Origin of the sequence: Clostridium sp. AF32-7AC, from assembly GCF_003477925.1 — a bacterium.
Classification (GTDB): Bacteria; Bacillota; Clostridia; order Lachnospirales; family Lachnospiraceae; genus Otoolea; species Otoolea fessa.
Genome location: NZ_QUEG01000006.1, coordinates 1 through 57,671 on the forward strand (window position 1 = coordinate 1; position 57,671 = coordinate 57,671).

Genomic DNA, 57,671 nt, shown 5'->3' on the forward strand with positions numbered 1-57,671 from the left:
TGATTAAATGTGTTTAAATATACTCAAAGGAGTAAATTATTATGAACACATCAAATATCACAAATTACAAGCCAAAAGATTTTGCTGAACTGTTAGGTGTATCCGTAAAAACATTACAGCGTTGGGATAGAGAAGGAACTCTAAAGGCAAACCGAACTCCAACTGATAGACGTTATTACACTTATGACCAATATCTGCAATTCAAAGGAATAAATACTGAAGATGACCAACGTCAGGTAGTTATTTATACCAGGGTATCTACAAAAAATCAAAAAGATGATTTACAAAACCAAGTTGCATTTTTACGACAGTTTTGTAATGCTAAAGGTATTATTGTAGACCAGTGCATTGAAGATTATGGAAGTGGTCTTAATTACAATCGTAAAAAGTGGAACGAATTATTAGATGAAGTGATGGAACAAAAAATCAAAACCATAATCGTAACTCACAAAGATAGATTTATCAGATTTGGTTACGACTGGTTTGAAAAATTCTGTACAAAGTTTAATACGACCATAGTGGTAGTGAACAATGAAGAACTATCACCACAAGAAGAACTCGTGCAGGATATTGTTTCAATACTCCATGCGTTCTCTTGTAGGTTGTACGGACTTCGTAAGTATAAAAAACAAATAGAAAGGGATGTGGAAATTGCTAAAGAGCTTCAAAACGGAAATAAATCCGACAGAGGAGCAGAAAGTTAAGATCCGTAAAACAATAGGAACTTGTAGATATATTTACAACTTCTATCTCGCTCACAACAAAGAGCTTCATGACAATGGAGAAAAGTTTATGAGTGGTAAAAGTTTTAGTGTCTGGCTGAACAATGAGTATCTTCCCAAAAATCCAGATAAGCTATGGATTAAGGAAGTCAGTTCAAAATCTGTAAAGCGTTCAATCGAAAATGGTTGTATCGCATTTACCAGATTTTTCAAACATCAAAGTGCTTTTCCTAATTTTAAAAAGAAAGGCAAATCTGATGTGAAGATGTATTTCGTAAAGAATAATCCAAAGGATTGCCGATGCGAAAGACACAGAATTAATATTCCATCACTTGGTTGGGTTCGTATCAAAGAAAAAGGATATATTCCTACGACAAAAGATGGGTATGTAATTAAAAGCGGTACGGTATCTATTAAAGCTGGTAGATACTACGTATCCGTTCTTGTAGAGATTCCTGATATGCTTATTGATAGCAGTAATAATGATGGCATTGGGATAGACTTAGGCTTAAAAAATTTTGCTATTGTTTCAAACGGAAAGACGTACAAGAACATTAATAAATCAGCAAGATTAAAGAAACTTGAAAAACAACTACGAAGAGAGCAAAGATGTCTCTCTCGTAAATATAAATATTTAAAGAAAGGAGAGTCCACTCAAAGAGCAAATATACAAAAGCAAAAGCTCAAAGTACAGAAACTTTATCATAGACTGGATAATATCCATACTGATTACATCAATAAGATAATTGCTGAGATAGTGAAAACCAAACCATCTTATATAACGATTGAAGATTTGAATGTGTCAGGTATGATGAAGAACAGGCATCTTTCTAAAGCTGTTGCATCACAGAAATTCTACGAGTTTAGAACTAAATTGAAAAGCAAATGTGATGATAACAATATTGAACTTAGGGTTGTAGATAGATTTTATCCATCTTCTAAACTATGTCATTGTTGCGGTTCTATAAAGAAAGATTTAAAACTTTCAGATAGAATCTATAGATGTGATTGTAGCTATGTTGTAGATAGGGATCTCAATGCGGCACTTAATTTGAAAGATGCTAAAACTTACAAGATTGCATAATGAAAAGCAAATGTAAGTATGTACCGAAGGCTATTTCGGGAATTAACGACTGTGGAGTATACAAGAACTTGTGAGTAGCATATCTGTTTACAGATTGTAAAAGCATATACGATGAAGCAGTAAGTAATGTTCGTGAGAACTTACAACATCTCGATGTGAGTATATTTACACACATTTTGAGTGGCAACCTGTTATTTTGCTGAAATTATTCCATTCCCTCGATTTAAAACTAAAATCCTGCCTGATTGCACTGTTTGGCAGTGCATTTCTGGCATTTGGGCTGTACCATGTCCATTCCTTTTCCGGTGTCACCGAGGGCGGTGTCTTAGGAATGACGCTTCTGCTTGATCACTGGTTCCATATCTCCCCATCCGTATCCGGCTTCGTCATGAACCTCGCCTGCTACGCGATGGGATGGAAACTTCTGGGGCGGCAGTTCATCGCCTACTCCATTCTTTCCAGCGCCAGCTTCTCCCTGTCTTACCGGATCTGTGAGCAGTTTCCGCCCCTGTGGCCGCAGCTTGCCGATATGCCGCTTGCCGCATCCCTGCTCGGCGCAATCTTCGTCGGCGTCGGTGCCGGGCTCTGCGTGCGGATCGGCGGTGCCCCGGGCGGAGACGATGCGCTTGCGATGAGCCTTTCCCACGTGACGCACATCAAAATCCAGTGGATCTACCTCCTGTCCGATTTTGCTGTACTGGTGCTTTCACTGAGCTACATTCCGTTAAACCGCATGGCATACTCCATCCTCACGGTTCTTCTGTCCGGACAGATCATCGGGTTTGTGCAAACCGTGGGAACACATCCAGTGAACAATATGGAAACTTGATCGGTTTCATACGGCTCTCTTGGTTCCAAAAGTACCTGACCTATAGAGCAACAAGAATTTTCTATATTTTTTGATTTTTTTCAAAAAAACCCTTGCCAAATCAACCGACCTGTGATAATATATAACTCGTTGAAGCGATGCTTCAGAAATGCGCGAGTGGCTCAGTTGGTGGAGCGCGACCTTGCCAAGGTCGAGGCCGCGGGTTCGAGTCCCGTCTCGCGCTCTTTTTATTTTATAGCGGAAACCTTTTTCATTTTCATGAGGGTTTCCGCTATTTTCGTTACTGGTCACAGTTACACTTTTTCTTTTTCAAGGGAGTATTTTACCATGATACAAAAAGTAAGTTCTTTTCTCAAAAAGGATACCGTTTTAACCATCGCCCTGGCTCTGGCTGTCCTTTCCATGTTTATCATACCACCGTCTGCCGGATACCTGGGATATCTGGATCTGCACACACTGATCCTGCTCTTTGGCCTGATGACAGCAACCACAGGCCTCCAAAACATCGGTTTCTTTCGACAGCTCGGGGAATTACTGCTGCTTCGAATCCATTCACTCAGGCAGCTGGAACAGCTTCTGATTCTTCTGTGTTTCTTTTCCAGCATGCTGATCACCAACGATGTGGCCTTAATTACCTTCGTTCCATTTGCTCTGGAACTACTGCGGATGGTAAACCGCAAAGACCGGATCGTTCCGGTTGTCGTCTGCCAGACACTGGCAGCCAATCTCGGCAGCATGACAACTCCGGTAGGGAATCCCCAGAATCTGTATCTGTATTCCCACTTTGAGCTTTCACTTGATACATTTATCCGGAGCATCGGTCCATTTTCGCTGCTTTCATTAGTTTTGCTGCTGCTCGTCACAATGTTTACACCAAGGGAGACTATCTCACTAGATACTGCCGGTAGAGCTACAACCTCCGATGAGACCTTTCCTAAACGCTGCCTTTTCTGCTGTCTGGGAATGTTTTTCCTGTGCCTTTGCACCGTAGCCGGTCTTCTGCCGCTTCCAATCCTGTTTATCTGCATTCTGGCGATTGGCTGTCTGGCAGACCCGAAGATCTTCTGTCAGGTAGATTACTCTCTCATCCTGACTTTTATCGGATTCTTCATCTTCATCGGGAATCTGAAACACATTCCTGCGGTAAGCTCCCTGCTTTCCAGTATGATCACGGGACACGAAGTGATAGTCTCCGTTCTGGCCAGCCAAGTAATCAGCAACGTTCCGGCCGCCATCCTGTTGTCCGGATTTACCGAAAAAGGAGTTTCCCTTCTGATCGGAACTAACCTCGGCGGTCTCGGCACCCTGATCGCATCCATGGCGAGTCTTATTTCTTACAAATATATCGTCCGCTCCTGCCCAGAGAAAAAAGGAATCTACTTCCGCTGGTTCACGATTGCAAATGCGGGATTTCTAGCAGTCCTGATGGCGGTATATTTTCTGGTTTTTTATAGCATCTGATAAAAAAGGGCGTGTGATACGATAAACAATTCAATGATTCCATTTTGCAGTTCTCTTATTTCAAAAGTGCACATAACATTTGCCGGCACCTGATGTATCCACGCATCATGTTCCACCAGTACATACCATTCCTTGTTAGCAAATAAATCGTTGTAACTTAGCTTCACTTTACAAAGACGTATCTTACCACCTTTGGCAGATAAGCATGAGCAGATTACCCGTCTCATTGAGGCAGATATCGCGCAGCTCTGGGATGGCGTTCCATCTGCATCAGAATTGCAGGACCGCATGTACGACCTGGCACGCCCCATCTGTTACGACTTTTTGCATAGTATCCAGGGCGCGCCTAGCAGCACGGAGGCGGATATCGCATATGGAATGATGATTGGAGCCACGGATATATTGTATAAACTGTGTGTCATGGACAGGGATGCTTTCGATCGAGTGGTGAAACAAGCTTTCAGAATGGTACTCACGCGGCAGGCAGAACTGAGCAAATAGTGCAAACAAAAAGCGAGGGTTTTTCTCCCGCTTTTTTAGTACAACTCTATGGACGGTTCTTTTTTAGTACCATTCCGACTGCCCGCATCCGCGGTTCGGTGCCCACTCCCACCCACTGGCGCTGACAGTCTGGAGACTGTCTGAAAACGCGCCGAAAGAGGATAATCTGGATCCCCTTTGCCAATCAGTTCCCCAGGGAACCCCTTTTTTCTCCGGTCACAAGCTCTTTTCCTTTCTTCTTCCATGCCCTGCGCTTTCTAAGTCCTCCGCTTTTGGTTTTGTGACAGCGGAGCATATCATATTCAGAGCCGTCTTCGGTTTTTACAGATGCTTTATTAGAGTCAAAGATAGTTGCCTCTGTATAGATTGCTTCTGTAAGTATGTGCCCCTCGCTTGATAGATGGCCATATTTTCCGGTACTATCTTGCCATTATGGTGATTCAGATCATCTCCAAAAATATAGTAAACAAGGGACGTAGCCCACCACAAAAAATAGATAAAATAGGTTTATTATAAAATATTTCAGAATTTTGATAATGCAATAAGACGCTTGACGGAATATAAAAAATACAATATCATTAATACAAATAAACCAGGATTAAGAGGAGGAAATTAAATGAAAACTTTCAGGCGTTTTGTTGCATTTGGCTTAACATTGAGTATCATAATGTGCTCAACTGCTGCATCGACTTTTGCAAGTGAATCAACTCAAGGACGAGCTTCCAATAGTACGGAAGTGCATCGTTACAGTACGGCTATAGTGGCAGGTACGCACTGCGCTTTTCTGACTATGCGGGGATATAACGGAATATGAAATATATAATGTTTTACCCGGAATGTGTTATAATTACTGCAGTCGTATTGTATATTAAACATTTACTCTATCCTTATGATTTTCGTGAAAAATTTCCTTATGACGATCCGCCGCCGAAGTTTTTTGGCTCTTTCTCATTGGGGGAATTAGTACAATATATAATCCAAGTATTAACGTTACCTATTATAGGATTTGCTATGATTCCTTTGCAATTTTTAGGGAAGGTAGCGGATGTAATACTTATAATTTTATTAGTTATGTGGTGGTTTATACCAACAGGGCTCGCTAGAAAAATAGATGACTGGTAATAGAAAAGCGTCCCTGTATAAAAGCAGAGGACGCTTTTCTATTGCAGTAAGATATGTTTTAGAAAGAGCGAAAGGCATTTGTGAAGATAGAATAAATTCTTTTCATCAGATGAGAAGGGTGCATTAAAAAAAACAGGGGCTGTGAAAAAACATAGCCTATAAAAAAGAAGGACCAAGGATTCATAATGTGAGGTGCCCCCTCAAAGTTAGACTTTTACGAGACGACTTCGGTCGTCTCGTTTTTCTTTATGCAGTTAAAAGATGGAGTCGGTATTGGACAGGACTCCTCCATCCTAACTTTTCTTTTATTCGTTTCTCATTGTAGTATTTTATAAAACGTTCTATTTCAGATTTTAATTCCTCGTAAGTTTAGTATTAATACGGAATACTCGCCAGAATACTTAAAGGAAGCCGCATCGAAATACGTAGAAATCTGGCAGTTGGATGAAACAACGTTTGTCGCTGGTAAAGGACATCGAAAGTCCGTCCAGCAGCGCCATTATGAAAAACTTAAGGAATATCTGTCAAAGCTGAATGAATATGTAGAAAAGATCCAAATCTGTGGAGATGGACGCAATAGCTATTCCAAGACTGATCATTCCGCTACTTTCATGCGAATCAAAAAAGACTATATGGGAAATGACCAGCTACTCCCGGCGTATAATGTCCAGGTCGGTGTGGCGGATGAGTATATAGCGGTTGTTGATGTGAACCAATACCGTTCAGATATGGACTGTTTCATCCCCCTCATGAATAAGTTCCATGATATTTATGGATTCTACCCCAAATATCCGGTAGCGGATGCCGGTTACGGCTCGTATAATAACTATATTTTCTGTGAACAGAATGGGCTGGAAAAATATATGAAATTCCCAATGTTTAAGAAAGAAACCACCAACAGAAACTATCATGAAGACCCATTCCGGGCAGTTAATTTCAAGATCGACGGAGATGGAAAAATGCGGTGCCCTAACGGAAAGGGACTCCATTTGCAGTACCGTAAGGCAATAAAAGGAAACGCGTATGGACGGGAAGAGGAAATCTATCAGTGCGAAGACTGCAGTGGATGTCCTTACGTAGAAAAATGTAAAAAGGGAGAAGGAAACCGTACCGTGCGTGTCAATCAGGAACTAACAAAGATGCATCAGGAAGTGATTCAAAACCTTGAGAGTATCCAGGGTGCGCTGCTTAGAATGAACCGTTCCATCCAGGCAGAAGGTACTTTTGGTATTATAAAAAATGACCGCTGGTATAAACGGATTGTGCGAAGAGGGATAAAATCCGTTCAACTTGAAGTATACCTTGTTTCACTGGGACACAATCTTTATAAATTCCACAACAAACAGATGAAAATAAAATCAGCTGCATAGATTTGAAAATCAACAAATTTATGGGGTAAGGGGGAAATGCGCTTTTAGAGACTACTTCGTTTATAATTTTTTAGTCTAAAAGAGCGTGTAAAAAATGATTTCTCATTTTTTCACACGCCCTTTTTGTGTAATAGGGGATTCCAAGGAATTTCCTATTACACAAAAAACACGTCCCGCAAAAACGAAACGTGACAAAAGAAAAAGCGGGTGATGGGAATCGAACCCACGTATCCAGCTTGGAAGGCTGGTGTTCTACCATTGAACTACACCCGCATGATAAATTATGAAATTGTAATGCCCAGAACCGGAATCGAACCAGTGACACGAGGATTTTCAGTCCTCTGCTCTACCAACTGAGCTATCTGGGCATCCTGAGGAATCCTGTGATTCTCATGTTCGCTCTTGTTCAGCGACATGAGTTATTATACTAGAGAGTCTTTTAAATGTCAACTATTTTTTTCTACTTTTCTAAATTTTTTCAAAAACTTTTTCAACTTGCTGTTCCTGCCGCACAGCCAGCGTCCACATCTTCATCTCCAAATTTTCCGTAAACAATGGAAAAACCGACTCTTTTTCATTTTCCTGCATCTTTTTGATTTTGATGGTTGACAAATCCTTTTGGGTGTGTTTATAATGCATGTAACGAAGAACACAGATAAACCGATGAGGAAGAGGAGTATCTGACCTATGTATCGCCACAGAGAGTTCCGGATGGTGGAAACGGAACGCCTTACCGTCAGTGAATGGACTTCCGAGGGCAGCCTTGAACGATTGTTTCAGTAGGGGCTGACGGGACCCCACCCGTTATCCATCGGGGCACGTATGATGGTACGTGTAAGCGAGTGGACATTTTCATGAATGTCAATTTGGGTGGTATCGCAGAAGTTTACGCTTTTGTCCCATGTATGGGGACAGAGGCGTTTTTTAGTTTCTGGAAACATTCTCAGTAAAATCTTTCATCACGGCGCGCGGCGCCAAACCAAAGAGAATCTTCTTTCCAGACACATTCTTTACTCTGCTCCGGCAAGGCAGACTGATACATCTGCCATCCAAAACAAATATCAAAATAAGAATAAAGAATGGAGAAAATGACTATGAAAAAGAATCTGAAAAAATTATTTGCACTTGGATGCACCGCAGCCCTGACACTGACAACCGCAGGATGCTCTTCCAGCACATCCAGCAACGCTTCCGAAGCAGACACCACCGCCGAAACCTCTCAGGAAGCTTCCACGGACAAAAAAATTTATAATGTAGCGATTGTCAAACAGCTCGACCACGCTTCCCTCGATGAGATTGCAAATGCAGTCGAGGCAGAGTTAGATAAAATCGCCGAGGATAACAATGTAGCCATTTACTACGAACTGTACTCCGGCCAGAATGACCAGACAACCTTAAAGCAGATTGGTGATCAGGCGGTTGCTGACGGTGTTGACGCCATCATCCCGATTGCAACCCTGGCTGCACAGGTAGCGACCGTATCCGCACAGCAGACCCAGACACCGGTTGTCTACGCCGCTGTTTCCGATCCGGAAGCCGCTGAGCTGACCGGCATCGACTATGTAACCGGTACCAGCGATGCGCTGAACACCGAGAAAATCATGGATATGATTTTTGCCGCAAACCCAGATGTTAAAAATGTGGGGCTTTTATATTCCTTATCTGAGGCAAACTCAACCAAACCGATCGCGGATGCAAAGGCATACTTAGATGAAAAAGGCATCTCCTACACCGAGCAGACTGCAAATACCAACGACGAAGTAATTACCGCTGCCTCCTCCCTGGTTGCTGACAAAGTAGACGCTGTCTTCACTCCTACCGACAATGTCATCATGGCAGCTGAGCTGGCTATCTTCAAGGATCTGGCCGATGCAGGCATCCCGCACTATGCCGGCGCTGATTCCTTCGTCCGCAATGGCGCATTTGCCACCTGCGGCGTCAACTACACGGCTCTTGGTACACAGACCGCTGACCTTGCTTATCAGGCAATCACCGAAGGCATGGACGGCATGGAAGACTACTACACCGCAGAAGGCGGCATCGTAACCGTAAATACCGAGACTGCAGAAGCCCTGAATATTGACACAGCTGTATTCAAAGACTTTGGCGATGTTGTAGAGGTTACAACCACCGAGGACTAACATCCTCATCCGATGGCACTTTGTTTTTCATTTGCCTGAGATTTGTTTCATAACCGATCCACCAATTTTTACATATTATAATGTTTGACTGACTTTCATGTACTCTCAGAGCCGTAAGACAGACCAGACGCCAGCCGCATCCCCCGCTTACCACGCGGCTGGCGCATCTGCCTTATGAACGCTCTGGGAGTACCGATCATTCTACGGAGGTAATTTCCCATGCTTCATATTTTACAAACCGCTCTGGAACTGGGATTTCTATATGCGCTGGTGCCGATGGCGCTGTTCTTGAGTTTCCGCATACTGGACATCGCGGATATGACAACGGACGGCTGTTTCGTCCTCGGCACAGCGGTATCCGTCACAATGGCTGCGGCAGGGCATCCATTTCTCGCGGTTCCGGCTGCCATGCTTGCAGGCATCTGCGCCGGATTTGTCACCGCATTTCAGCAGACCCGTCTCGGCGTTCCGTCCATTCTCGCCGGTATCATCACCAATATGGGACTCTACACCATCAATCTGATGGTAATGGGCTGGAGTGCCAACGTGAGTCTTTTAAAGACAGAGACCATCTTTTCCCTGCTTCAGAAAACCGGTATCGGGGGTGACTGGTATGAAGCACTTCTGGCAATCTGCGTAACTGTGCTTGCGGGCGCACTGCTCGTCTATTTTCTCGGTACCCGTCTGGGACTCTCCATCCGGGCAACCGGCAACAACATTGACATGGTGCGCGCCTCCTCGATCAACCCGACATTTACCATTACAGTCGGCTTATGCATCGCCAATGCGCTGACCGCACTCTCCGGCGCAATGGTCGGTCAGTACCAGAATACCGCCGACATCAACGGCGGCACGGGTATCGTCGTGATCGGTCTTGCCTGCCTGATCATCGGTGAAACCGTCCTCGGACGCCGCGGCGTAGCAAGAGGTGTCATCGCCACCGTCATCGGTTCGATTATTTACCGTTTTATCTACGCTATCGTCCTGTATACAAAAATCATGCCTGTACAGGGGCTGAAACTGGTCACCGCTGTGATCGTAGCGCTGGCAATCGCATTTCCGACGATCCGGAAATGGGCGGCATTCCAGACACGTAAAAATGCAGCGGCACGCCGGAAGGGAGGACACGGAGCATGTTAAATATTCAGTCGATATCAAAAACCTTTAATCCGGGAACTGTCAACGCCAAACAGGCGCTCTCCGGGCTGTCCCTGCATCTGGATCACGGAGATTTCGTGACAATCATCGGTTCCAACGGCGCCGGAAAATCGACCCTGTTCAATGCGATTGCCGGCAGCTTCTACGTCGATGACGGCTTTATCGAGCTGGACGGCGAGGACATCACCTATATGCCGGAGCACAAGCGCAGCCTGATGGTCGGCCGCCTCTTCCAGGACCCGTTAAAGGGAACGGCGCCGGGCATGACGATCGAAGAAAATCTTGCCCTCGCCTATCTGCGGACTGCAAAGGGGAAATCGCCATTTTCCCGCATTTCCAAGAAAGATAAAGATGCGTTCCGCGAACGCCTCTCCCTCTTAAATATGGGGCTTGAAAACCGGATGACCCAGCCGGTCGGACTTCTCTCCGGCGGTCAGCGCCAGGCGCTCACCCTGCTCATGGCAACCCTCATCACGCCCAAGCTTCTGTTGCTCGATGAGCACACTGCCGCCCTCGATCCGGGAACAGCTGAAAAAGTACTGGAGCTGACGAAAAATATCGTTGCTGAGGAGAAAATCACCTGCCTGATGATCACCCACAATATGAACCAGGCTCTGGAGCTCGGAAACCGCACGCTCATGATGGCAAACGGAAATATCGTGCTCGACGTCGGCGGCGCAGAGCGCGCTTCCATGACTGTCGAGGATCTGATCGCCCGCTTCAAGACCGGCGCAGGCCACGCGCTGGATAATGACCGGATTTTATTGTCGGAATAATTTTAAAAAAGCAAAAAATTCAAAAAGCCCCATCCTTTCAGATTTGAATCTGCATAAGGATGGGACTTTTTTATATTTCTCTTATCCAATTTCTATTTCCCAAGCACATCCGAAAGCGCTGCAAACTGCGCCAGCGTCAGCGTCTCGCCGCGCACGGACGGGGAAAGTCCCAGCGACTCGATTGCGGCTGCGATCTCTTCCTTGCTAAAGGAGAGATCCTGCGCGTTGGAAAGCCCGTTCTGCAGGGTTTTCCGGCGCTGGTTGAAGGACGCGCGGATGAGACGGAACATTAAATCTTTATCCTTTACCTCCACCGGCGGCTTCGCATGGCGGGTCAGACGGATGACCGCTGAGCCGACATTCGGACGCGGAATGAAACAGTTCGGCGGCACATTTGCCACGATGTATGGCTCGGCATAATACTGAACCGCCAGCGACAGCGCGCCGTAATTCTTCGAGCCCGGACCAACCTGCATCCGGTCTGCGACCTCTTTCTGCACCATAACCGTAATATTGTCGATCGGCGCGCCGCTCTCAAACAGCCCCATGATGATCGGGGTCGTGATATAGTACGGCAGGTTCGCCACGACCTTAACCGGACGTCCGCCGCCTTTTTCTTCCGCCATTTTTTTTATGTCAATCTTTAAAATATCTTCATTGATAACAGTTACATTTTCGCAGTCCTGAAGCGTATCTTTTAAGATCGGAATCAGATTTGTGTCGATCTCCACGGCGATGACCTGTCCTGCCGCCTGTGAAAGGCGCTGTGTCATCGTACCGATGCCAGGACCGACTTCCAGGACGGTGTCCTCCTTGGTCATGCCCGCCGCTGAGATAATCTTGTCCAGCACATGCGTATCAATCAGAAAATTCTGACCGAATTTTTTCTGGAAAGCAAAATTGTATTTCTGTATTACTTCGATTGTATTCTTCGGGTTTCCAAGATCCATTCCGAAAATCCTTTCCCAGAGTCCGGAACCTGACCGAGACACCACCCAGCCAGGTTCCTCCTCTCTTCTTTACATTAACCGGTACAGCTTCCGCGCATTCTCTTCAGTCGCACGGACGATCTCCTCCGGTGTACATTTCTTGATTTCTGCCAGCTTTTCTGCCACATATGGCAGGTTCAGCGAAGAGTTGCGTTTGCCGCGGTTTGGAACCGGAGCGAGGTAGGGGCAGTCGGTTTCGAGTACCAGACGGTCGAGCGGCGCCATCTCGGCTACTTCCAGAAGCTTTTTCGCGTTCTTGAAGGTCAGTACGCCGCCGATGCCTAAGTAAAAGCCCATCTTTAAATACTCTGCCGCCATCTCTTTTCCATAAGAGAAGCAATGAATCACACCGCCTATCTCCCCGGAGTGCTCTTCCTTCATGATATCGAGCGTATCCTTCGCCGCGTCGCGGCTGTGGATGATGACTGGAAGTTTTAATTCCCGCGCCAGATTTAACTGGCGGTGGAACCATTTCTTCTGGGTCTCATGATCCGGCTCTTCCCAGTAATAGTCGAGACCGATCTCGCCGATCGCCACGATCTTCCCGGACTGTGCCAGCACACGGAGTTCGGCAAATTTTTCCTCGTCAAGCTCCGCCGTGCTGCTCGGATGGACACCTGCTGCCCCATAGATAAACGGATATTTTTCCGTCAGGGCAATCGTCGTCTTCGTGCTTGCCATATCTGCGCCGACATTGACGACCGTGCCGATCCCGCCTGCTGCCAGACCGGAAAGAAGCTCTTCCCGGTCCCCGTCAAACGCCTCATCATCGTAATGAGCGTGTGTATCAAATATCATATAAGTTATATTCCTTTTTTCTTAGCAGATCTCCGCACCCGCCGGCATCTCTTTCTCCGTTGTCATCAGGGACAGCTTTCCGTCTGCATCCTCGGCACACAAAATCATGCCCTCGGAGAGCAGACCTGCCAATTTCGCCGGTTTTAAGTTGGTCACAACCATGACTCTCTTGCCGACCATCTCCTCCGGGGAGTAGGAATGCTTGATGCCGCTGATGATTTGGCGCACTTTGCTTCCGACCTGAACCTGGGAGCAGAGAAGCTTCTTGGACTTCGGAACAGCCTCGCAGGAGAGGATCACGCCAACCTGGAACTGCAGTTTTGCAAAATCATCGTAGGTAATCTCTGCTTTCGGCTCGATATCGATGCCCTCGGCTTTCTCGTCCTCTTCCTTCTCCGGCTCTGCCTTTGCAGCAACTGCCTTCTTCTGCTCTTCCTGGATAACTTTGACTTTCTTCATCACATCGTCGAGTTTCAGGCGGGCAAAGAGAACCTCCGGCTCCTCAGTCACCTTATTTCCGGACGGATAACGGCCAAATTCATCCATCTGTGGCAGTTCACGTTTTACGGTATTTAATTCTTTTAAGATCTTCTCCGAGGTCTCCGGCATGAAGGATTCAAGCAGGGACGCACCGATCGTGATAGACTCAACCAGGTTGTAGAGAACAGTCGCAAGACGATCCTGCTTGTCCTCTTCCTTTGCCAGAATCCACGGGGTTGTCTCGTCAATGTATTTGTTGCTGCGGCGAAAAATATTGAAGATCTCGGTGATCGCATCGGCAACGCGCAGCTTATCCATCTTCTCATCGACCTTGCGGACTGCTTCCAGCACTACCTTCTTCAGATCCTCGTCCACCGGCTCCGTCACGCCCTTGTCGGCTACCACGCCGCCAAAGTACTGGTTCGTCATCGATACCGTTCTCTTTACGAGGTTGCCGAGGATATTTGCCAGATCCGAGTTCAGTCTCTCTACCATCAGCTCCCAGGTAATAACGCCGTCGTTCTCAAACGGCATCTCATGCAGAACGAAGTAGCGGACTGCATCCACGCCAAAGAAATCAACCAGTGTATCGGCGTAAATCACATTTCCCTTGGATTTACTCATCTTGCCGTCGCCCTGTAACAGCCACGGATGACCAAATACCTGCTTTGGAAGCGGCAGGTCGAGTGCCATCAAAAAGATCGGCCAGTAAATGGTATGGAAACGGATAATATCCTTACCAATCAGATGCAGGTCTGCCGGCCAGTATTTCTTGAACAGCTCGCCGCTCTCGCCGTCGCAGTCATATCCAAGACCGGTGATATAGTTGGTCAGTGCATCCAGCCATACATATACAACGTGCTTCGGGTCGAAATCAACCGGAATCCCCCATTTAAAGGAAGTACGGGAAACACACAGATCCTGCAGGCCCGGAAGCAGGAAGTTGTTCATCATCTCATTTTTACGGGAAACCGGCTGGATGAACTCCGGGTGCTCATTGATATAATCGATAAGTCTCTGCGCATATTTGCTCATACGGAAGAAATATGCCTCTTCCTTCGCCGGCTGTACCGGGCGTCCGCAGTCCGGGCATTTGCCGTCTACGACCTGAGACTGGGTCCAGAAGGACTCGCACGGGGTACAGTAAAGTCCCTCGTAGCAGCTCTTGTAAATATCGCCCTGATCATAGAGCTTCTTGAAAATCTTCTTTACCTGCGCCTCATGATCCTCGTCGGTGGTGCGGATAAATTTGTCGTAGGATGTATTCATCAGATCCCAGATCGTCTTGATCTCACCCGCCACGTTATCGACAAACTGCTTCGGCGTGATGCCAGCCTCATCTGCCTTTAACTCGATCTTCTGACCATGCTCATCGGTGCCCGTCTGGAAACGCACATCGTAGCCCTGCGCTCTCTTGTAGCGCGCAATGCTGTCCGCCAGTACGATCTCATAGGTATTTCCGATATGCGGTTTGCCCGATGTATAGGCAATCGCAGTTGTTATATAGTAAGGTTTCTTACAGTTCTGACACATTTATCATGCCCTCCTTATTAAAATTGCGCTTTAAATTGTGTTCTTCACAAAAAAAGCCTCTAACCGCCCATGGTTTTCCATCTGCGATTAAAGGCAAGCCACCTTCTTTTCTCTGCCTTTTCTTCATATATAAATATATAGATTAAGTCTATCTGTTTTGCATCCCTTTGTCAAGTATGGTATACTTGCAGACATATATATTTGTTTTGGAGGTATTATATTATGCAGAAACGCTTTTCCTTCCCGCCCCTGCCGCGCACAGCGCTCGCGATCGCTGCAGCTGCTGCCCTGGCGCTCTCCGGATGCGCTGGTTCTTCCGGCTCAGGAACCCCCGCCGAATCCTACGCCGCTTCCGGGCAGACTGGTTCTCCTTCCAATGCATCGTCCGATGCTGCCAGCGAACAGGCGCGTTTTGATGCGTTTCTCGCACACCAGTTTCAAGAAAGCGTGCAGGATGATCCGCTCTCCCTTCATTTTCTTGTCCGGAATCCGGAAAATTACGGTATCACCGAACCGGAGATGAAATTTCCAGAATATTCCCTGGAACAGCTTCAAAAAGATTCCGAGGAAAACGCGGCCATTCTTGAGGAACTTTCTTCCTTCGATACCTCTCTCTTGACCTCCGACCAGCTCTTCACCTACCGGATGATGAAGGACACACTGGAGACGGAAGCCGGCTCGAAGGGACTGGAACTCTACAATCAGCCGTTAAGCGCCCTGATCGGCACGCAGGCGGAACTTCCGACCTTATTAGCCGAATATACATTTTACAACCGTGCCGACATCGACCATTACCTGGCACTGCTTTCGCAGATCGACACATATTACAAGCAGCTCGCAGCGTATGAACAGGCGCAGGCAGACGCCGGTCTCGCACCGTCCGACGACACCATCGACCGGATTTTAAAATCCTGTAAAAGCTACCTCATCCGCCCGGAAAACAGCCTGCTGACGGAAACATTTGCCTCCCGCTTAAATGCGGTTGAGGGCTTAAGCAATGCAGAAAAGGCGTCCTACAAAGCAAAACATCTGACCATTTTAAAGGAACACTTTATCCCGGCATATACAAACCTCTCTAAAGCACTGGAATCGCTCAAGGGCTCCCATCCGGAGGCAGGAGGACTTAGCACCTACGAACACGGCAGGGAGTATTATGCCTATCTTGCGGCGGCGCTGACCGGCACAGATTCTTCGGTCGATGCGCTCAAAACGCGGATTGAGAAGCAGATGCAGGCAGATTTATCCGAAATCCGCGTCCGCTTAAAGGAACATCCAGAACTCGTCCGGCAGATGACCGACTCTGCCATCACACTCTCCGATCCGGATGAGATCCTTCAGAATTTACAGACGCAGATTCAGGATGATTTCCCGGCGCTTACAGATACCTCCTACACGCTCAAATACGTCCCGGAAGCGCTGGAATCTTCCCTGTCCCCGGCATTTTTCCTCGTACCGCCGATCGATTCCGACGGTTCCAACACCATTTACATCAACGAAAAAGCAAGCACTGAGCAGAACCTCTACACCATGCTGGCGCACGAGGGCTATCCGGGGCATCTCTACCAGTCGGCTTATTTCAATGACCGGGAGCCGGTTCCGGTACGGCGGCTTCTTGCCTGCGGCGGCTACAACGAAGGCTGGGGACTCTACAGCGAACTGTACGCCTACTCCTTCGACAACGGACTGCCGGAAGCGGTCAAACCGCTGATGCGCTGCAGCGAAGCCAGCAGCTACGGGCTGTACGCGCTTCTCGACATCTGCATCCACTATGATGGCTGGGATCTCGCCACAACCACCAGTTATCTGGAAAATTCCTACGGATTTACGGATCCGGAATCCGCGCGCGAGATATACCTGGCAATCATTGATAATCCGGGCAATTACCTGAAATACTATACCGGCTATCTGGAAATCCTGACCATGCGCCAGGAAGCCGATGAGGTACTTGGAAACAAATTCAACGCCAAGAGCTTCCACCAGTTCATCCTGAACATGGACGGCGCTTCCTTCCGGGTCATCAAACCGTATTTTCAAACATGGCTGATGACGGAGAAATTACACGTATAAGAGAAAAAGAGCGGTATCTCCCTGTATGCATCCGCAGACTTCAGGGATCCCGCTCTTTTCGCATTTTCATGCTTTAGTTTACTTTCTTGTAATTCTTCTCAAAGCTCATCGGACCGTCGCCGATCTTCTCGCCTGCTACGCTCAACTCCAGCGTCTTTGCCTCGTAGTTCTGGATAAATGTATTGGCAATGGCCATGACAACCAGCTTGTCAGAGGACTCCTTTAAGGAGGAGAGATCCAGCGCCAGGGCGCCGTCCTTCTGCTCAAATTTATCCACGGTGATTCCCTCTTCAATGACGCCCACCTCTGCCATCTTATCAAGCAGTTCCTGTGCATCCAGCTCATCGCCGTCAATGCCATCCATATTCTGTTTTAAGCCGCTCTTATCAGATTTTACAGAATATACGCAAACGGTTACCGTCGGATCTGCATCCGTTACCACCATGCTTTCTTTCTCAGCCACGCCGTCTACAGTCTCCTGCTGCGCCGCACCTGCCGGGGCAGTCCCATGTTCGCTGGTTTCTCCTGTATTTCTTGCCGTCGGCGCACATGCGCCCAGAACAGCTGCCATCATAAGACCAGCTGCCATTACCATAAATTTCTTCATAATGTACCTCCTTGTATTCTCCTCGCAGCAGTTGCTTCACGGTTTTCGCAACCGTTTTTGTCTTTCACACCTGTTTCCATCCAGTGCAGACTACATCCATTCTTTTTACCGCTGCCCATCCTTACTCCTAAACCACTGATTCAGCTTCATCAGCGCCTTTACCAACGTCTGCATCTCATCTTCCGACAGATCGCTTGTCAGGCTCTCGATCATCTCCCGGTGGAACCGGGCGTGATGCCCATACGCTTTTCTGCCCCGCTCTGAAAGAGAAATATATACGACCCGCCGATCCTCGAGTCCCCGGCTTCGTTCCACATAGCCTTTTTTGACCAGGCTGTTCATGGCAATTGTGAGCGTTCCCACCGTAACGGACAGTTCTCTGGCAATCGATGACATATTTTTCGGTTCACCAATCCCGATCGCTTCGATCACATGCATATCGTTATTCGTGATGTCTTTAAACTCCGGCGTAATGATTACCTTCTGTTCTATGTCCATCACATCGCGGAACAGCGTCACCAGAAGCTCATTCAGCGTCTCATAATTTCCCACAGTTTTCCCTCTCATCCTTGGTTTCAGTGCGCAAAACGGCAATTTACCCTACCGATTATACAATATTCTGTGCAGCAAGACAACTAGCAAATTTCTTACATCTTCTCTTATAACATGGCACTTGTTACTGTTCACGCACACGTGCCCAGTAACGGAATTTGCCGATGTTTCGCATTCCAAACCGGCAAAATCTGCAGCCAGAACTGTATCGTATGGAATTTTCAGTTCAGAAAATTCCTACCCGTGAACAGTTACCATAGCACTACATAAGATACTCGCCACAAGCCCCGCGAACGTTGCAATCAGCGCCCCCGCAAGCGTCCATCGCGTCTTTGAGATCCGCACGGTCAGATAGTAGACACTCATCGTATAAAAAACCGTCTCCGTGCAGCTCTCAAGAACCGACACCATCATGCCGAGCCGCGAATCGGGTCCATACGTTTTAAAAATATCTAAGAGCAGCCCCGTCGCCGCCGAACTGGACACCAGACGCACCAGAAGCAGCGGAACCACCTGTGCCGGTATATGCAGAAATGCCGCCGGTCCCGCCAGCACCCCGGAGAGGAAATCGAGAAAACCGGAGGTCCGAAGCACGCCGACCGCCGCCATCAGTCCCACCAGCGTCGGCAGGATTCCAGCCACCGTTTTAAGCCCCGCAAGCGCCCCTTCGATAAAATCATCAAAAACCGGGCGTTTCTGAAGCACCGCAAACCCAACGATATAAAACAAAACAACCGGAACCAGGTATTCAGAGAGGTAATTGATGCAGCGCATTCGACGGCTCCCGTGTCTATACTTGTTTTATATGTATGGTTTGAATCCGCGTTCTATGATAACGGATCTGTTTCCAGAGCCCCTTATTTTAACAAGGGCATTATAGGGGATAAATTTGTTTTTTGTGTGAAATTTTTCCCCTACATGACGCCAAATTGCGTTTTCTATTTCCAGCCATCCTTTTTTATTGATTTATATTGCTTTCTCCTGCACATCACGCGGCACACCGCCACTCCTGCCAGCGTGCTGACACAGGTCGCCAGGAACGCCGGACCGGCCACTGCCAGCGGATGCGCCGATCCGTACTGGCTCCGGTAGGCGATCATATTGATAGGAATGAGCTGCAGCGATGAAATATTTACGACCAGAAACGTACACATTTCATCGCTCGCCGTTCCCTGTGTGACCGCCGCCGGATCCCCCGCCGCTCTCCGTTCCTCCTCCAGTTCTTCCAGCTCCTTCATCGCCGTAAGCCCCGCCGGGGTCGCCGCCCAGCCAAGCCCCAGCATATTGGCAATCATATTGGCGGCCATCGAAGAAAGCGCCGGATGACCCGCTGGAATGCGTGGAAAGAGGAAATGAAGCACCGGCCGCATCCCCACCGACAACTGCTCAATCAGCCCCGCCCGCCGTCCGATCTCCAAAATTCCCGTCCAGAACGCCATCACCCCCAGCATCGTGATTCCCAGCGAGACTGCATCCCCCGCCGCTGCAAGCATTCCCTCCGTCACCGCCCCCAGCGTCCCATGCACCGCCGCCCAGCCAAGCCCCGTAAGCATCATAAACGCCCAGAGTGCATTTAACATGCATCTACCTCCCTGCTGTCATATGGTACGCTCAGAACATTTTATACTCAGACAAGTATAAAAAGACGCCAAATATACACCATCATAAATAGATACAATTATATCGTTTCTTTTCGTCCATTCCGCTTGCATTTCAGAATTTGGATCTTTAAAATAAGAACTATCATCTCCTTCACATGACAGACATTCTTTGAAAAAGGTCATTTTATATGGATTCTCCTGCCAAAAACCGTGAAGGCATTGAAATATGATTTAATATTATGAAAACGAGGTATTCAGAATGAAACAATCCGCAGATTTAAAGCGTCTCCTCACCTCCATCGATCACAAAAGCTATCCGGCTTACAAGGATGTGCGCGGCGCTTATGATTTTAATACGTATATTTTATCCATCGACCATGTACAGGGTGACCCGTTTGCATCTCCTTCCAAGGTCAGTGTCCAGGTCCGCCACGCGAAAGCCGGATTTCCGGCAGAACTCTTTGATACGCCGTGGAAAAAAACAGCGCTTGAAGATTACCTGCTCCGCTGTTTTTCCCGTGAAATCGGTCGTCTTTCTTTCAAGGCAAAAGGTTCTGGAAAAAGTGGTCTGATCGCCACCAGCCGCCCCGGTCAGGAGGTCCTCTCCCGGACCGCCTGCGAGATCGGGAGAAATGAGATTACAGCCCGTTTTGAGGTTGGTTTCCCGGCATTCGGGCGCACCATCAACTCAGGTGAACTGATCCGGATTTTCTTTGATTTTCTTCCAGGCTGTGTCGAAAACGTCTTTTTCTACCGCCGCCAGAACAACGCCGAAATCAAAAAACGCATCACGCTGGCAGACGACCAGCAATTTATCCGCAATGAGCTGAAACGCTTGGACCTCGTCTCCTTCGTCGCAGACGGCTCAATCCTGCCGCGTGAAACCGGCGTCTCCGACCGTCCGATGAAGGGCAGTGTGGCGTTCCATTCTCCAGATTCCTTAAGAATCACTCTGAATCTTCCGGGACACGGTCCGATCTCCGGCATGGCAATCCACCGCGGCATCACCCTGATCGTGGGCGGCGGCTACCACGGCAAATCCACACTGCTAAAAGCGCTGGAATCCGGCGTCTACAACCACATTCCGGGGGATGGACGTGAATATGTCATCACCGATGAAACCGCAGTCAAGCTGCGCGCCGAGGATGGACGCAGCATCAACCACGTTGATATTTCCCTCTTTATCCGGGATCTGCCGAACAAAAAAGACACCACCTACTTTTCCACCGCCGATGCCAGCGGCAGTACCTCCCAGGCGGCAGCCGTGATCGAAAGCATTGAAGCAGGAGCCCGCGCTTTCCTGATCGACGAGGACACCTCCGCTACCAACTTCATGCTGCGGGACGACCTGATGCAGCGCATCGTCAGCCGCGATAAAGAGCCGATCACCCCGTTCATCGAACGCGCCCGCGATCTCTACAAGCAGGCAGGCATCTCCACCGTCCTCGTAGCTGGAAGCTCCGGCGCCTACTTCTTCATCGCAGACACTATTATCCAGATGGATGCATACCGCCCGTTTGATATCACGGAGATGGTAAAAAATGCCTGCGAACAGGAGGCTTCCAAACCCGCCATCCAGGCGCCTGGGTTCAAGCTCCCGACAGCTGGACGGAAGCTGGCGGCTGGCGGAACAGGGCGGGCTGTGGGCGCGATGGCGCTGAATTTTGGCGACAGCCGCGCAGAAGCAGGCGGTGAATCTCAGGAAGAGGGCGAAAACAGCAGTCGTTCTGGACGGTTTGGCAATCGCGGCGGCAGCGCCTCCGATGCAGGACGCTTTGAACGCGGTCGCGGAGGACGCCGCGAAGCTGATCGAAATTCCGACCGGAACACGCGTATCAAAGTCCGTGTCCACGACAAACACTCTTTCCAGGTTGCCAAAGAGCCGGTCGATCTGCGCTTCGTCGAACAGCTTGCCGACAGCGAGCAGACCGCCGCACTTGCCCAGATGGTGCGCTACTGCCTGGAAAAAGGGCTTCTGGAGCGCTGCACCGTACAGGAAACGGTTGCCACACTCTTAAAAGCCTATGAAGCAGACGGGCTCTCTGTGTTCAGCGATGCTTCATATGCCGCCATGGGACTGGCAATGCCGCGCGTGCAGGAGATTTATGCTTGTTTAAATCGTTTTAGGGGATGATTGGATACACAAAAGAGGGCTGCATTTTGCAAGCCCTCTCTTTATATTTTTGCATTTTACACTGAACTATTTGCAAATTTCATCTTGGCTCATCCCTGAACCCTGCCAAAATCTATCCTACCCTTCGCACAGCGCCCGCATCACGCCCTCAACCGTCTCTATCTTCTCTGCTCTCCACGCGTTTCCGCCGCAGAAAATCAGAGCATGATCTTCATCACCGCGGGCGGCATTGACGAGTGCCTGCGTGATGCAGTATGGGATCTTCGCCGGATCACAGTGTTCCAGACACTGGTAACAGTGTGTCACTGCCTGTCTTCCTTTTTCCAGTTCTTTTAAGAACGCATTCTTGATCGCACGTCCCGGCATGCCGACCGGACTTTTGACAATCACGATGTCCTCTTCCTTCGCATCCAGATATGCCTGCTTATATGCCATCGGTGCATCGCATTCCTCGGTTGTCACAAAACGGGTTGCCACCTGCACGCCGTCCGCGCCAAGCTCCATCTGGTGCATCACATCCGCATGGTCGTAGATGCCGCCAGCCGTCACAACCGGAATCGATTTGCCATATTTCTGCGCGTATTTTTTAACCAGCGCGATAATTCCCCGCACTTCCTCGTCATATTCCGCCTGATGGAATGTCTCGGCTGCGTGCGGCGTGTCTACCTCCAGCTCGGTCAGCTTCTCACGGTCAAATCCCAGATGTCCGCCCGCCAGAGGTCCCTCAACGACCACCAGATCCGGTGCGGTCTGGTACTTGCGGTCCCACATCCGACAGATGACCGTCGCCGCCTTAACGGAGGAAACGATCGGCGCAATCTTCGTCGCCGTCCCTTTCACATACTCCGGCAGGGAAACAGGAAGTCCTGCGCCCGATATGATCAGGTCAGCGCCCGCCTTGACCGCCGTTTTAACGTACTCCGCATAGTTTTTCGTTGCCACCATGATATTAAAGCCCACGATGCCGCCCTTCGCGATCGCGCGCGCCTTCTGTAACTCTGAACCGATCGCGCGCAGGTTTGCCTCCTGCGGATGTTCGGCAAAATCCGGCTCCCGGAAACCGATCTGGGCAGTGGAAATAATGCCGATGCCGCCAGCCCCCGCCACGGCTCCTGCCAGCGAGGACAGGCTGATGCCAACCCCCATACCGCCCTGGATGATCGGAAGCTTCGCCGTCAGATCACCAATTTTCAGCGGTTTTAACTGTGATAAAATTGTACTCATACGATCTCCTATATTCACAAAGGGGACCGCCGCGCGGCAACCCCCTTTCAATATCTATTTTTTAGATTTTTCTAAAACGTTCATACCGCTGCTCCGCGATCTCATCCGGTGTCTTTTCCGCGCAGGACTGGAAGAACTCACGCATATGGCGGTCGATGATGCGTCCGATCTCCTCGATGTTGTCATCGGTTGCCGGCTCATCCTCGCAGATAATGCGCTCGATCATGCCAAGCTCATACAGATCCTCTGCCGTCATCTTCATGACCTTCGCCGCCTCGCTGGCTCTCTTGGCATCTTTCCACAGAATCGAAGCAAAGCCCTCCGGAGAAAGGATCGAGTAGGTCGCATTCTCCATCATCCATACCTCGTTGGAAACCGCCAGCGCCAGTGCGCCGCCGCTGCCGCCCTGACCGGTGATAATCGCCAGAATCGGCACCTTCATATCCGACATCTCAAAGAGGTTGCGGGCAATCGCCTCGCCCTGGCCTCTCTCCTCTGCCTCCATACCCGGGAATGCACCTGGCGTATCGACAAAACAGATGATCGGACGGTTAAATTTCGCCGCCTGTTTCATCAGACGGAGCGCCTTTCTGTATCCTTCCGGAGACGGCATGCCGAAGTTGTGCTTCATGCTGTCTTTCGGGGATTTACCTCTCTCCTGTCCAATGACCGTGACCGGCATTCCATAGAAGGATGCCACACCGCCGATGACCGCCATATCATCGCCATAATACCGGTCGCCGTGGAACTCGGTAAAATCGTCAAACAGGATCCGGATATAATCGCTGGCGTTCAGACGTCCGGCGCTACGGGACTGGCGTACTGCCTCCCAGGCGTCTCTCTCTCGGCCTGCGATCTTATTTAAGGTCTTCTGGCGCATGATACCGGAGAACGGTGCTTTCCGGCTCTTTAACTTGCCTTCCTCCACAGAAGCTGCTTTTTCTGCCCTAGATGCAGATGCCGCTTCTGTGTGGTTCTCCGCCTCGTCGTTCCATTTCTCCCAGCCATGCTCCTGGCTGTGAAGCTTCAAAATCTGTCCCAGAACACGCTTCTGATCTTTTCTTTCCACGATCTGATCCACAAAACCGTGTGTCAGCTGGAACTCGGCTCTCTGGAAGCCCTCCGGGAGCTTCTGGCCGATCGTCTGCTCGATGACACGCGGACCCGCAAATCCAATCAGCGCTCCCGGCTCTGCCAGGATGATATCGCCCAGGGACGCAAAGCTTGCCGTTACGCCGCCGGTGGTCGGATCCGTCATAAAGCTTATGTAGAGAAGTCCCGCCTCGGAATGACGTTTTAAGGCTGCGGAAGTTTTCGCCATCTGCATCAGGGAGATCATGCCCTCCTGCATTCTCGCGCCGCCGGAAGCCGCGTAGATGATAACCGGAAGCCGTTCCTCGGTCGCACGCTCTACCGCACGGGCAATCTTCTCTCCCATGTTGTGACCCATGCTGCTCATCAGGAAACGGGAGTCGCAGACCGCAATCACAGTCTCATAACCGTGAATCTTTCCTTTACCAGTGACAACCGCCTCATTTAACTCAGTTTTCTCTCTGGCTGCCTCAACCTTGCCCTCATAGCCCGGAAATGCAAGCGGATTGACCACAGACATCTCCTTATCCCACTCTTCAAAGGTACCTTCATCGATCAGCATCTCAATCCGGCGGTACGCATGCATCCGGAAATATCCGCCGCAGCGCGGGCACACATACAGGTTGTCCTTGACATCCTGCACCAGAATTGGTTTCTCACATTTATTACACTTACGCCATAAAGAACGCAGACTTTCCGGCGTCATCGCCGTCGGACGGCTCGGAATCTTCTCCGGTTTTTCCTGTGCTGCCTCTGCCGCCCTTTTATCTGCTTTCGCGCTCTCCGCACGGCTTACGCCGGCAGAACCGTGGTCGTTTGTATTGATCGAAGTATACGATTTCTTAAACAGATTTTTAAACATCTCTTATTCAACCTCACTTATTAGCCAATCATAAACGTCAGCTCTGCGGAAACAGCCAGCTTGCCATCGACGGTTGCCGTCGCACTTCCGATGCCGACCGGTCCTTTTCTCTTGATGATATGGCACTCCAGCTTTAACTTGTCGCCCGGAACTACCTTTTTCTTGAATTTTGCGTTGTTGATTGCCCCGAAATATGCCGTCCTGCCCTTATTTCCTTCTTCACTTAAAATCGCAACCGCGCCGACCTGCGCCAGCGCCTCCACGATCAGGACGCCCGGCATGACCGGCTCCTGCGGAAAATGACCTGCAAACCACGGCTCGTTGTATGTTACATTTTTATATCCAACCGCACCCTCGCCCGGTGTCACTTCCTCGATACAGTCGATCAAAAGAAACGGATGACGGTGCGGGATGATCTCCTGGATCTCTTTAATTCCCATCATAATTTCAGTTACCTCTTTCGCTTTCCCAGACATCATTTTTGTATGCTGCAAGTCTCTTCCGCCAGCTCCAGTGCGCTGCTTCCAATCATTCAATCATCCACACAAAAACGTCCTCAAATTATATTTAGTCCTCAAATTTCTTGATTACCAGGCTGGCATTGACACCACCAAATCCCAGGGAGTTGGTCAGGGCATAGTGGATATCCATCGGAACACCCTCGCCCATCGTGTAATCCAGATCGCAGCCCTCGCCTGCCTCTTTTAAACCTGCGGTTGCGTGTACAAATCCATCCTCAATGGATTTCACGCAGGCGATAAACTCAACACCGCCCGCTGCACCTAAAAGATGTCCAATCATCGACTTAGTGGAGTTAATTTTTACCTTGTAAGCGTGGTCGCCCAGCGCTTTTTTCACTGCCATCGTCTCGAAGAGATCGTTATGGTGTGTACTGGTTCCATGTGCATTGATGTAATCAATCTTCTCCGGTGCGATACCTGCATCCTTGAGCGCCATCTCCATCGCATACGCTGCGCCGCTTCCATCCTCTGCCGGGGAAGTGATGTGGAATGCATCGTTGCTTCCGCCGTAGCCGACTACCTCTGCCAGAATCTTTGCGCCACGCTTCTGCGCGTGCTCTAAGGACTCCAGAACTACGATACCAGCGCCCTCGCCCATGACGAAACCATCGCGGTCCTTATCAAACGGACGGGATGCCGTCTCCGGGTCATCATTGGTAGAAAGAGCCGTCAGAGCCGCGAAACCTGCCATACCGAGCGGTGTGATCGCAGACTCGGTACCACCGGCTACCATCACGTCTGCCTCGCCGTACTGGATCGAGCGGAACGCCTCACCGATAGAGTTCGTACCGGTCGCACAGGCAGTTACCACGTTGATGGATTTGCCCTTTAAACCATAATGCATTGCCACATTGCCGACTGCCATGTTGCTGATCATCATCGGAACGAGCAGCGGGTTCACGCGGTTCGGTCCTTTTTCCAGCATTTTTTTGTGCTCACGTTCCATCGCCTGTAAGCTTCCGATACCGGAACCGATGCTGGTTCCCACGCGGAACGGATCCTCTTTTTCCATATCCAGACCCGCCTGTGCGATCGCCTCACCGGCTGCCGCTACCGCATACTGGGAAAACGGCTCCATACGTCTCGCTGCCTTCGGATCCATGTATTTCTTCGGATCAAAATCCTTCACCTCGCCTGCCAGCTTTGCCTTATAATCGGTTGTATCAAAATATGTGATCGGCGCGATACCGACTTTTTTATCCTTTAATCCCTGCCAGAAGCTTGCTACGTCATTTCCAATCGGAGTGATCGCTCCCAGACCGGTTACTACTACACGTGTCTTATTTCCCATCTAAAAACCTGCCTTTCTATCGTCACAGTTCACACGTTGTGCAAACTGCGACACGATTTTGCCGATGCTTCGCATTCCAAATCGGCAAAATCTGCTGCCACTACGTTATCGTACGCCACTTTCGGTTCCAAAAGTGCCTATCTGTAAAGCACCCTTTCCCTACATCGCCATTCCGCCGTCCACGCACAGAACCTGTCCTGTGATGTAAGCTGCGCGGTCAGAAGCCAGAAATACGGCTGCCTGCGCTACATCCTCGGTTGTACCGAAGCGTTTTAACGGAATCTGCTCGCCCATCGCCTTCTTCACATCCTCCGGAAGAACGGCGGTCATCTCCGTATCAATAAATCCCGGTGCAATCGCGTTGACTGTGATGCCGCGGCTTCCGATCTCTCTTGCCACGGACTTGGTCAGTCCGATCACGCCCGCCTTGGACGCACAGTAATTGGCCTGTCCCGCATTTCCCATCACGCCGGAAACGGAGGAAATATTGATGATGCGTCCGCCCTTCTGCTTTAACATCTGGCGGGATACGTGCTTAATGCAGTTAAATGCGCCCTTTAAGTTCGTATCGATGACGGCGTCAAACTCTTCCTCACTCATCTTCATCAGAAGATTGTCACGGGTAATGCCCGCGTTGTTGACTAAAATATCAATTCTCTTATAGCGGCTGATAATGTCCTTTAAGAACACCTCCGCCGCGCTGTAATCCGATACATTGCACTGAACGGCTTCCGCCTGTCCGCCCGCCTCGGTAATTTCCTTTACGACATCCTCTGCTTTTGCCGCAGAGCCATTATAATTAACGATCACCACCGCGCCCTCTTTCGCCATCGAAATAGCGATCTGACGGCCAATGCCGCGGCTGGCACCTGTCACAACTGCTACTTTTCCATTTAACATCCAAGCGCCTCCTTTACTTTGTCGATATCTTCCAGTTTCTCTATATTGAACGCCTTCGCGTTTTTGTCGATTTTGCGCATGAAACCAGTCAGGGTCTTACCCGGTCCGATCTCAATAAATGTGTCCACACCGTCTGCTAACATCTTCCGGATCGTCTGCTCCCAGCGGACGGAGGAAGAAACCTGCTTCATCAGAAGCGGCTTTACATCGGCTGCATCGGTCACATAATCTGCCGTCACATTCGCAATATACGGAATCTCCGGTGTATGAATCTCAACGGTATCGAGTACCTTTCCAAGCTTCTCGCCAGCTCCCACTAACATCTTGGAATGGAACGGTCCGCTTACCTTTAACGGAAGAACGCGTTTTGCGCCCGCTTCCTTCAATTTCTCTCCTGCCTCGGCAACCGCCTCTGTCTTACCAGAGATAACAATCTGTCCCGGGCAGTTATAGTTGGCAATCTGCACGCCCTCGATCGGCGCGATCACCTCTTCGATCTTCTCTGCATCCATCGCCAGTACGGCAGACATGGCGCCCTGACCAACCGGGACTTCGCCCTGCATCAGGATACCTCTCTGCCGCACGGTACGGATGGCATCTTCGTCAGACATAACGCCTGCAGCTGCCATTGCAGGATATTCTCCCAGGCTCAGACCCGCAGCCACATCCGGGCGGATTCCGGTACGTTCCATGAATACACGCATCATCGCAAGGCTGGCGGTTACCATCGCCGGCTGCGTATACTCCGTGATATTCAAACGGTCCGTCTGCTCTGGATCAAAGCAAAGATCGGTCATTGAAAATCCAAGGATCTCACTTGCGTTCTCAAACATCCCGCGTCCCGTTTCCGTTTCCTGATAAAAATCCTGTCCCATGCCAGTGGTCTGTGCGCCCTGACCCGGAAAAATAAATGCAATTTTGCTCATAGCGTTACACTCACTCTCTACTTTCTGCCCAAAAGCGCCTCCGCCTGGGCCATCATTTCTTCAATCATTTCCTTGCAGGTCTGCTCTTTTTTCACCATACCTGCAATCTGACCAGCCATGACAGTTCCGTTGTCCACGTCGCCTTCCATGACTGCTTTCCGAAGTGTACCAAGAGTTAAATACTCCAGTTCTTCAAAGGGGCGTCCCTCTTTTTCTAACTTCAGATACTCTCTCGTCATCTTATTTCTAAGACAGCGGATCGGATGTCCGTGACTCATACCGGTTACGGTTGAATCAATATCCTTTGCCCTGATGACTCTGTCCTTGTAAGCCTGGCTTACGATGGATTCCTTCGATACGACGAAGCGGGTTCCCATCTGGACCGCCTCTGCGCCCAGCATAAATGCCGCCGCAATGCCGCGTCCATCTGCGATACCTCCGGCTGCAATCACCGGAATCGAAACCGCATCTACCACCTGAGGAACAAGCGTCATCGTCGTCGCCTCGCCGATGTGTCCACCGGACTCCATGCCTTCTGCAACGACTGCATCTGCGCCGCTCTTCTCCATCAGACGCGCCTGTGCAACCGAAGCGACAACCGGAATCACTTTAATGCCGGCTTCCTTCCACATACCCATGTATTTGCCCGGAATACCGGCGCCGGTCGTTACAACCTTGATGCCTTCTTCCACAACTACCTTTGCCACGTCATCCGCATACGGGCTCATCAGCATGACATTGACACCAAACGGCTTCTTTGTCAGCTCTCTCGCCTTGCGGATCTCCTCGCGGACAACCTCACCTGGTGCATTGGCGCCGCCAATTAAGCCCAGACCGCCAGCTTCAGAAACGGCTGCTGCCAGATGATGTTCTGCCACCCATGCCATGCCGCCCTGAATAATCGGGTATTCAATCCCCAACATTTCTGTGATCTTTGTTTTCATTATGCCTCTACACCTTTTTCTTTTAAGTAGTTCATAACATCGCCTACCGTTGCCAGGTTCTGCAGATCCTCAGCCGGGATCTCTACGGAGTACTCGTCCTCCAGAGCCATAACCAGCTCAAACAGATCCAGAGAATCAGCACCCAGATCATCCTTGAAAGAGGAAGCCTCGGTAATGGAATCTGCGTCTACGCTCAGCTGCTCTGCAATAATTTCTTTCATTTTCTCTAACATCGTTTCAATCTCCTTTTTAAATGAATTTTCTTTTTGTGACCGCAAAAATGCAATCACTGTTCTTATATTTTATCAAAAAATGGAATAATGTACATTAGTTTTGCTATATATTTTTTGCTTCTCCAGGCACCTACCAGGTCATCAATGCCGCGCCCCAGGTAAGACCCGCACCAAAACCTGCCATCACCAGCGTATCGCCGCGTTTTAAGCGTCCGTCCCGGTGCATTTCATCCAGGAGAATCGGAATCGAAGCCGCCGACGTATTGCCGTAGCGCTCGATATTGACCGGAATCTTGTCCATCGGAACCTTCAGACGGCGCGACGCCGCTTCCAGAATCCGGATATTCGCCTGATGCAGCAGATAATGCTGTACCGCCTCGCGGTCCGTTCCGGTCTCCTCCAGAATCGCATTCACAATCTCCGGTACCTTCTTCACCGCAAACTTGAAGACTTCCTGACCGTCCATCTGCATAAAACCAAGCTCCGGCTTGCCGCCCGTCAGGCAGTTTTCAAGACTTCTCGCCTGGCAGTACAGAACGTCGTTCTTCGTTCCGTCGTTACCGACCAGCGTCTTCACCACACCCGTCTCGTCCGCCCGGACAACCGCTGCGCCCGCGCCATCGCCAAACAGGATGCAGGAACTGCGGTCCGTCCAGTCTAACACCTTGCTCAGTGTCTCCGCACCGATGATCAGCGCCGTCTTATAGATGCCCGCCTGAATAAATCCCTGCACAATATGTAAGGCGTAAATAAATCCGGAACATGCCGCCGTGATGTCAAACGCCACCGCATGTTTCGCTCCGATGGCTCCCTGTACATCCGCCGCCGCACTCGGGAACGCCCGATCCGGGGAAGAAGTCGCCACGATCACAATCTCAATCTCCTCCGGAGAAATGCCCGCGTCCGCGATCGCGCGCTTCGCCGCCTCTGTCGCCAACGCCGAGGTTCCCTCGCTCGTCGAGACATGTCTGGCTCCAATACCCGTCCGTTCCCGGATCCAGGCATCATTTGTATCAAGAAATTTCGTCAAATCCTGATTCGTCACAACCTGCTCCGGCGCATACGCGCCAATTCCAATGATTCTAGCTGTCATTTTCTCGTTTAACTCCGCTTCTTCTATAAAAGATAGTTTTAATTTCAAATGGTTTGATATTCAAATTAATTTAGAGTGTAGCGGAGAATGTGGGGTTTGTCAAGGGTAACTTGTAAATGAACGGCAGGATTCTGGTGAGAAGACGCAACCCGGACAGAGAAGAGCCGCCCCCAATCTTCCGGAAAACGCTCTCGCTCTTGCACTCGCTGCAGCGGACACTAAGCTTGAAAAAACCTCGCTAAGTGCCGGCGCGAGTGATGTTTCCTACAGATTGGGGGCGGCTCTTCTCCTGAAATACGCATCACTTGAAATACATAAAAATTAGGATACCGCGGTTTCCTTTTTCGTTGTATAATTATAAGACATAGGTATCTTTATTGTATCTATACAGAAATTTGTATACTATATTATCTATATATTACCCTATTAAAAGGAGGAGTTGCTATGCAGAGTATTCTTGTATGTGACGATGACAAACAGATCGTGGAAGCGATTGACATATACTTAACCGGTGAGGGATTTGAGGTTATCAAGGCGTATGACGGCGCAGAGGCGCTGGAGCTTTTGAAAACGCACACCGTGAATTTGATGATTCTGGACGTTATGATGCCGGGGTTAGATGGAATCCGGACGACGCTGAAGGTGCGTGAGACCAGCAGCATCCCGATCATTATTCTTTCCGCGAAGTCTGAGGATGCGGACAAGATTCTGGGCTTAAATATCGGGGCAGATGATTATATCACGAAGCCGTTTAACCCACTGGAACTGGTCGCCCGCGTGAAATCTCAGCTCCGCCGCTACACGCAGCTGGGAAATATGAACAATCAGATGGGCAACCACGTATTCAAATGCGGCGGCCTGCAGATCAACGATGAAAATAAGGAAGTAACCGTGGACGGCGAGCTCATCAAGCTGACACCGATCGAGTACAACATCCTGCTTCTGCTCGTTAAAAACGCCGGAAAAGTCTTCTCCATCGACCAGATCTACGAGGCGATATGGAATGAGGAGGCGATCGGCGCGGACAATACAGTTGCGGTTCATATCCGCCATATCCGCGAAAAGATCGAAATTAACCCGAGGGAGCCGCGCTATCTGAAGGTTGTCTGGGGTGTTGGATATAAAATTGAGAAGCAGTAAAAATGTGAATCATCCATCTAACAGAAGTTAGGAGTTGCAAAATTTATGACAAAACTCTCACATATTCCGATGCAGATCCAGAAATGGATCGCCAGCCTCGCGCATCTGTTTTTCCTGATTCTGGGACTCATCGGTATCAGCCTCATGTATATCAATGGAAATTTCGGGCTGGGGCTGACCGGCATTGGCTCGGTTCCTTATGAGGACACCGCGGAATTTAACACACAATTTAATAACGATCTGAACGATATCTTCCTATATATGGAATATCAGGACGTCTTCGGTGCCGACAGCTCGATCGACCTCTCGCGCCGGATGCTCAAAATGACCTTTGGACCAAGCGAGACCGAAAATTTCTCCCTGTCCTCCCTGATTTCCTATCTGGAATCCATGGGGTACCAGCTCGACGACGACTTTAACTGCCAGAAAGTTTCTGAACCGGCAGACGGCGTCAAGAGCCGCGAAGGCTACGTCGAATGGTCGGTTCAAGAGCCGCAGCGGATCTACAGCTACCGTTCTGCCAGCCGGAAGCGCAGCACATTGGAGGATGCGGCGGTCGAGATCATGGACACACTGCATCGTTATTACACAGTGTATAACCGTTTCGTCGCCAATCCATCCAACCTGCATTTTAAAATCCAGTACACGGAGCCAGATTCGGATCAGAGCGAAACAACCCAGTTTACAAACACCGATTCCCTGACACCGGAAAATGTCAAGGAATACGGGCGCTACGCGTACCTGCCGGGCAATTCCGTTTTCTACGACACCAACATGAAAGCGATCCCGCTCAGCAGCATTTCCGCACTGGCATCCAATAACCCATACACCGGCAGCGACTATTATCTGCTGGTCGGAATCGATACAAATTATCCAGTCACTGACCTTTACGCACGGGCGCATACCGCATACCTGCACCGGCAGCACCTGTATCTGACCGGATTTGCACTGACGATCTTCGCAACGATCGGACTGCTTTTGAGCTTCCTGTTTCTGTTCCGGGTGTCCGGCTACCAGAGTTACCGCAGCTTCGACGTGACACTGCACGGCTTCGACAAGAGCGGCACCGAAACCGGCATCGTTTTTTTTGCCGCCATGACCGCGATCGCCCTGGTTGTGAGCGACCTGATTCTCGTCCGCATCCTGCATCTGGTCATTCCATCGCAGTATTGGTACTTCTCCGATCACAGCCTGCAGGCGCTGGTCCTGTATCTGGGCGGACTGCTGCTCTTTTTCAGCCTCCTGCGCCGCTACCGCGCCGGTACCCTGTGGACCTCCAGCCTGATCTGCCGGTTCCAGAAAAAAATGGCGATCCTCAAAACACGCCAGAACTTCCGCAGCCGTCTCGGCATCGGATTTGTTCTCTATCTTGCAATCAACACAGCGCTTATCAGCCTTGCCTGGTATTTCTGGGACCGCGTGTATGCAAGTTTATACGTTGTTTACCTGCTGACAGGTCTGACTGTGCTGGTATTTCTGCTGTTTAACCTGTGGATCTTTTACATACTGTTCCGGCAGGCAATCGAACAGGAATCCATCCGCGACGCCGTCCAGCAGCTATCCACCGGAGAAACCAGCTACCAGCTCAACCTCGATGAATTTGACGGACCGGAGCTCACGCTGGCAGAGGGACTCAACAACATCAGTTCCGGTCTTGAAACCGCCCTTCAGGAGAAAATGAAGAGCGAACGCCTCAAAACCAACCTGATTACCAACGTCTCACACGACATCAAAACGCCGCTGACCTCGATTATAAATTATGTAAACCTAATGAAACGGGAACATATTGAAGATGCGCGGATCAACGCCTATCTCGATGTGCTCGACCAGAAATCACAGCGTCTCAAAACACTGATTGAAGACCTCGTCGAGGCATCCAAGGCAAGCTCCGGCAATGTGAAGCTCGAATTTACCGACATTGACCTCGTCCAGATGGCATTTCAGACCAACGGCGAATTTGAAGAAAAACTGGATGCCAGACATTTGCAGCTCATCATCAATGCCCCGCGGGAACCGCTGATGATCCGCGCCGATGGACGCCGCCTGTGGCGCGTACTTGAAAACCTGTACAACAACGTCTGTAAATATGCGATGGAGGGCAGCCGCGTCTACGTAGACCTCGCCCGCGTTCCCGGGAATGCAGAAACCGGTACTGCTGGCCAGGCAGTCTTCACCATCAAAAATATATCCGCCAATCCGCTCAATATCCGTGCTGACGAGCTGACCGAGCGTTTCGTGCGCGGTGACGTCGCCCGCACCACCGAGGGAAGCGGACTGGGACTATCGATCGCCAAAGATCTGACGGAACTGCAGAAAGGGCAGTTTAGTTTGTATATCGATGGGGATCTGTTTAAGGCACAGGTGGCGTTTGATTTGGTGGAGAAAACGACGGAGAAGGCGGTTGAGGACGCAGGAATAATAGAAGAAACCGATGCTTCCGAAGCGGCTGAAAAGCCGAAAAAGGACGATGAACTGAAAAAAACAAATATACCGGAAGAAGCTACTATTCAAAAAGAGGTAAACGGCGAATCTTCCGAAAATGCTATCAATGAAACCATAAACACTACGGAAAATTCAAGAAATGAATAAAAATTTATGAATTGAGGACTTTATCCTATGAAACGCACTCATATCATGATCGCAGTCTTCTTCGCCTGCATCCTCTCCCCCAACCTGCTGTTTCCTATCCTGAAAACCACAGCCGATGAGGGCACCGGTGAAAACCGCAGTCTGGCGGCATTTCCAACTCTGTCGCTGGAAACCATCGATACCTTTCCATCCGGTGTTGAGGGCTGGATCAACGACCACGCGGCGTTCCGCAACCGCTTCTTAAGCCTGAACGCCCGCTTAAACCTCTCCTTATTCCAGTTCGGAGACTCGCAGGACGTCATCACCGGAAAAGATGGCTGGTACTTTTACACGCTCGGAAGCTCTGTCGAGGACTTCCTCGGTACCAACCGTTTTTCCGCCGGGGAACTCCAGATGCTGGCAGACAAACTCCAGACCGTCCATGATGCCTGGAAAGAAAAAGGCACCGAATTCATCTTCCTGTGTGCTCCCAATAAAGAAGGCGTATACAGCGAATACCTCCCGGATGGCTTCACCGCACCGGACGGACCTACCCGCCGCAGTGAACTGCTCGATTATCTGGAAATACAAACAAATGTCCCTGTTGTCAATCCATACCCGGAGCTCAAAAACCGCCGGGACTATCAGTGGTATTTCAAAACCGACACCCACTGGAACGATGCTGCCGGATTTCTCGTCTCCGGGCAGATCATTGACGCCGCTGGCGGCACCTCCACGCCGATCGAAAACGTCACTGTCACCTATGAGCCGCGCGATCCGGGCGATCTGGCGAACCTGTTCCACATGCCAGAATCCATGTGCGACGATACCAAAGCAGATGTATCCGGGTACCGAAACAATGTAACCATCCACTACGACAGTGCCTCCGACGATGGCAACATCGCCCACATCTCAGCAGACCAGGCGCCCGACCCGCGACGCATCACGATCTACCGCGACTCCTTCGGCCCTGCCCTACTGGCAGGGCTGCCGAAATACTTCGCGCATACCGATTTCTATCACTGGCAGGCATTCGAGCCGGAATTTTTGAACGAAAATAAGCCGGATGTGCTGGTGTATGAGGTGGTGGAACGGGATTTGGGGAGAATGATGGAGGATTTGGAGAAATTGATGCCCACGCAAAAATAATATGTGCATTTTTTTATTTAAACAGTGCAAAAAAACTTTCGAATTTAAAAGAAATGTGATACAATCAATCTATGGATGCCACCATAACACGGTAGGCGGCTTGGTCCTCTTTCAGAGGGCTGCGTACCCTCTGATTACATAGATACCTGCAAGGGAATCTACCTGAGAGGAGGGATGCCATATGGAAATCATTGGAATTGTACTAGCGATTTTGAGTTTCGGCGCAACTTGCTTCAAAGCCGGATATTCACTTGGCAAAGATGTAGAAAAAAGCGCAAAAAAATAGCCGCCCATCCTGACACGATTGCGGCTATTTTCTTGTCTTAATCACTAAGGAACCAAACCGTCTATCGGTGGCATCCTTTATATATAATATAACATTATAATCCGTAAGATTCAAGCGAAATTACAATTTTTTAGCAATTTAAAAATTTGCAATTTTCATTTCACCATTTTATCTGAATCAGCAAATAGCTTCCCATCCATTTCATGATTCCGAAACCATCCGCCGATCCGGATAAAAATCAAAAATTCTCCTACAGCTCCTTCTTCACCAGCTCCAACGCCGAAGCAATCACCGCATCCATATCATAATACTTATACTCGCCCAGACGGCCGCCAAAGATTACCTTCTCTTCCTTCTTGGCCAGCTCTTTGTACTTCTCATACAGCGCACCATTCTTCGCGTCATTGACCGGATAATACGGCTCATCGCCTAACTTCCACTCCGAACTGTACTCACGGCTGATAACCGTCTTTGGCAGATCATTGCCATCGGCATCCTTGCCAAACTCAAACCATTTATGCTCGATAATACGCGTCCACGGAGTCTCCGCATCCGTATAGTTCACTGCCGCATTGCCCTGGAAATTCGGGATATCCAGCACTTCGGTATCAAAGCGCACAGAACGATACTCCAGAACGCCCAACGAATACTCAAAATACGCATCGATCGCGCCGGTGTAAACTACTTTCTTTGCCATCGCATCCCACTCGGCCTTATTCTTAAAATAATCCTCTTCCAGACGAACCTCGATGCCGTCCAGCATATTGGCAACCATCTTCGTATAGCCGCCAACCGGAATTCCCTGATACAGGGCGTTAAAATAGTTGTTGTCAAAGGTCAGACGGACCGGAAGACGCTTGATGATAAAGGATGGAAGATCCTTGCACTCTCTTCCCCACTGCTTCTGTGTATAGCCCTTGATCAGCTTCTCATAAATATCCGTGCCAACCAGGCTGATCGCCTGCTCCTCCAGGTTCTTCGGCTCCGTGATGCCTGCTGCCTTGCGCTGTTCCTCGATCTTCACCGCTGCCTCCTGCGGAGTCACGACACCCCACATCTTGTTGAAGGTGTACATATTAAACGGCAGGGAATACAGCTCGCCATGGTAATTCGCCACCGGAGAGTTCGTAAAACGGTTAAACTCCGCGAACTGGTTTACATAATTCCAGACTTCCTTATTATTCGTGTGGAAAATATGCGCGCCATACTTGTGGACCTGAATGCCCTCCATCGGCTCTGTATACACATTTCCTGCAATATTCGGACGACGGTCAATCACCAGAACCTTCTTGCCCGCTTTCTTCGCCTCATGGGCAAATACGGCACCGTAGAGACCGGCGCCTACTATTAAATAATCGTACATGTTGGTTTTCTCCTTGTTACGTGTTGTTATACTTGTGATTTATTTATAACATACAACGACAATTTAAACAAGAATATCCCGTCAGCTTCAAGCATTCCCCAAAACAAACTCTCAATTTGGACACAATACCTTATTAATACTCCATTAGGATACATGAGTCCTATGGAGTACAGACGTAGACTTGGATTGGCTGTTTAACCTGTCCAAGAAAATGTCCGCACCCTCCCCTCTCAGGGCGAGTCCAAAATCTTCAAGAACACTTTTACTATGTATTATCCTTCAACCCATAACACTGGTACAACATATCTGTCATTTTCTTCTTATCTGTTCCTCTTATACCCAAGGACTTTAAATCCACTGTTTCATCAGCTATTTCAGATAAGAACTTTTTCATATCCTCTGCTATTTCCGGACTGAGAACTTGCCTTGTATTGGCTGTGATTAACTGTGCTAATCGGAACACATCGTTTTTATGTTTCTTTATATTTTTGCTGTCAACCTGCTCTCCATTCAGCTTGCGTTCCTTTAAATCCAGCCACGCTTTCGCCTTAAATGGTATCAGACAAGTCGGACTTAATACCGGAATGCCATCAACCATCAATTGTCCGGTTTTTAGCAATTCATAATACGCTTCATTTAAAAGGATTGCCGACAAGCTGGAGATTTCATCGTCTATCGGAAGCGGTGTGAGAACTGCATCATCTTCCAATATAACAAAATCCGGATTTCTGGAAAATATTTCTATCATATATGGATATTCTTTGCTTTTCGGAGATGTGAAACGATAAAACTGTGTATTTCCGGTACTTTTATTCAAATGCTCATATCCTGCTTCCTTGACATACTCCCAGAACTGCCTGCCGAACTCCGCTGTTATGGATTCGACAATCAATACAATATCTACATCTTTTGTAGCACGAAACGGTAATTCTTCATTTTCCATAATCAAATCACAAGCTGTCCCGCCGATGATAACATATTGATTTTCAAAACCCTGAAATCTTTCCTTAAATTTTGTAAATCCGCTGACCATTACTCCTTCAACCTTCTTTCCTGCAATTCATCTACTGCTTCTTCAATTCTCTCATCGTTTGTATCTCCAAAAGATAAAACAATGGAAATATCGTCAGCACTGTTATCCTCTGAAAATTGTTTCGGGTTGTATGCCCATAATTCAAGTCTTACCTGCTTATCCGGGTCTATCAATTCATCGGTCAGCAAAGTTTTATCATAATCCCTCTCACTGATTGCATAGGTAGCAACTCGGCTTGGATTTAGCATTGTTTTTTCAGAAAGTGCCGTCCCCCCTGCAAAGACCATATTTTCTGTAACTTGCGTCTTATCTATATATCCTGCTTTGCGGACAGGTGTTGTCAAATATACTTTTGCTTTTTCAAATAATTCATCTCTGTTATATTTTGACTCAATAAACTTGTTGACACCGTCTTTTGCTACAAGAAACAAATCCGTCGCTTCCAACTGCTTTACTGCTCTGGTCAAGGTCATTGCTGTAAATGGAAGCACTTTTCCGGCTTCTGAAATATACAATCGTTTTTTCTTACTATACAGATAAAACAAAAACAACTGCTGTGTTGAGCAAACAAACTTACCTGTCAGCTTTTGGGGTTCTTTCTCATCAGAAAGCATTGTCCCGATGAAAGGAAGAAAGACCTGCTTATCAGTAATAAACGGTATATTATTTTCTATAAGGCTTTTTCTTCGATAATTAGATACCGACGCAAGTTCAAATACGACTGGTACATTATCAATCTGCTGTATTTTTGTAATCTGTTTTTTCAATGCCGGAAGTGTGGCAAGTTCTTCTGTCGGAGTAAGCATTATACAGCGTCTGTTTCCAATATATGCTGTGTGAAAATTATAACTCCCTGCAATATAAACAGGCAAAGAATCCTGATGATTCCATGCTTCATATTTTATAGAAATCCCGAATACGCTTGTAAGCATATTTCCCATTCCCCCTTAACTCAATTTCTTTCATTTTAACTTAGCTGATGTTAAAAGTAAAGTTTTTGAGTTATTTTAAGTTTATTGCTAATGCAAACTTCCAGAAATTTTACAACTAATTATATGTTTCATTTTTTTCATACGTCCCCGCCTCTACATCCGCCTGCCACACTCCCATACAAGAGTATCATCCAAAACATCGGCTGCCGGTAATTCACAAGGAAAAAACTCTCCGCCAGAAGTCCAATCACAGCGCAGGTCATAGCCGCATCTATGCGTCGCAGCTTGCGTCCAAGCCAGACCAACAAACAACTAGTCGGAATTAAACCATAGCAAAACATCACACTGAACAGGCAGCAATGAATCTCATTCACCTGACTTGCCAATGTAAATCGGTCAAAACCGCCCTCTCCAGCTCCATACAAAAGATACTGAGGGTACAGTACCAGCTTCTCCATTCCACGATCCAGAAAAAGTCCCAACAGGCCACCATGAGCAACCTTCCATATCTTCTCTTGAATCCGTGTCAGCATATTATAATCCACCGTCTTCACATCAAAATCCGCTGCAGGCCATATCCACCATAAAAACAAACCAAATATAAGCACTCCCATACAGATTCCCAAGATCCATACCTTCACTGATACACCCTTTTTGCATCCAATTTGATACAGCCCATACAAAACAGCCAAAATAGTAAATACAAAAAATCCCAATAAGATTCCCGTAGACTTCGATGCTGCGATCACCGGCAAGACCAGTACATAGAACACAGGAAAGCTCCGATCCCCAAACCGGCACCGGTACAGATACAAAAGCAATATCATCATAAACAGGAAAAATGCCAGTTGGTTCGGATCATTAAAGGTTCCCTGATAGCGAATCGCTCCCCAATACTCACGAAACATGCGTCCATGACCCGACAGATATATCAGCAGTTGCACTCCGATATTCACTTTTACCACACAATTAATCCCGGTCAAAAAAGCTTTTCCGCCATATTCCGTCAGATAGCAGAAACTCCAGATAGCACAGGCATTGAAGATCCAAAAGCAGGTATACTTAAAAAATTCACCACGTCCCAGGCGAATTCCATAATATGTATTAATCACCAAAACAAATGCCATAAACACATAAAACAGTCCTTCTGTCTTCAGCTGAAAAAGACGTTCCGGTCTTCTTCTCATACAGTCACATAACAGCATAAAAAAGGAGGCGAACAGACATACATCCGCCGCCTCCATCCCCCCAGAAGGGAATAAATAAAATTGTTTCAAAAATATAAAAAGCAAAAAAAATAAGACCGCCGCTGCCGTCCCATTTCCATCCGGTATACTTCTATTCCATTTCTGCAAAACGTCCATAGATCTCCCTCATCTTTTTTTCCACCACATCTAGGCCAAACTCCCGACTTTGCATGATACAGGCTTCTTCCATCTCTTTCCAGCTGCTTCTCCTAGAAAGCATATCCCGAAGAGCTTCCGCCCAAACATCCGCATCCTGAAGATGATTCAGCATGATTCCGCCCGGGCATAGCTTCATTCTCTGATTTGCTGACTCGGTCCATCTATCTCCCATCAGATCTGTATTTCCTCGGATCTCCGAACAGATCACCGGAAGTCCACTTGCCATGGCCTCCAGCATCGCCCTAGGCAATCCTTCCTGAAAGGATGGAAAAAGGAAGATATCCGAAGCTCCAAAGATCTCCAGCATATCTTCCCGGTATCCTAAAAACGATATATGATCGGTAATTCCAAGCTTATCTGCCAGCTCATGGAGATGCTCATTCAATTCTCCATGTCCACACAAGAGCAGATGAAGCTTTTCATAAACACTATGATCCGTCTCATCCCTCATCCTGGCCAGCATCCGAAACAAAACTTCCTGATTCTTCCGGGGTATCATCTCTCCGGATGTCAGAAGCACCACCTGATCAGGCAGAACCCCAAGGCTTTCTCTCTTCATCTGCCTTTCCTTATCCCCAAGTGCTTGAAACTGAGAACTATCTATCCCCACTCCCGGCACATAATCCACATACCTCGCATGGAATTTCCGCTTCGCCAGCTCATAATCCTCCTGATTAATACAAAGCTGCTGATCCGTATATCTGGAAAGGAACTTCTCCATCTGGTAGTAAATAAGCCAGTTCTTCCATGAGGCCCCCTTAAAAAAATGGAATCCATGGGCCGTATAGATAACCGGTCCCGTACCAGTTACATGTGCTGCCAGACGAGCCATGACACCACCCATAGGCGTATGACAGTGTACCAACGAAAAATGCTCCCTTTTCATCAAATCACACATCTGTCGGTACACTAGACAGTTCTTTGCACTGAACGGACTTCTGACAAAATCAATTTGGTGTCGAATTATCCCGGTTCCATCCAGGCGATGATTATCCGTACCATAGGAAGGTGTATGAAAATTCGAAGCATAGTGAACCTCATAACCTAACTCCTGCAAAATACGCACATTGTTCATCTCAAACTGAGGAACAAAGCCGCTGACGTGAGTAACCAGAAGGGCCTTGCGAAGCGGTTTCAATTGTTCCGTCTCATTCAACTGTCTCTTCCGATTCATCTGCTTCTCCATTCAGACACCTCCTGCATCAATAATGAATCTTCTTATCAAACATGTTCCGGTACTGCAATCTCCAATACTCCTCCAAAATCGGCTGACTGGTATCCAGCACTTCCCAATTTCCATCCGCATCACGCCAAGAACTTCCATCCATCGCTGGGATCTCTTCCCGCACGCTCTTCAAAAACTCCTGATATGGAAGAAGTTTCATTCCTGCCTTTTCAAACATCAGTTCCGAGAGAAAATTCGCACTAGTAAATACATTTTCCTCTGCATCGATCTCATAATTCGCCCAGATAAAAAATGGGACAATATAGCGGCTCTGCGCTTCCGCAAGTGTCCACTCCGTCAGCGGCTTTCCTGCTAACGTCTCATAGAAACTTTCTTCCACCATCGGCTGATGATCCCCAAAGAATACGATCACCGTTGGATCTTCTATCTTGCTAAAATAATCAATCAACATCGGAATCGCCGCATCTGACTCACGAATCAGTGTCAGATACTCTTCTGCATTTGGAAATTCTCCCTCATGCCCCGGAATCCGGACTGCATTCTCTGTAAAATATCCCGTGTCGTACCCGCTGTGATTCTGCATCGTCACATTAAAAATAAACGCCGGCTGTCCACTTTGACAGATTTTTTCAAACTCTTCGATTACCTTTTTATAAGAATCCCGATCCGAAATATAACGATCCCGAACCAGCTCTGCATTTTCAAAATCAGACACATCCAGAAACGTTTCAAAGCCAATTTTCGGATACACTTGGGCGCGGTTATATCCTCTCTTATCATATGGATGAATCGCCGTGGTATGATACCCTCTGGCTTTCAAAATCTGTGCAATCGAATACGTGCCATTCCGTGTGATATACTGCTGATACGGAATCGATCCTTGAAGAAATGCCATCGAATTTCCTGTCAGAAATTCATACTCTGTATTTGCCGTTCCACCTCCGATCGGATATACCTGCATATAACCTTTTACTACATTTCCCGATAAAGAATTAAAATTCGACATATACACTTCATTATCCAGTTCCGGGAAAATCACACTGAGATCCGAAAAACTCTCATTCATAATCGCGATCACATTCGGACAATTCTGTTCCTTCTCATCTTCCGTTTCTACAAATTTCGAAATCATCTCTTCCGAATCTTTTGACGAATATCCCGCTGGCTCTTCCAGTTTCATATGGCGGATATCCGAAATGAAGCTAAGAGCAATCCCATACCTCTGAATGTTTATATTTTGATTCCAAAAATCCATATCCGGGGCAAATAAAGCTCCACCCATCATAAAACCAAGCAGACATACAGACGGAAGCGACCACACTAAAACACACGAAAAAACACGTTTTTCTCTTCCATAAAAATAAAAAGTCAATACAAGAAACGCTATCAGAAGCCACAATGCCAGAAGCATCGGTCCCGTCACACTGTAGTGGTAATTCATGAACACATTTTTAGCCGTCCCCACCGCAAGAAAATCTCCCGGCACGATAGGCGAACCACGAAACGAACGCACAAACGAATTTGCTACAGAAAATATGTACATGACAAACATGACCGCCGATACCGAATAAAAAACACTTCGAACCAACATATATGCAATCAGCAGAAGCAGAAGATAAATCACGATATTTCCAAAAATATATTCTGCGCCAATATTCGCCAGGTTCTGTTCCACCAGTTCGACCATGTACAATAAAATAACAGATGACAGAATCAGCCACACGCCATCTGTCACTATCTGATAAATCTTTTTGTCACTGTCTCGCTTCTCATGCCATTCATGCACATTTGCTCCAACCGCCGATATGACTAATAATGTCAAGCCACATCGAATTCCTAAATCCAAGATGTGAAAATAACAGGAAATAACATATAAGACAACATAAAATCCAATAAAAAATGCTACTCCCTTTTTGATTCCGATCGTTTTTCTTAAATTCACAATCAACTGTTCCATCCCTGCCAAACAAAACAGTGTTATCAGGAATACTCCGGCAAACATCACTAGATTATTAAAAATAGAAACACTGCCGATTGTTTTCCGCAAATAGTAAGACTCCCACCCGGAAGAATACAAATCTGTGCGGCTGATTCTCTTATCATTAGACCAAACTTCTGCCACACCAGAGCCATCATGCATCTGGAAATCCACCTGAAGCTCTTTCACATTTTCTGCTGTATAAGAAAGCGTAGCCGGGCTGTCCGGATTGACCACCATCCAGACACCATCTGCATGCTTCCAGTCTCCCTGCTTTTCTATTGAATCAAAGGGGACTTCCTCTCCATCCAGAAGAATTCGGACAATCCTTATATCTGATCCACCTGATTTGATATTTCGCTCGGCTGTTGCTGTAATGACCAGTCTTGCTTCTTTTGCAGGGCTGGCAAATATATCATTAAAAATCGTATACGAAAAGAAGAGTGAGATTACCAGTGCTACCAGTAAACTCGCTCCATATTTAAAATATAAATTCTTTTTTTGTTTCATTGCTATAAATTCTCATTCTGAATTTTATCTTATAATCCGACTTAATATATTCATATGTATATACGAAATCAAGAAAATCACAGCTATAGTTATAACAAATGACAATGAAAACGGAATGCTTATATATGAAAAAAACGACAATAAAAATCTTCCAAATGTCATATGCATCAAATACACCGACAAACTGATCTTACAGCAAAAATCTATCATCTGACTCTTTTTGAATTGTTCTTTAAAAATTGCAAATATTATAATTAAAAAAAGAGAGTATATAAATGATACAAAATAACAATATGTATCATGATACTCTCTGGCAAATACCCAAAACCATATCACCATAAGCACATAATTTACAATCAGCAATAAACTCCCATTAAAAATTGAAATTCGCCGTTCTTTTCGAAAGATTTCTCCTAAAATCATTCCCATCAGAGGCATGTAAACGAACACTAACGTTGAGGAAACCGAAAGATGAAACCCCTTTATTAAAAACATTATCAATAATACAAATAATTCTAAAAATAAAAAGTTATACTCTGGTTTTATTTTTTCATAAATCCATGCATATCCTATTCTTACTAGATAAAATAAAAACAAAGGAATTAAAAACCAAGTGGTGCCATTAATGACATCTCCATGACCTGTAAAATATCCAACCAAAGTCATACTTTCAATCCATTGTTTTGTCGAAAATTGACTCCAATAAGTTGTTTTTATTATCCAAGTCAATCTTTGTAGAATATAAAATAAAAAAATGCCATTAAACATCCCACATAGGTTTTCATTGTCTTTTTAAAAGTCTTTTTTGCTTCATTTTTATAATTTCCGTTATATGTAAACAAAAAACCACTAAGCAAAAAGAATAATGAAACACCAAAAGCGCCAAAATCTTGAATTATATCTAACGGGACTACAAAAAAGAAATCTATTATTTTTTTTACAATCCAATTAGGATTATAAAAGCCTCCCAAATGATCATATAAAATCATAACCAGTGCAATTACACGTAAATAATCAAACGCATATATTTTTGAACCGTTTGACTTATCTGAATATACATCTACTTTTTCCACCATACTACTTCCATAACTCCTTCGGGTATGTACCATCTTCTATCATAAGATGAAACTTCTCCTGCGCCGGTTCTATATCTTCCTTATACGTAATTCCAATCCACCGATCCGATGTATTCAGAACTTTTACAGAAGCCAAATTCTTTTCCAACAATTCAGCTACAATGTTCGGTAGAAGATATTCTTTTTTCTCCGGATTTTCTCCTAATGTATCAAGGAATCTGGTAAATCCTTCGTCTATGTACTTCAAAAAGTCCGGATATCCCGCCCACATATTCATGGATACCATCGTATCCGGTGTGATCCATTTGCTGACTTCCGCATTATCGCACTGGATTTTTCCATCCACTATCTGAATTCCCGTTGTCTCAATCACTTTCTCCAGATATCCATTTTCATCTGCCACACAGACACCTCTAGTTACAGCTCCGTTCTCACTCAGCGTGTTCTTCAAAGAAAATCCAGCCATGGCAAGGTTCATCTTCTCTTTATTCTCATTCTCGGAACTCAAGAAATCATGAAGCTTTATAAATGCTTCTTTTCCATAATAATCATCTGCATTAATAATCACAAATGGCTCTTTGACCACACTCTTGCAAGCCAAAATTGCCTGTCCAGTTCCCCATGGTTTCACGCGCCCTGCAGGGACTTCATATCCATCCGGCAAGTTTTCCAATTCCTGATAGACATACTCTACTGGCATAACTTTCGATAAGCGATTTCCAATCACTTCTTTAAATTCCGCTTCGATTGCTTTTCGAATCACAAAAACAACTTTGGTAAATCCAGCTGCTTTCGCATCGTAAATCGAAAAATCCATAATAATCTCCCCATTGGGAGCCATCTTTGCAAGCTGCTTGATACCGGTTCCGAAGCGGGAACCGATGCCAGCAGCCATGATGATTAGGGTTGTATTCATATTTTTCTCCTAAAAGTACATTTTACTTAGAACAAATGCCATCTACAACGTAAGCATTTTTTCGCGTTTCATATTAGGCTATACCGTCCATCTTATAAATAACTATTCCATGGTCCTGCCCTTCGCCACATTTCACGGCTTATCCACATCCAACATTTTCAGAACACCCACATAATATCCCAAAAGCTGTATATTCTAACACCAACGATTCTATCAATAGCTTTCACTATCTATTTAGGGTTATAGGCACCACAAGCATTTTTCAGTAAGATTTTCATCAGTTCACTATTACCCTTAAAAAAACTTATTTTCGTTGGAGTCTTTCCTGTTTTAGGATATACCCTCGCAACAGGAATTTCACAAGCTTTCATGCCGATCTGTGTTGCTCTGACAGACAGGTATGCCAAAAGCTCATAAGTCATAAAAATATCTCTCAACGGCTGAACCCTGTTATCCTTCAGATAACGTGCTGAGTATGCCCTGTAAGCATTTGTCGTATCTGTAAATTTATAATTCGCTGTCAATGAAATTATTGATGCAAAAATCAAAATCTTTATTGAATCTCTCAAAATATCCTGCTGATTTCATAGCTGTAGATATTGATCTGGGATAATGATACCCTTGATGAACTCTTGCCTGATTTATGTATGTCGCTCTTCTAAATGGTGTAGGATCACATTCAAGGACCAACACCTTCTGTCCCTTTTCTCCACAAAATAGTGCAGAATATAATCCATACAATCCTGAACCTATAATAATTTTATCATAGTGCTCCATACTTTCCTCCTTAAGTTTATACTTTTATAAAAAAGAAAAAGGCTACAGAAAGCCTTCAAACATTCTTGATTTCGTATATTCATTTTTCCACCAATATATAAAACTATACATCTTCATTCTTTGACCTTTTTCTTTAATATATAATACAATTTAAAAAGTATTTTTTATTGTTTCAAACAAGTGTATAGATATGCTAAATCTCCATCAAACTCCCGTCAACAGATCTCCAAATTCATCATATAAACATATGTTATATCTAAGTTTTGATAATTCAACACCAATATGAACCGACATTTGTTTTTCAATACAGTCATTTATACTTTCTGCAAGAATCATTTTGATTTTTTTATTACTGCATTTCGTGTATTCATTAATTTCAAAATATCGCTTCAAATCATTGTTTATATACCAATTTAACTCATTTAAAATCAGATAATCTCCAATATAATCAGCTCGGCAAAACTTCTGGCATTTTTCTATGCAATTATTTACTATTTTATCTGTATATTGTAAATATACAGTGCCATCAAACAATTCCGGATTATTTAAATACCGTTCAAATTTTTCTATGATCTTATCCAAGTATTCCGATATTGTTTTTTCTTCACTCAACAACTCCTTTTTTACTGCATCCAATGTCTTTTTTACCACTCCTGATGCAGAAATAATACGTAGGGCAACCTTATGCACCTCATCCGGATAGGAAGCACATTGTGGCAATATACTATCAAATGAGAGCTGTTCCACCAAAGCTCGTTTTACGTAATATCCGCAGCTTCTATTATGACCATGTAATACCCTTACATCTGATAATATTGCAATTCTATAACCATCGCGTAGCAAACGAATCCCCATATCCAAATCTTCTGCATAATTAAACCTATATCCATATTCTCTAAAAATTTTTGCATGTATTGCACACGTAATATCTGTTAAAGATGCTTTCTTTCTAAGTTCTAAGGCATCATCATTTTTCGTCAACTGATTATATCTATTTCCATCTGTTATTCCACAGAACTCAGCGTGTGATTTTGTTGCTATTTTGTAAAATAATTCTGTTGAATCAGGGCATAATTCTGCCACACTTACCGCTGCTACTTTACATTCATCAATAGGTTTTACAATTTTAGAAATCCAATTATCACCTATTGGCAATGCATCTTGTGTCATAAATATTATAATTTCTCCGCTTGCTTTTTTTGCTCCCATATTTCTAGCAAATGAATGAGAAAATTCTTCATGCTTAATTTTATAAATATGCGCCTGATATTTTTCAGCAATTTTCAAAGTATCATCTTTACTTCCTGAATCAACAACTATAATTTCAATAGATTTTACAAATTTTTGTTTTTTTAGTTTGAATAACATTATATCAAATTGATTTCCTGCATTATATGTCGGAATTACAATAGATATCTTTTTCAGACAATTGTACTGATTTTCTATATTTTCCTTTTTAACATTTTCTTCTGTGTCTTCTAACGCTTTTTTTGCATTACAATAAAATGCTTCTTGAGAAAAATATTTCATATAAGCTTTATATCCATTGTTTCCAAACACTTCCCTCTTATTTTTATTATTTATCAGGTATAAAATTTTTTCAGAAAGTTCTTCCGCGCTATTATTTTTATAAATCAGCCCACATTTTTCTGTCTCAACAATTTTTGCTGTACCCGTATTTTCTGAAACAATAACTGGTACATTATTTTGCATTGCTTCCGTTGCTACAATAGGCATTGGATCATCTCTCGACGCACAAACATAGCAATCTATTTCTTTATATAAATCACCCATTTCTTTTCGATCTAATTCTTCTAAAAAGAAAGTATTTTCTGGAAAGTCTTTACAGATCTTCTGAATCTTATTATATATAGGCTTATAGTGTTTTTTCCCAACAAACACAAAATAACATTTTTTTCTCTCTCCATCATCCAATTTACGAATAGCATCAATAAAAACATCAAATCCTTTTCTATATTCTTGAACACCCACTAATGAAAATACTACCTTATCTTTGGACTCAATAGGAAGTTCAAATTTTATCTCTTCCCCCGATTCATTTTTAGGAACATAATATAATAAATCATCAGCTGTATATAACGGTTTATGGTAAAGTAATCTTTTTTTAGCATAATCTCCAACCGCATAAATTCTCACATTATCTGGAATATGCTGTGGCATTGCGCCAAAAAAATTCTCATCCTGATAAGATGTTTCCGCTTCATGAATCCACCATAAAACAGGAATTTGACTCTCACTTAAACCATTAATAATTGGTGCACTTGCAATTGTATTAGCAATTACAATATCAAATAAATTGATATATGATTTATATGTATTTTCTCTATAAAGCATTGGATCTATTAACGCCGGAATGCCATATCTAGTGCATTCTTCTTCTAATTTTCCTCCACACGGTGATATAATAACTGGGCACTCCCCTCCTTCCTTTAACATTTTAGCAAAATAAAACAATGCAATCGGTGCTCCTGTAAGCAACATTTCATGTGTAACTAATAATATTTTCCGCTTCTTTTTTCGTTCGTAAGAAATTAATTGGTCTTTTTTTATAATTTTCCTATTACCCAATTCAAAATAATTTGCAATTTTCATAAATGTTTTTATTTTTTCATGTGCAAATTTTTCTGAATCTTTATCTTTTTTTTCTCCCTTTATTATATCCACTAATCTTCTTATCGGTTTTGTCAGTTTCCAAAACTCTGAATTTTGAATCATTTCCTTATCTAAGTTAGCTTTTTCCGCCATTGCAATATAATGCATCATTTCATTCGCATATGCTTTATTTGCATTAGTCAAACTTAATAACTGTTGTTCTTTTAAGCTGAGACGTTTTTTTAACTCACTATTTTCTAATTGTAAAGTGTCTATTGTCTGTTCTTCTTTGCAATGAAGGATCTCTTTATAATTCTCCATTATTTTATTCTCCTTACCATTTACTTTTGTATTTCACTCATTCATAATCTATTCATATGTACCCGTGGTATCTTTTACTTTATAATTTTCTTAACCCACTCTCTCCTCCGACTCCCAATCGGCAGCACCTTATTGGCGATCTTCCGAATGCCCACATTCTGCTCCATCTTTGCGATTCTTGACAATTCTGCCTCTCGCTCATCCATCAGGCATCGTTTTGTCTTTTTTAAGAGCATCGGATAATACGGCGACAGCTTCGCATACTCCCAGAAATATTCCGCAAAGTCACAGTCCACCACATCCCACGGTTTCTGGTATCCGGCGAAATGAATCAAATACGGGTGTTTTCTTGCCTGTGTGTATGCTTCATAGAGCTGTCTCGGTGCCATCTTGAGAATGTCCATGCGGCTACGCCCTATCTCCTGCCAATCCATCAGAGTATTCCACTGCTGTGGCAGGTAGGTTACATTGTTTTTGCACACGATGTTCAGGATATCCTGATCATGGCATCGATAGGAATGGGTCAATGCCATCTGTATCATATCTTCTGAACTCATCGTCCTGCGGAGTCCGTCCAGATCAAGAATTAGGACGCCCGCCTGGAAATAGTCATACGGACTGTCCAGTCCCAATGTCTCGGTTGCATAGGTCTGCCAGTTGTTCTGATTCAGGTTCAGCTGACCTGCTACATCGATATCTTTAGCCGCTCCAATCACGGCTCCGTTCAAGTCAAAATCATACAATTCTGCCACATCATGATCGGCCACCATGTCACAGTCCAGATAGAGGATCTTATGGTAATTTGGCATGATCTCCGGGATGATCAGGCGGTAATATGTCTCTACGGACAAGTGCTGATCGACAAATAATTTGCCCGCATCGAAGTATTCACATACTCGGATGAAACGAATCGATATATTCTGTTTGTCCCTGGCTGCCATGGAAATCAGATGCTGATTTTTCTCAGAAATGTCGTTGTACAGAATAATGATGTCATACTCTCTCTCCGGTGAGGCATTCGCGATCACCGAGCGGATCATGATGTCAAGATACGGTGAAAATTTATCGTTGGCAGACAGTACGATCGGCACGCCTGCTGGATAAACCGGCTCCAGAACCGCTTTCGGCGCTGTCTCTTTGAACAGGGTTTTCGGCAGTTCTCCCGCCCGGATTCCCGGCTGGGTTTTCAGCCATTCATAGTAGATGCCGCAGAGGCGTTCTGCCAGATATCCCATCACCCGGTATTCTTCCACGCTGTACCAGGTACTGTCGATCCGCTTTTCTGCCTCAAAAAGGATGTCAAAGAGCCATGCACAGTAATTTTTATAGATCTCTTTTTTCATGATGAACATATTGCACTCATGGGCGGTTTCGGACTGCATATACGAATCTGCTGTCTGTGCAAACGCCGGATATTTTTCTTTCAAAATCTGCAGGGTAATATCCAGATCTTTCCGGTGCTGGAAAGGAACCATGCCATATTCATGGTACACATCCATCGTTTTTCCTTCTGTCTTAATGCGCGGATACCGGCGTCCGCGGACGCTGAGCACGTCATATTTTGTGATCAGATCGCGCATAATCTCCGGCTGAAGTTTCATTTCCTCGATTGCTTCTTCTGAGATGCGGTCATAGGCAATATTCCCCCATCCATCATCTTTGTTCAGAGACGGATCAAATGCCAGATAGCGGCGATAATGGAAAAATCCATAGTAATCCGCCTCTTCATTTTTCCAGGCCCAATACTGGGCCGTCAGTTCACAGTAGGTTTTGTTTCGATCGGAGATATTGTCTCCCTCATCGTCATGCAGCATTCCCAGAAGTTTTTTTCCAGAGAGTGCCGTTCCTACCTGAATCGGGTATAAATATGGGTTTTCCGGCACATAGGCCGGTTTGTGACAGACCACGTAGATCCGGATATCCGGGTTCTGTCCTGCTTGTTTTTCCATGTATATTACATTCCTTTCATCTACAGCATTTTGCGGGATTTTTATGCGTTTTCCGGCAGATTCAGGCTTTCCATATAAGCATCGCAGACGCCCTCTGCCTCGCCCTGCATAACCACATTTCCCTTGTTCAGCCAGATTGCATGATCGCAAAGCTGCCGCACGGTTGCCATCGTATGGGAGACAAAGAGAAGTGTCGTTCCATTTTCCAGCATATGGTGCATGCGCTCCTGGCATTTTTCCTGGAATGCCGCATCTCCGACAGCCAACACCTCATCGACGATCAGGATCTCCGGCTGCACGATCGTCGCGATCGCAAATCCCAGTCTCGCCGCCATACCGGATGAATAGTTCTTGATCGGCATATTCATGAAATCTTTGAGTTCTGCAAATTCGACGATCTCATCATAATGCGCATCCATAAATTCCTTGCTGTAACCGAGAACGGCGCCATTTAAATAAATGTTTTCCGTCGCCGTCAGTTCCCCGTCGAATCCGGCACCCAGCTCGATCAGTGGTGCAATGCTTCCTCTCACTTCTACCGTGCCGCGGTACGGTTTCAGAATACCGCAGATCAGCTTTAAAAGTGTCGATTTACCAGAACCATTCGTTCCGATGAGGCCCCACGCTTCGCCGCGTTTTACCTCAAAATTGATATCTTTCAGAGCCATAAATTCCTGGAACATCAGCTCGCGTTTGATCAGTTTTACAAAATATTCTTTTAAATTATCAATGCGCTCGGAAGCCATATTGAAACGGACCGCCGCATTTGTTACTTTTATGATTGTGTCTTTGTCCGATGCCATTTCTGCCTCCTAGATATATAAGATAAATTTATCCTGCGTCTTTAAAAATGCCCACACTCCAATCAGAAGTGCCACTCCGGCTGCCACAAATCCAGCCAGAATCAGGTACGGATCCGGCATCCGACATTCCAGCACGATCTGACGGAACTGCGTGATATAGAAATACATCGGATTTAACATCATAACCAGTTTCCGCAGCGCCTCCGGAAGCAGGGTAATCGGATAAAATAATGGAGTCAGATACATCCATGCGGTCAATACTGCGTTATAAATATGCTGTATATCGCGGAAGAATACACACCCCTGCGCCAAGAGCATTCCCAGTCCCAGGCAGAACAGATATTCCTGCAGAAGAATTACCGGAATAAATAGATAAAAAACATTCGGAACGACCCGGCATACCACAAATACGATCACTAGCGCCCCCAGTGCAAATACCATATTTACAAAGGAACTTGTAATTTTAGATACGGTAAATACATATTTCGGCACGTAGGTTTTTTTCAGCAATGACGCATTTCCGATAATGGAGAAGATCGCCTGTGTGGTTGATTCACTCATAAAGTTATAAAGCGTCTGTCCGATAATCAGGTATACCGGAAAATTGACAATATCAGACCGGAACATATTGGAAAATACGATTACCATGATAACCATAACCATCAGAGGATTCAGGATACTCCACAGGTATCCCAGAAAACTTCTCCGGTATTTCAGCTTAATATCTTTTGTTACAAGCTGCTGCATCAGGAAACGGTACTTATAAAATCCGCCCAGTCGTTTTAAAAACAAATTCATATCTTTTCCTCTTTCTTCGATTTTGCTTTTATTTCAAAAAAAAGCCGCGCAGCAATACCCGCCGGAAACTTCCTGCCGGAAACAGACGGTTTAACTTACGCATATCTATTTTAATTTTTAAGTTGGTCGGTTTTAAACGAAACTCCCGTATATTCGATACTTCTTCCTCCTTTCCCGGTTCAGTATGATAGAATTTAAGATAAGGAAGCTCGGCACATTGTATGCCTTTCTTCCTCTGGTAAAAGTAAAAGATACCAAACAACCGCTCCGCAAGATAGCCATACAGCCTTGGTTCCTGCGGTTTGTTTATCTCTTTTCTCTCCTGCTCGAATGTATCTAAAAGTGTAAAAAGCCATTCCATATAGGTATGGAACAGCTCTTTTTTCATGATATACATATTCATATAATAGATATCTTTGGAACTCATATATGCCTTTGCCGAATCTGTATATTCCGGGTAAACCCGGTTTACAATCTCCAGCATATGATTCAGTTCTTCTGCTTCATGATACTGGCAGTACTGGCGGTATACCGTCGTATTGATCCGCTCCCGGTAAACGGTCAAAAGATCGTATTTCGCGATCTGTTGTACCATCCACTCGGCTTCCATCCAATATGGTGTCAGATCGTCCCAGACGGAATCCAGCTCTATATACGGATGCTGGCGTTTTCCAAGGATTCGTCCACTCGCCATCACGGGGCAGACCCTGTGAAACGTCAGATAGCGGCGGTAATGAAAGAATCCATAATAGTCGCAGTCTATATTTTTCCAAGCCCAATACTGTGCCGTCAATTCACAGTAATCCGGATTTTTCCCGGATATATTATCGCCCTCATTATCTCGATATGCCATATGTTCCAGACGTTTTTCCGTCAACGCCGTTCCCACCTGTACCGGATAAAAAATTGGATTTTCCGGTACATAGGTCGGCTTATGGCAGGCAATAAAAATGCGTATATCTGGTTGTTTTTCCATGTCTTATTTCCTGTTTATAGCTTTTTATTCCGTTATTGCTGTTCTTCTTTGACTCCTTCCGTACTTTCCTTCATCAGCATAATCTTCGGCGTCATGATAATCAGCTTCAGATCTTCCAGCACTGAATAGTTGCGTATATACGTCAAGTCCAGTTTCAGCTTGTCATAAGGGGTCGTGTTATATTTTCCATACACCTGCGCGTAGCCGGTCAGACCGGCTTTGACTTGCAGACGGAAGGAAAATTCCGGTATCTCTTTTTCCAATTCGGCCGCCAGCTCCGGACGTTCCGGGCGCGGACCTACGATGGACATATCACCTTTTAAGATATTGTAGATCTGCGGCAGCTCATCCAGACGGGTTGCCCGCAGTATCCGGCCAATCGGCAGGATTCTCGGATCGTCCTCGCTTGCCAGCCGTGCCTTTCCATCTGCTTCCGCGTTCTGCACCATGGTACGAAATTTATATATCTGGAATTTCTTTCCGTTTTTTGTAAGGCGCGTCTGCTGGTAAATCACCGGACCGCCGTCGGTCATCTTAATACAGATTCCTACAATCAAAAAAATCGGAATCGTGATAACGATTCCGATGAGTGATCCGACGATGTCGATGATCCGTTTCATAATTTCCTGCTCAATCTGCAGTCCCTGATTATTCCGCGATAAAAGCAGCGGCGAATCAAACAGATTTAGTTCCACCGAACTGCGAAGCAGAATGTCCGATATTTTCGGGACGCTGTATGTCCGGATATTCTGGCCGAAACAATATTTGATGATATAGTTTCGCTCATGCGCCGGTATATCTCCGACAATCACACTGTCGTATTTGGCGATCTCCGCTTTGATGCGTTCCGGTCCTTCGTGGTAGCTGACAATCTGGCTGATTATGTATTTATCTTCCCGCGCATTCATTTTTTCAATCAAATGATAATCCGAGTGATCGCCGGAGATCAGCAGCAGCTCTCTCGGCGGGAACATGCCCCGGTACAGCCAGAGAAATGTCATCGTCCACGCGAGGATGATGACAACCGCCCCTATCAGATTGACCACCAGTGGCGCCGGTGCCGTGAATTTCTTATCCTGCACGCTGATCTGGAAATACGTAATGATATTGGTGACTACCACCGCCAGTATCTGCGAGTAGATCAGATTGCCCCGTTTCAGGAGCGCTATCTTAAATCCGCCGTACAGCTGCATAAAGAAAATAAGCAGGAGTCCATAGATGAATATCATCATCCAGTTACCCCTGCGGAAGAACGGCGCCCAGATAATCTTGTTGTACCAATTGATCCAGATGACGCCATAGAGTCCTGTCAGAAGCGCAACCAATATCAGGGCAAATCCCAGCTTGATCAGGCGCTTGTATTGCTCAAATTGATTCATGCTTTTGTGTTTTGGTTCCTTTCTTTTACTTATCTTCCGGCAGACGGATCCCCAGTTCTATCCTGCGCTTTTCTCCCAGAAGCTCGATCTCCACCGTCACGATCCGCTTGCGGATGCGCTTGCGTACAATCTTTTCCAGAAAGAAGGATAATGGTCCCTGGGCAGTTAGGATGTTGCCGTCTTCGTCGAGGGTGACAAAGGAGCGGCGGACAAGACATTCATCCAACTCCATCATCTGGCAGAGCAGTTTCTTCTCTTCTTCCCGAATCGACCAGAATTCACAGTCCGTCCGCAGGAGTTTGGAAAGCTTCGGGACCCGCTTTAACGCCAGAAAGAATTCCTCCGGCGTATCGGTGTCCACGATGACATAGGATGGAAAGAGCGGTTTCTGGTAAGCCAGAAACTCCCCGGCATTGCGCCAGACGCATTCCTGCTCGATCACAAAACAGGCTCGGTATCCATTTCCTTTCAAAACGCGTTCGATACATTCTGTCAGCTCCTGTTCCCTGCCTGTCTGTGTCTGGATCACATACCACATATCGCACTCTCCTTTGCATTTTCTCTGCTTTCAGGTGCACAATGGGTATGCTTCGCCATCCCGGAGCCGCCTTCTGGCTGCCCGGATTCGATCTCGATCCATCCTATGTTCCATCTTTCATCTGACCATGACATTGATCACAGGCAGCTTACTCCACGTGCTTTTGGTATTGTATTTGACATTCTGGGCGGACAATCCCCGATTTTAAGGGATCTGTGCCCATGAAATATCGAGTTTATTATACTACGGTTTGTGGGAGGATTCAATAGAAGTTTCTGGGCAGGAATGTGGCGATATGAGGTGGTATCATTCGTGAACACTCCGCCCAGTAAAAACTGTCCCGACCGGTATCTCATTTACTTGTATGGATACTTTTGCCGTCACTTTGATGACCTTACGTTCATTATAAAGGAATTCTATCAGTTCATCCTTTTCAAATTCAACCGGCAATCCATTTATAATGGAATAATAGTATTTTCCAGTTTGCTCATTATAATTTACATTCTCTTCCTCTATACTTGGCGAACAAATAGAAACTTTCACCTCATGTAAGCATACCTGTATCGAATCTTCTTTCAACGCAATTCCATTTAACTCGCCAACTGTATATATTGTTTTACATTTGTCCAAAAACTCGTTAAACTCAGCTCTGTTTTTATAGTTACTATTCTTTAAGATAAGCTGCGAGCCAAAAAGCAAATATTGGTTATTAGCAGACAAGTATTCCATGAATTCCTTATCATTTTCAAAGTCCTTGAACCTGTTCTTTGTTTCTAAAGCCTTTTTGTTTAACAAAAACCTTTCAATACCACGCAAAAACGCTCCATCTATATCAAAGTAATATCCAGCAATACTCCTTTGCCCTACCAAATCAGTATAATCAGATATATTCAATAAATCTATTATTATCACATCATCCGTATCATCATTTTCTACCAGAATAGGAGCGAACCTCTCTCTGAG

The 57,671-nt window shown here is 46.3% G+C and carries 48 protein-coding genes, 3 tRNA genes, 2 pseudogenes and 1 other annotated feature (1 of these 54 running past the window's edge); of the genes and pseudogenes, 16 read left to right on the forward strand and 37 right to left on the reverse strand.

The genetic code is table 11. The features are described from left to right. Positions 1-56 precede the first annotated feature (56 nt). The 7 genes from DWZ45_RS09660 to DWZ45_RS09700 all read left to right on the forward strand — a co-directional run bounded on the left by DWZ45_RS09660 (position 57) and on the right by DWZ45_RS09700 (position 5,719). Positions 57-704, forward strand: coding sequence for an IS607 family transposase (locus tag DWZ45_RS09660; protein WP_182426664.1), 648 nt, complete (start codon positions 57-59; stop codon positions 702-704). Next, positions 652-1,806 (forward strand): transposase, encoded by a 1,155-nt coding sequence (locus DWZ45_RS09665; protein ID WP_347475386.1) that lies wholly within the window; start codon positions 652-654, stop codon positions 1,804-1,806. Before DWZ45_RS09660 ends, DWZ45_RS09665 begins: the two co-directional genes overlap by 53 nt. Before the next feature lie 196 nt (positions 1,807-2,002). Continuing rightward, positions 2,003-2,635, forward strand: a complete 633-nt coding sequence (locus DWZ45_RS09670; RefSeq protein ID WP_227589468.1) for a YitT family protein — start codon at positions 2,003-2,005, stop codon at positions 2,633-2,635. 150 nt (positions 2,636-2,785) lie between these two features. Continuing rightward, positions 2,786-2,858, forward strand: a tRNA-Gly gene (locus DWZ45_RS09675). A 104-nt stretch (positions 2,859-2,962) separates the two neighbouring features. Further along, positions 2,963-4,096, forward strand: coding sequence for an SLC13 family permease (locus tag DWZ45_RS09680; RefSeq protein WP_118482510.1), 1,134 nt, complete (start codon positions 2,963-2,965; stop codon positions 4,094-4,096). 192 nt (positions 4,097-4,288) lie between these two features. Next, positions 4,289-4,597: a hypothetical protein gene (locus tag DWZ45_RS09685; protein WP_118482511.1), complete on the forward strand. Its 309-nt coding sequence runs from the start codon at positions 4,289-4,291 to the stop codon at positions 4,595-4,597. 810 nt (positions 4,598-5,407) lie between these two features. Then, complete coding sequence (locus DWZ45_RS09700) at positions 5,408-5,719, forward strand: hypothetical protein (protein WP_118468855.1); 312 nt, start codon at positions 5,408-5,410, stop codon at positions 5,717-5,719. Positions 5,720-5,965: 246 nt separating this feature from the next. On the opposite strand, the pseudogene DWZ45_RS09705 reads toward DWZ45_RS09700, so the two are convergent. Further along, positions 5,966-6,082: pseudogene (locus DWZ45_RS09705) on the reverse strand (IS3 family transposase); the annotation flags it as partial. Positions 6,083-6,159: 77 nt separating this feature from the next. Between DWZ45_RS09705 and DWZ45_RS09710 the strand changes: the two are divergent. Beyond that, a complete protein-coding gene (locus tag DWZ45_RS09710; RefSeq protein WP_227589467.1) occupies positions 6,160-7,089 on the forward strand; it encodes a transposase in 930 nt (309 codons plus the stop codon). A 202-nt stretch (positions 7,090-7,291) separates the two neighbouring features. On the opposite strand, the gene DWZ45_RS09715 is transcribed toward DWZ45_RS09710, so the two are convergent. Beyond that, positions 7,292-7,362 (reverse strand) — tRNA-Gly (locus DWZ45_RS09715). Between the two features lie 22 nt (positions 7,363-7,384). After that, positions 7,385-7,457 (reverse strand) — tRNA-Phe (locus tag DWZ45_RS09720). A 286-nt stretch (positions 7,458-7,743) separates the two neighbouring features. Further along, positions 7,744-7,994 (forward strand) — a binding site (T-box leader). A 189-nt stretch (positions 7,995-8,183) separates the two neighbouring features. On the opposite strand from DWZ45_RS09720, the gene DWZ45_RS09725 reads away from it, so the two are divergent. From DWZ45_RS09725 to DWZ45_RS09735, 3 genes are all read left to right on the forward strand, one after another. Continuing rightward, positions 8,184-9,230, forward strand: coding sequence for an ABC transporter substrate-binding protein (locus tag DWZ45_RS09725; RefSeq protein WP_118468857.1), 1,047 nt, complete (start codon positions 8,184-8,186; stop codon positions 9,228-9,230). Positions 9,231-9,449: 219 nt separating this feature from the next. Further along, positions 9,450-10,370, forward strand: a complete 921-nt coding sequence (locus DWZ45_RS09730; protein WP_022358461.1) for a branched-chain amino acid ABC transporter permease — start codon at positions 9,450-9,452, stop codon at positions 10,368-10,370. Beyond that, the gene (locus DWZ45_RS09735; RefSeq protein ID WP_118468859.1) at positions 10,364-11,164 is read left to right on the forward strand and encodes an ATP-binding cassette domain-containing protein; all 801 of its coding nucleotides are present in this window, start codon (positions 10,364-10,366) and stop codon (positions 11,162-11,164) included. The genes DWZ45_RS09730 and DWZ45_RS09735 overlap by 7 nt, the downstream gene beginning before the upstream one ends. A gap of 92 nt (positions 11,165-11,256) precedes the next feature. Here DWZ45_RS09735 and rsmA read toward each other — a convergent pair whose 3' ends face one another. The 3 genes from rsmA to metG form a co-directional block, all read right to left on the reverse strand. Beyond that, on the reverse strand, positions 11,257-12,114 hold the full coding sequence (gene rsmA / locus DWZ45_RS09740; RefSeq protein ID WP_118469012.1) for a 16S rRNA (adenine(1518)-N(6)/adenine(1519)-N(6))-dimethyltransferase RsmA: 858 nt from the start codon (positions 12,112-12,114) through the stop codon (positions 11,257-11,259). Positions 12,115-12,183: 69 nt separating this feature from the next. Beyond that, on the reverse strand, positions 12,184-12,951 hold the full coding sequence (locus tag DWZ45_RS09745; RefSeq protein WP_118468861.1) for a TatD family hydrolase: 768 nt from the start codon (positions 12,949-12,951) through the stop codon (positions 12,184-12,186). A 21-nt stretch (positions 12,952-12,972) separates the two neighbouring features. Then, positions 12,973-14,964 carry a methionine--tRNA ligase gene (metG, locus tag DWZ45_RS09750; RefSeq protein ID WP_118468863.1) on the reverse strand — a complete coding sequence of 664 codons (1,992 nt, stop codon included), beginning with the start codon at positions 14,962-14,964 and terminating at the stop codon, positions 12,973-12,975. A gap of 222 nt (positions 14,965-15,186) precedes the next feature. On the opposite strand from metG, the gene DWZ45_RS09755 reads away from it, so the two are divergent. Further along, a complete protein-coding gene (locus DWZ45_RS09755) occupies positions 15,187-17,031 on the forward strand; it encodes a DUF885 domain-containing protein (RefSeq protein ID WP_118468865.1) in 1,845 nt (614 codons plus the stop codon). Between the two features lie 73 nt (positions 17,032-17,104). Here DWZ45_RS09755 and DWZ45_RS09760 read toward each other — a convergent pair whose 3' ends face one another. The 4 genes from DWZ45_RS09760 to DWZ45_RS09775 form a co-directional block, all read right to left on the reverse strand. Continuing rightward, positions 17,105-17,638 carry a hypothetical protein gene (locus DWZ45_RS09760; protein WP_118468867.1) on the reverse strand — a complete coding sequence of 178 codons (534 nt, stop codon included), beginning with the start codon at positions 17,636-17,638 and terminating at the stop codon, positions 17,105-17,107. A 105-nt stretch (positions 17,639-17,743) separates the two neighbouring features. Then, complete coding sequence (locus tag DWZ45_RS09765; protein WP_022358468.1) at positions 17,744-18,190, reverse strand: MarR family transcriptional regulator; 447 nt, start codon at positions 18,188-18,190, stop codon at positions 17,744-17,746. Between the two features lie 237 nt (positions 18,191-18,427). Then, positions 18,428-18,964 (reverse strand): hypothetical protein, encoded by a 537-nt coding sequence (locus tag DWZ45_RS09770; RefSeq protein WP_022359373.1) that lies wholly within the window; start codon positions 18,962-18,964, stop codon positions 18,428-18,430. A 164-nt stretch (positions 18,965-19,128) separates the two neighbouring features. Beyond that, positions 19,129-19,770 carry a nucleoside recognition domain-containing protein gene (locus DWZ45_RS09775; protein WP_118468868.1) on the reverse strand — a complete coding sequence of 214 codons (642 nt, stop codon included), beginning with the start codon at positions 19,768-19,770 and terminating at the stop codon, positions 19,129-19,131. Between the two features lie 280 nt (positions 19,771-20,050). Between DWZ45_RS09775 and DWZ45_RS09780 the strand changes: the two genes are divergently transcribed. Continuing rightward, the gene (locus DWZ45_RS09780) at positions 20,051-21,925 is read left to right on the forward strand and encodes an ABC-ATPase domain-containing protein (protein WP_118468870.1); all 1,875 of its coding nucleotides are present in this window, start codon (positions 20,051-20,053) and stop codon (positions 21,923-21,925) included. 117 nt (positions 21,926-22,042) lie between these two features. On the opposite strand, the gene DWZ45_RS09785 is transcribed toward DWZ45_RS09780, so the two are convergent. The 9 genes from DWZ45_RS09785 to DWZ45_RS09825 form a co-directional block, all read right to left on the reverse strand. Further along, the gene (locus DWZ45_RS09785) at positions 22,043-23,149 is read right to left on the reverse strand and encodes a nitronate monooxygenase family protein (protein WP_107000849.1); all 1,107 of its coding nucleotides are present in this window, start codon (positions 23,147-23,149) and stop codon (positions 22,043-22,045) included. A 61-nt stretch (positions 23,150-23,210) separates the two neighbouring features. Then, entirely contained in the window at positions 23,211-25,103 is a 1,893-nt protein-coding gene (gene accD, locus DWZ45_RS09790) for an acetyl-CoA carboxylase, carboxyltransferase subunit beta (RefSeq protein WP_118468872.1), read from the reverse strand. A 20-nt stretch (positions 25,104-25,123) separates the two neighbouring features. Continuing rightward, positions 25,124-25,546, reverse strand: a complete 423-nt coding sequence (gene fabZ / locus DWZ45_RS09795; RefSeq protein ID WP_022359380.1) for a 3-hydroxyacyl-ACP dehydratase FabZ — start codon at positions 25,544-25,546, stop codon at positions 25,124-25,126. A gap of 124 nt (positions 25,547-25,670) precedes the next feature. Next, positions 25,671-26,915 (reverse strand): beta-ketoacyl-ACP synthase II, encoded by a 1,245-nt coding sequence (gene fabF / locus DWZ45_RS09800; RefSeq protein WP_107000851.1) that lies wholly within the window; start codon positions 26,913-26,915, stop codon positions 25,671-25,673. A 159-nt stretch (positions 26,916-27,074) separates the two neighbouring features. Continuing rightward, positions 27,075-27,815, reverse strand: a complete 741-nt coding sequence (fabG, locus tag DWZ45_RS09805; protein WP_118468874.1) for a 3-oxoacyl-[acyl-carrier-protein] reductase — start codon at positions 27,813-27,815, stop codon at positions 27,075-27,077. After that, positions 27,809-28,741 carry an ACP S-malonyltransferase gene (fabD, locus tag DWZ45_RS09810; RefSeq protein ID WP_118468876.1) on the reverse strand — a complete coding sequence of 311 codons (933 nt, stop codon included), beginning with the start codon at positions 28,739-28,741 and terminating at the stop codon, positions 27,809-27,811. The genes fabG and fabD overlap by 7 nt, the downstream gene beginning before the upstream one ends. Before the next feature lie 17 nt (positions 28,742-28,758). After that, positions 28,759-29,685 carry an enoyl-[acyl-carrier-protein] reductase FabK gene (fabK, locus tag DWZ45_RS09815; protein ID WP_118468878.1) on the reverse strand — a complete coding sequence of 309 codons (927 nt, stop codon included), beginning with the start codon at positions 29,683-29,685 and terminating at the stop codon, positions 28,759-28,761. Next, positions 29,685-29,918: an acyl carrier protein gene (acpP, locus tag DWZ45_RS09820; protein WP_022360533.1), complete on the reverse strand. Its 234-nt coding sequence runs from the start codon at positions 29,916-29,918 to the stop codon at positions 29,685-29,687. The genes fabK and acpP overlap by 1 nt, the downstream gene beginning before the upstream one ends. A 130-nt stretch (positions 29,919-30,048) precedes the next feature. Next, positions 30,049-31,011: a beta-ketoacyl-ACP synthase III gene (locus DWZ45_RS09825; RefSeq protein WP_118468880.1), complete on the reverse strand. Its 963-nt coding sequence runs from the start codon at positions 31,009-31,011 to the stop codon at positions 30,049-30,051. A 444-nt stretch (positions 31,012-31,455) separates the two neighbouring features. Here DWZ45_RS09825 and DWZ45_RS09830 point away from each other — a divergent pair, with 444 nt between their 5' ends. From DWZ45_RS09830 to DWZ45_RS09840, 3 genes are read left to right on the forward strand one after another with little or no spacing between them, the layout of a single operon-like run. Beyond that, complete coding sequence (locus tag DWZ45_RS09830) at positions 31,456-32,151, forward strand: response regulator transcription factor (RefSeq protein ID WP_022360531.1); 696 nt, start codon at positions 31,456-31,458, stop codon at positions 32,149-32,151. A gap of 45 nt (positions 32,152-32,196) precedes the next feature. Continuing rightward, the gene (locus tag DWZ45_RS09835; protein ID WP_118468882.1) at positions 32,197-34,740 is read left to right on the forward strand and encodes a HAMP domain-containing sensor histidine kinase; all 2,544 of its coding nucleotides are present in this window, start codon (positions 32,197-32,199) and stop codon (positions 34,738-34,740) included. Positions 34,741-34,767: 27 nt separating this feature from the next. Continuing rightward, the gene (locus DWZ45_RS09840; protein WP_118468884.1) at positions 34,768-35,868 is read left to right on the forward strand and encodes an alginate O-acetyltransferase; all 1,101 of its coding nucleotides are present in this window, start codon (positions 34,768-34,770) and stop codon (positions 35,866-35,868) included. A 536-nt stretch (positions 35,869-36,404) separates the two neighbouring features. Here DWZ45_RS09840 and glf read toward each other — a convergent pair. The 18 genes and pseudogenes from glf to DWZ45_RS09935 form a co-directional block, all read right to left on the reverse strand. Further along, positions 36,405-37,517 (reverse strand): UDP-galactopyranose mutase, encoded by a 1,113-nt coding sequence (gene glf / locus DWZ45_RS09845; RefSeq protein ID WP_118468886.1) that lies wholly within the window; start codon positions 37,515-37,517, stop codon positions 36,405-36,407. Positions 37,518-37,782: 265 nt separating this feature from the next. After that, complete coding sequence (locus DWZ45_RS09850) at positions 37,783-38,550, reverse strand: hypothetical protein (protein ID WP_118468888.1); 768 nt, start codon at positions 38,548-38,550, stop codon at positions 37,783-37,785. Next, positions 38,550-39,482, reverse strand: a complete 933-nt coding sequence (locus DWZ45_RS09855) for a MarR family transcriptional regulator (RefSeq protein ID WP_118468890.1) — start codon at positions 39,480-39,482, stop codon at positions 38,550-38,552. Before DWZ45_RS09855 ends, DWZ45_RS09850 begins: the two co-directional genes overlap by 1 nt. Before the next feature lie 137 nt (positions 39,483-39,619). Continuing rightward, a complete protein-coding gene (locus DWZ45_RS09860; RefSeq protein ID WP_147353107.1) occupies positions 39,620-40,669 on the reverse strand; it encodes a hypothetical protein in 1,050 nt (349 codons plus the stop codon). A gap of 151 nt (positions 40,670-40,820) precedes the next feature. Then, complete coding sequence (locus DWZ45_RS09865; protein WP_118468894.1) at positions 40,821-42,074, reverse strand: glycosyltransferase; 1,254 nt, start codon at positions 42,072-42,074, stop codon at positions 40,821-40,823. A gap of 16 nt (positions 42,075-42,090) precedes the next feature. Further along, positions 42,091-44,562, reverse strand: a complete 2,472-nt coding sequence (locus tag DWZ45_RS09870) for an LTA synthase family protein (RefSeq protein WP_118468896.1) — start codon at positions 44,560-44,562, stop codon at positions 42,091-42,093. Between the two features lie 725 nt (positions 44,563-45,287). Next, positions 45,288-45,638: an acyltransferase family protein gene (locus DWZ45_RS09880; RefSeq protein WP_182426657.1), complete on the reverse strand. Its 351-nt coding sequence runs from the start codon at positions 45,636-45,638 to the stop codon at positions 45,288-45,290. 1 nt (position 45,639) lies between these two features. After that, positions 45,640-46,554 (reverse strand): sugar phosphate nucleotidyltransferase, encoded by a 915-nt coding sequence (locus tag DWZ45_RS09885; RefSeq protein ID WP_118468902.1) that lies wholly within the window; start codon positions 46,552-46,554, stop codon positions 45,640-45,642. Between the two features lie 230 nt (positions 46,555-46,784). After that, entirely contained in the window at positions 46,785-46,976 is a 192-nt protein-coding gene (locus DWZ45_RS14820; protein WP_338126549.1) for a hypothetical protein, read from the reverse strand. A gap of 109 nt (positions 46,977-47,085) precedes the next feature. Next, positions 47,086-47,331, reverse strand: a pseudogene (locus tag DWZ45_RS09895) (FAD-dependent oxidoreductase); the annotation flags it as partial. Between the two features lie 204 nt (positions 47,332-47,535). After that, the gene (locus tag DWZ45_RS09900; RefSeq protein WP_118468904.1) at positions 47,536-50,265 is read right to left on the reverse strand and encodes a glycosyltransferase; all 2,730 of its coding nucleotides are present in this window, start codon (positions 50,263-50,265) and stop codon (positions 47,536-47,538) included. Between the two features lie 74 nt (positions 50,266-50,339). After that, complete coding sequence (locus DWZ45_RS09905; RefSeq protein ID WP_118468906.1) at positions 50,340-52,214, reverse strand: DUF4422 domain-containing protein; 1,875 nt, start codon at positions 52,212-52,214, stop codon at positions 50,340-50,342. Between the two features lie 41 nt (positions 52,215-52,255). After that, positions 52,256-53,017 carry an ABC transporter ATP-binding protein gene (locus DWZ45_RS09910; protein WP_118468908.1) on the reverse strand — a complete coding sequence of 254 codons (762 nt, stop codon included), beginning with the start codon at positions 53,015-53,017 and terminating at the stop codon, positions 52,256-52,258. Between the two features lie 9 nt (positions 53,018-53,026). Continuing rightward, positions 53,027-53,815: an ABC transporter permease gene (locus DWZ45_RS09915; RefSeq protein WP_022360509.1), complete on the reverse strand. Its 789-nt coding sequence runs from the start codon at positions 53,813-53,815 to the stop codon at positions 53,027-53,029. Positions 53,816-53,843: 28 nt separating this feature from the next. Continuing rightward, positions 53,844-54,791, reverse strand: coding sequence for a DUF4422 domain-containing protein (locus DWZ45_RS09920; RefSeq protein ID WP_118468910.1), 948 nt, complete (start codon positions 54,789-54,791; stop codon positions 53,844-53,846). A 32-nt stretch (positions 54,792-54,823) separates the two neighbouring features. Further along, positions 54,824-56,170 carry an exopolysaccharide biosynthesis polyprenyl glycosylphosphotransferase gene (locus DWZ45_RS09925; RefSeq protein WP_118468912.1) on the reverse strand — a complete coding sequence of 449 codons (1,347 nt, stop codon included), beginning with the start codon at positions 56,168-56,170 and terminating at the stop codon, positions 54,824-54,826. Positions 56,171-56,195: 25 nt separating this feature from the next. Then, positions 56,196-56,708, reverse strand: coding sequence for a transcription termination/antitermination NusG family protein (locus DWZ45_RS09930; RefSeq protein WP_118468914.1), 513 nt, complete (start codon positions 56,706-56,708; stop codon positions 56,196-56,198). 306 nt (positions 56,709-57,014) lie between these two features. After that, positions 57,015-57,671 carry the end of a hypothetical protein gene (locus DWZ45_RS09935; protein WP_118468916.1) on the reverse strand. 1,950 nt of this gene lie beyond the right edge of the window, so only the last 657 of its 2,607 coding nucleotides appear in the window; its start codon lies off the right edge, out of view; its stop codon occupies positions 57,015-57,017.

Excerpts from the sequence above, each read along its gene's own strand:
- DWZ45_RS09870 (WP_118468896.1), bottom strand. The coding sequence starts at position 44,562 with ATGAAACAAAAAAAGAATTTATATTTTAAATATGGAGCGAGTTTACTG.
- accD (WP_118468872.1), bottom strand. The coding sequence starts at position 25,103 with ATGTTTAAAAATCTGTTTAAGAAATCGTATACTTCGATCAATACAAAC.
- fabZ (WP_022359380.1), bottom strand. The coding sequence starts at position 25,546 with ATGATGGGAATTAAAGAGATCCAGGAGATCATCCCGCACCGTCATCCG.
- DWZ45_RS09865 (WP_118468894.1), bottom strand. The coding sequence starts at position 42,074 with ATGGAGAAGCAGATGAATCGGAAGAGACAGTTGAATGAGACGGAACAA.
- DWZ45_RS09850 (WP_118468888.1), bottom strand. The coding sequence starts at position 38,550 with ATGGTCAGCGGATTTACAAAATTTAAGGAAAGATTTCAGGGTTTTGAA.
- fabD (WP_118468876.1), bottom strand. The coding sequence starts at position 28,741 with ATGAGCAAAATTGCATTTATTTTTCCGGGTCAGGGCGCACAGACCACT.
- DWZ45_RS09855 (WP_118468890.1), bottom strand. The coding sequence starts at position 39,482 with ATGCTTACAAGCGTATTCGGGATTTCTATAAAATATGAAGCATGGAAT.
- fabG (WP_118468874.1), bottom strand. The coding sequence starts at position 27,815 with ATGTTAAATGGAAAAGTAGCAGTTGTGACAGGTGCCAGCCGCGGCATT.
- DWZ45_RS09860 (WP_147353107.1), bottom strand. The coding sequence starts at position 40,669 with ATGAGAAGAAGACCGGAACGTCTTTTTCAGCTGAAGACAGAAGGACTG.
- DWZ45_RS09840 (WP_118468884.1), top strand. The coding sequence starts at position 34,768 with ATGAAACGCACTCATATCATGATCGCAGTCTTCTTCGCCTGCATCCTC.
- metG (WP_118468863.1), bottom strand. The coding sequence starts at position 14,964 with ATGTGTCAGAACTGTAAGAAACCTTACTATATAACAACTGCGATTGCC.
- DWZ45_RS09780 (WP_118468870.1), top strand. The coding sequence starts at position 20,051 with ATGAAACAATCCGCAGATTTAAAGCGTCTCCTCACCTCCATCGATCAC.
- DWZ45_RS09830 (WP_022360531.1), top strand. The coding sequence starts at position 31,456 with ATGCAGAGTATTCTTGTATGTGACGATGACAAACAGATCGTGGAAGCG.
- DWZ45_RS09915 (WP_022360509.1), bottom strand. The coding sequence starts at position 53,815 with ATGAATTTGTTTTTAAAACGACTGGGCGGATTTTATAAGTACCGTTTC.
- DWZ45_RS09885 (WP_118468902.1), bottom strand. The coding sequence starts at position 46,554 with ATGAATACAACCCTAATCATCATGGCTGCTGGCATCGGTTCCCGCTTC.
- DWZ45_RS09920 (WP_118468910.1), bottom strand. The coding sequence starts at position 54,791 with ATGGAAAAACAACCAGATATACGCATTTTTATTGCCTGCCATAAGCCG.
- DWZ45_RS09825 (WP_118468880.1), bottom strand. The coding sequence starts at position 31,011 with ATGACAGCTAGAATCATTGGAATTGGCGCGTATGCGCCGGAGCAGGTT.
- DWZ45_RS09925 (WP_118468912.1), bottom strand. The coding sequence starts at position 56,170 with ATGAATCAATTTGAGCAATACAAGCGCCTGATCAAGCTGGGATTTGCC.
- DWZ45_RS09700 (WP_118468855.1), top strand. The coding sequence starts at position 5,408 with ATGAAATATATAATGTTTTACCCGGAATGTGTTATAATTACTGCAGTC.
- glf (WP_118468886.1), bottom strand. The coding sequence starts at position 37,517 with ATGTACGATTATTTAATAGTAGGCGCCGGTCTCTACGGTGCCGTATTT.
- DWZ45_RS14820 (WP_338126549.1), bottom strand. The coding sequence starts at position 46,976 with ATGACTTATGAGCTTTTGGCATACCTGTCTGTCAGAGCAACACAGATC.
- DWZ45_RS09755 (WP_118468865.1), top strand. The coding sequence starts at position 15,187 with ATGCAGAAACGCTTTTCCTTCCCGCCCCTGCCGCGCACAGCGCTCGCG.
- fabK (WP_118468878.1), bottom strand. The coding sequence starts at position 29,685 with ATGAAAACAAAGATCACAGAAATGTTGGGGATTGAATACCCGATTATT.
- DWZ45_RS09930 (WP_118468914.1), bottom strand. The coding sequence starts at position 56,708 with ATGTGGTATGTGATCCAGACACAGACAGGCAGGGAACAGGAGCTGACA.
- fabF (WP_107000851.1), bottom strand. The coding sequence starts at position 26,915 with ATGGGAAATAAGACACGTGTAGTAGTAACCGGTCTGGGAGCGATCACT.
- DWZ45_RS09835 (WP_118468882.1), top strand. The coding sequence starts at position 32,197 with ATGACAAAACTCTCACATATTCCGATGCAGATCCAGAAATGGATCGCC.
- DWZ45_RS09775 (WP_118468868.1), bottom strand. The coding sequence starts at position 19,770 with ATGTTAAATGCACTCTGGGCGTTTATGATGCTTACGGGGCTTGGCTGG.
- acpP (WP_022360533.1), bottom strand. The coding sequence starts at position 29,918 with ATGTTAGAGAAAATGAAAGAAATTATTGCAGAGCAGCTGAGCGTAGAC.
- DWZ45_RS09880 (WP_182426657.1), bottom strand. The coding sequence starts at position 45,638 with ATGGTGGAAAAAGTAGATGTATATTCAGATAAGTCAAACGGTTCAAAA.
- DWZ45_RS09905 (WP_118468906.1), bottom strand. The coding sequence starts at position 52,214 with ATGGAAAAACAAGCAGGACAGAACCCGGATATCCGGATCTACGTGGTC.
- DWZ45_RS09725 (WP_118468857.1), top strand. The coding sequence starts at position 8,184 with ATGAAAAAGAATCTGAAAAAATTATTTGCACTTGGATGCACCGCAGCC.
- DWZ45_RS09785 (WP_107000849.1), bottom strand. The coding sequence starts at position 23,149 with ATGAGTACAATTTTATCACAGTTAAAACCGCTGAAAATTGGTGATCTG.
- rsmA (WP_118469012.1), bottom strand. The coding sequence starts at position 12,114 with ATGGATCTTGGAAACCCGAAGAATACAATCGAAGTAATACAGAAATAC.
- DWZ45_RS09735 (WP_118468859.1), top strand. The coding sequence starts at position 10,364 with ATGTTAAATATTCAGTCGATATCAAAAACCTTTAATCCGGGAACTGTC.
- DWZ45_RS09680 (WP_118482510.1), top strand. The coding sequence starts at position 2,963 with ATGATACAAAAAGTAAGTTCTTTTCTCAAAAAGGATACCGTTTTAACC.
- DWZ45_RS09745 (WP_118468861.1), bottom strand. The coding sequence starts at position 12,951 with ATGATATTTGATACACACGCTCATTACGATGATGAGGCGTTTGACGGG.
- DWZ45_RS09770 (WP_022359373.1), bottom strand. The coding sequence starts at position 18,964 with ATGCGCTGCATCAATTACCTCTCTGAATACCTGGTTCCGGTTGTTTTG.
- DWZ45_RS09760 (WP_118468867.1), bottom strand. The coding sequence starts at position 17,638 with ATGAAGAAATTTATGGTAATGGCAGCTGGTCTTATGATGGCAGCTGTT.
- DWZ45_RS09900 (WP_118468904.1), bottom strand. The coding sequence starts at position 50,265 with ATGGAGAATTATAAAGAGATCCTTCATTGCAAAGAAGAACAGACAATA.
- DWZ45_RS09910 (WP_118468908.1), bottom strand. The coding sequence starts at position 53,017 with ATGGCATCGGACAAAGACACAATCATAAAAGTAACAAATGCGGCGGTC.
- DWZ45_RS09730 (WP_022358461.1), top strand. The coding sequence starts at position 9,450 with ATGCTTCATATTTTACAAACCGCTCTGGAACTGGGATTTCTATATGCG.